The sequence below is a fragment of the Vibrio mediterranei genome (assembly GCF_900088415.1).
Classification (GTDB): domain Bacteria; phylum Pseudomonadota; class Gammaproteobacteria; order Enterobacterales; family Vibrionaceae; genus Vibrio; species Vibrio mediterranei.
Window position 1 is genome coordinate 575,838 of sequence record NZ_FLLQ01000002.1, and the last position, 57,671, is coordinate 633,508.

60 protein-coding genes and 1 tRNA gene (2 of these 61 cut by a window edge) are annotated in these 57,671 nt (G+C 45.6%); 11 read left to right on the forward strand and 50 right to left on the reverse strand.

All coding sequences use genetic code 11. The features are described from left to right. The 40 genes from flhF to VME0621_RS08910 all read right to left on the reverse strand — a co-directional run. Window positions 1–949: the 5' portion of a flagellar biosynthesis GTPase FlhF gene (gene flhF / locus VME0621_RS08715; RefSeq protein ID WP_062457930.1), read on the reverse strand. The gene continues 602 nt to the left of window position 1, outside the view; 949 of the gene's 1,551 nt are visible here — the first part of the coding sequence; its start codon is at window positions 947–949; its stop codon lies off the left edge, out of view. A gap of 28 nt (window positions 950–977) precedes the next feature. Then, entirely contained in the window at window positions 978–3,077 is a 2,100-nt protein-coding gene (gene flhA, locus VME0621_RS08720; protein ID WP_062457933.1) for a flagellar biosynthesis protein FlhA, read from the reverse strand. A gap of 127 nt (window positions 3,078–3,204) precedes the next feature. Next, entirely contained in the window at window positions 3,205–4,335 is a 1,131-nt protein-coding gene (flhB, locus tag VME0621_RS08725; protein ID WP_062457936.1) for a flagellar biosynthesis protein FlhB, read from the reverse strand. 18 nt (window positions 4,336–4,353) lie between these two features. Then, window positions 4,354–5,136, reverse strand: a complete 783-nt coding sequence (gene fliR, locus VME0621_RS08730; protein WP_006069974.1) for a flagellar biosynthetic protein FliR — start codon at window positions 5,134–5,136, stop codon at window positions 4,354–4,356. A gap of 7 nt (window positions 5,137–5,143) precedes the next feature. Then, window positions 5,144–5,413: a flagellar biosynthesis protein FliQ gene (fliQ, locus tag VME0621_RS08735; protein ID WP_006069973.1), complete on the reverse strand. Its 270-nt coding sequence runs from the start codon at window positions 5,411–5,413 to the stop codon at window positions 5,144–5,146. A gap of 13 nt (window positions 5,414–5,426) precedes the next feature. After that, complete coding sequence (gene fliP / locus VME0621_RS08740) at window positions 5,427–6,290, reverse strand: flagellar type III secretion system pore protein FliP (RefSeq protein ID WP_062457939.1); 864 nt, start codon at window positions 6,288–6,290, stop codon at window positions 5,427–5,429. After that, window positions 6,283–6,714, reverse strand: coding sequence for a flagellar biosynthetic protein FliO (gene fliO, locus VME0621_RS08745; RefSeq protein WP_062457942.1), 432 nt, complete (start codon window positions 6,712–6,714; stop codon window positions 6,283–6,285). Before fliO ends, fliP begins: the two co-directional genes overlap by 8 nt. A 1-nt stretch (window position 6,715) precedes the next feature. Then, on the reverse strand, window positions 6,716–7,126 hold the full coding sequence (fliN, locus tag VME0621_RS08750; RefSeq protein WP_006069970.1) for a flagellar motor switch protein FliN: 411 nt from the start codon (window positions 7,124–7,126) through the stop codon (window positions 6,716–6,718). An 18-nt stretch (window positions 7,127–7,144) separates the two neighbouring features. Beyond that, window positions 7,145–8,194 (reverse strand): flagellar motor switch protein FliM, encoded by a 1,050-nt coding sequence (fliM, locus tag VME0621_RS08755; protein WP_006069969.1) that lies wholly within the window; start codon window positions 8,192–8,194, stop codon window positions 7,145–7,147. A gap of 7 nt (window positions 8,195–8,201) precedes the next feature. Further along, the gene (fliL, locus tag VME0621_RS08760) at window positions 8,202–8,702 is read right to left on the reverse strand and encodes a flagellar basal body-associated protein FliL (protein ID WP_062457945.1); all 501 of its coding nucleotides are present in this window, start codon (window positions 8,700–8,702) and stop codon (window positions 8,202–8,204) included. A gap of 33 nt (window positions 8,703–8,735) precedes the next feature. Beyond that, the gene (locus tag VME0621_RS08765) at window positions 8,736–10,529 is read right to left on the reverse strand and encodes a flagellar hook-length control protein FliK (RefSeq protein WP_062457947.1); all 1,794 of its coding nucleotides are present in this window, start codon (window positions 10,527–10,529) and stop codon (window positions 8,736–8,738) included. Between the two features lie 120 nt (window positions 10,530–10,649). Further along, the gene (gene fliJ, locus VME0621_RS08770; protein WP_031494285.1) at window positions 10,650–11,093 is read right to left on the reverse strand and encodes a flagellar export protein FliJ; all 444 of its coding nucleotides are present in this window, start codon (window positions 11,091–11,093) and stop codon (window positions 10,650–10,652) included. A 7-nt stretch (window positions 11,094–11,100) separates the two neighbouring features. Then, window positions 11,101–12,423, reverse strand: a complete 1,323-nt coding sequence (fliI, locus tag VME0621_RS08775; protein ID WP_062457950.1) for a flagellar protein export ATPase FliI — start codon at window positions 12,421–12,423, stop codon at window positions 11,101–11,103. Beyond that, window positions 12,423–13,223, reverse strand: a complete 801-nt coding sequence (gene fliH, locus VME0621_RS08780; RefSeq protein ID WP_062457953.1) for a flagellar assembly protein FliH — start codon at window positions 13,221–13,223, stop codon at window positions 12,423–12,425. Before fliH ends, fliI begins: the two co-directional genes overlap by 1 nt. A 55-nt stretch (window positions 13,224–13,278) precedes the next feature. Next, entirely contained in the window at window positions 13,279–14,331 is a 1,053-nt protein-coding gene (fliG, locus tag VME0621_RS08785; RefSeq protein WP_006069963.1) for a flagellar motor switch protein FliG, read from the reverse strand. Then, window positions 14,331–16,079 (reverse strand): flagellar basal-body MS-ring/collar protein FliF, encoded by a 1,749-nt coding sequence (gene fliF, locus VME0621_RS08790; protein ID WP_062457956.1) that lies wholly within the window; start codon window positions 16,077–16,079, stop codon window positions 14,331–14,333. The genes fliG and fliF overlap by 1 nt, the downstream gene beginning before the upstream one ends. An 18-nt stretch (window positions 16,080–16,097) precedes the next feature. After that, window positions 16,098–16,409, reverse strand: a complete 312-nt coding sequence (gene fliE / locus VME0621_RS08795; RefSeq protein ID WP_006069961.1) for a flagellar hook-basal body complex protein FliE — start codon at window positions 16,407–16,409, stop codon at window positions 16,098–16,100. Window positions 16,410–16,539: 130 nt separating this feature from the next. After that, window positions 16,540–17,955, reverse strand: a complete 1,416-nt coding sequence (locus VME0621_RS08800; protein ID WP_062457959.1) for a sigma-54-dependent transcriptional regulator — start codon at window positions 17,953–17,955, stop codon at window positions 16,540–16,542. Continuing rightward, window positions 17,955–19,028, reverse strand: a complete 1,074-nt coding sequence (locus VME0621_RS08805) for a sensor histidine kinase (protein WP_006069959.1) — start codon at window positions 19,026–19,028, stop codon at window positions 17,955–17,957. Before VME0621_RS08805 ends, VME0621_RS08800 begins: the two co-directional genes overlap by 1 nt. Before the next feature lie 178 nt (window positions 19,029–19,206). Beyond that, entirely contained in the window at window positions 19,207–20,667 is a 1,461-nt protein-coding gene (locus VME0621_RS08810) for a sigma-54 dependent transcriptional regulator (RefSeq protein ID WP_006069958.1), read from the reverse strand. Between the two features lie 236 nt (window positions 20,668–20,903). After that, window positions 20,904–21,314, reverse strand: coding sequence for a flagellar export chaperone FliS (gene fliS, locus VME0621_RS08815; protein ID WP_006069957.1), 411 nt, complete (start codon window positions 21,312–21,314; stop codon window positions 20,904–20,906). Between the two features lie 10 nt (window positions 21,315–21,324). Next, on the reverse strand, window positions 21,325–21,627 hold the full coding sequence (fliT, locus tag VME0621_RS08820) for a flagellar protein FliT (RefSeq protein WP_062457962.1): 303 nt from the start codon (window positions 21,625–21,627) through the stop codon (window positions 21,325–21,327). A 27-nt stretch (window positions 21,628–21,654) separates the two neighbouring features. Further along, window positions 21,655–23,577, reverse strand: coding sequence for a flagellar filament capping protein FliD (gene fliD / locus VME0621_RS08825; protein WP_062457965.1), 1,923 nt, complete (start codon window positions 23,575–23,577; stop codon window positions 21,655–21,657). A gap of 43 nt (window positions 23,578–23,620) precedes the next feature. Further along, window positions 23,621–24,067: a flagellar protein FlaG gene (locus tag VME0621_RS08830; protein ID WP_038229345.1), complete on the reverse strand. Its 447-nt coding sequence runs from the start codon at window positions 24,065–24,067 to the stop codon at window positions 23,621–23,623. A gap of 138 nt (window positions 24,068–24,205) precedes the next feature. Beyond that, the gene (locus tag VME0621_RS08835) at window positions 24,206–25,354 is read right to left on the reverse strand and encodes a flagellin (RefSeq protein WP_038229343.1); all 1,149 of its coding nucleotides are present in this window, start codon (window positions 25,352–25,354) and stop codon (window positions 24,206–24,208) included. Between the two features lie 276 nt (window positions 25,355–25,630). Then, on the reverse strand, window positions 25,631–26,779 hold the full coding sequence (locus VME0621_RS08840) for a flagellin (protein WP_062457967.1): 1,149 nt from the start codon (window positions 26,777–26,779) through the stop codon (window positions 25,631–25,633). Window positions 26,780–27,270: 491 nt separating this feature from the next. Continuing rightward, window positions 27,271–28,416, reverse strand: coding sequence for a flagellin (locus VME0621_RS08845; RefSeq protein ID WP_038224925.1), 1,146 nt, complete (start codon window positions 28,414–28,416; stop codon window positions 27,271–27,273). A 346-nt stretch (window positions 28,417–28,762) separates the two neighbouring features. Further along, a complete protein-coding gene (gene flgL / locus VME0621_RS08850) occupies window positions 28,763–29,956 on the reverse strand; it encodes a flagellar hook-associated protein FlgL (protein ID WP_038224923.1) in 1,194 nt (397 codons plus the stop codon). Window positions 29,957–29,967: 11 nt separating this feature from the next. Beyond that, window positions 29,968–31,836: a flagellar hook-associated protein FlgK gene (gene flgK / locus VME0621_RS08855; protein ID WP_006069949.1), complete on the reverse strand. Its 1,869-nt coding sequence runs from the start codon at window positions 31,834–31,836 to the stop codon at window positions 29,968–29,970. 206 nt (window positions 31,837–32,042) lie between these two features. After that, on the reverse strand, window positions 32,043–32,981 hold the full coding sequence (gene flgJ / locus VME0621_RS08860) for a flagellar assembly peptidoglycan hydrolase FlgJ (RefSeq protein ID WP_062457970.1): 939 nt from the start codon (window positions 32,979–32,981) through the stop codon (window positions 32,043–32,045). Window positions 32,982–32,990: 9 nt separating this feature from the next. After that, complete coding sequence (locus tag VME0621_RS08865; protein ID WP_038224916.1) at window positions 32,991–34,082, reverse strand: flagellar basal body P-ring protein FlgI; 1,092 nt, start codon at window positions 34,080–34,082, stop codon at window positions 32,991–32,993. 71 nt (window positions 34,083–34,153) lie between these two features. Then, entirely contained in the window at window positions 34,154–34,927 is a 774-nt protein-coding gene (gene flgH, locus VME0621_RS08870) for a flagellar basal body L-ring protein FlgH (RefSeq protein WP_062457973.1), read from the reverse strand. Window positions 34,928–34,946: 19 nt separating this feature from the next. Continuing rightward, window positions 34,947–35,735, reverse strand: a complete 789-nt coding sequence (gene flgG / locus VME0621_RS08875) for a flagellar basal-body rod protein FlgG (RefSeq protein ID WP_038224912.1) — start codon at window positions 35,733–35,735, stop codon at window positions 34,947–34,949. Window positions 35,736–35,759: 24 nt separating this feature from the next. Further along, entirely contained in the window at window positions 35,760–36,509 is a 750-nt protein-coding gene (flgF, locus tag VME0621_RS08880) for a flagellar basal-body rod protein FlgF (RefSeq protein WP_038224910.1), read from the reverse strand. Window positions 36,510–36,796: 287 nt separating this feature from the next. Continuing rightward, window positions 36,797–38,095, reverse strand: coding sequence for a flagellar hook protein FlgE (gene flgE / locus VME0621_RS08885; RefSeq protein WP_038224908.1), 1,299 nt, complete (start codon window positions 38,093–38,095; stop codon window positions 36,797–36,799). 26 nt (window positions 38,096–38,121) lie between these two features. Beyond that, window positions 38,122–38,829 (reverse strand): flagellar hook assembly protein FlgD, encoded by a 708-nt coding sequence (flgD, locus tag VME0621_RS08890; RefSeq protein WP_062457975.1) that lies wholly within the window; start codon window positions 38,827–38,829, stop codon window positions 38,122–38,124. Window positions 38,830–38,844: 15 nt separating this feature from the next. Further along, a complete protein-coding gene (gene flgC, locus VME0621_RS08895; protein WP_006069941.1) occupies window positions 38,845–39,261 on the reverse strand; it encodes a flagellar basal body rod protein FlgC in 417 nt (138 codons plus the stop codon). Window positions 39,262–39,266: 5 nt separating this feature from the next. After that, the gene (gene flgB, locus VME0621_RS08900) at window positions 39,267–39,662 is read right to left on the reverse strand and encodes a flagellar basal body rod protein FlgB (protein WP_006069940.1); all 396 of its coding nucleotides are present in this window, start codon (window positions 39,660–39,662) and stop codon (window positions 39,267–39,269) included. Window positions 39,663–39,952: 290 nt separating this feature from the next. Further along, complete coding sequence (locus VME0621_RS08905) at window positions 39,953–40,780, reverse strand: protein-glutamate O-methyltransferase (RefSeq protein WP_006069939.1); 828 nt, start codon at window positions 40,778–40,780, stop codon at window positions 39,953–39,955. A 75-nt stretch (window positions 40,781–40,855) separates the two neighbouring features. Continuing rightward, the gene (locus VME0621_RS08910) at window positions 40,856–41,794 is read right to left on the reverse strand and encodes a chemotaxis protein CheV (RefSeq protein ID WP_062457978.1); all 939 of its coding nucleotides are present in this window, start codon (window positions 41,792–41,794) and stop codon (window positions 40,856–40,858) included. 76 nt (window positions 41,795–41,870) lie between these two features. Here VME0621_RS08910 and flgA point away from each other — a divergent pair, with 76 nt between their 5' ends. From flgA to VME0621_RS08925, 3 genes are all read left to right on the forward strand, one after another. Then, window positions 41,871–42,617, forward strand: coding sequence for a flagellar basal body P-ring formation chaperone FlgA (flgA, locus tag VME0621_RS08915; protein ID WP_062457982.1), 747 nt, complete (start codon window positions 41,871–41,873; stop codon window positions 42,615–42,617). An 85-nt stretch (window positions 42,618–42,702) separates the two neighbouring features. Further along, window positions 42,703–43,020 (forward strand): flagellar biosynthesis anti-sigma factor FlgM, encoded by a 318-nt coding sequence (flgM, locus tag VME0621_RS08920; protein ID WP_062457985.1) that lies wholly within the window; start codon window positions 42,703–42,705, stop codon window positions 43,018–43,020. 33 nt (window positions 43,021–43,053) lie between these two features. Beyond that, window positions 43,054–43,479, forward strand: coding sequence for a flagella synthesis protein FlgN (locus VME0621_RS08925; protein ID WP_038224904.1), 426 nt, complete (start codon window positions 43,054–43,056; stop codon window positions 43,477–43,479). A gap of 70 nt (window positions 43,480–43,549) precedes the next feature. On the opposite strand, the gene VME0621_RS08930 is transcribed toward VME0621_RS08925, so the two are convergent. Both VME0621_RS08930 and VME0621_RS08935 read right to left on the reverse strand, forming a co-directional pair. Beyond that, window positions 43,550–43,978: an LPP20 family lipoprotein gene (locus VME0621_RS08930; RefSeq protein ID WP_038224903.1), complete on the reverse strand. Its 429-nt coding sequence runs from the start codon at window positions 43,976–43,978 to the stop codon at window positions 43,550–43,552. A gap of 9 nt (window positions 43,979–43,987) precedes the next feature. After that, complete coding sequence (locus VME0621_RS08935; protein WP_038224902.1) at window positions 43,988–44,623, reverse strand: FlgO family outer membrane protein; 636 nt, start codon at window positions 44,621–44,623, stop codon at window positions 43,988–43,990. A gap of 161 nt (window positions 44,624–44,784) precedes the next feature. Between VME0621_RS08935 and VME0621_RS08940 the strand changes: the two genes are divergently transcribed. The 3 genes from VME0621_RS08940 to VME0621_RS08950 all read left to right on the forward strand — a co-directional run bounded on the left by VME0621_RS08940 (window position 44,785) and on the right by VME0621_RS08950 (window position 47,709). Continuing rightward, complete coding sequence (locus VME0621_RS08940; protein ID WP_062457988.1) at window positions 44,785–45,918, forward strand: flagellar assembly protein FlgT; 1,134 nt, start codon at window positions 44,785–44,787, stop codon at window positions 45,916–45,918. A gap of 55 nt (window positions 45,919–45,973) precedes the next feature. Further along, window positions 45,974–46,050: transfer RNA gene (locus VME0621_RS08945), tRNA-Arg, on the forward strand. A gap of 93 nt (window positions 46,051–46,143) precedes the next feature. Then, complete coding sequence (locus VME0621_RS08950) at window positions 46,144–47,709, forward strand: hypothetical protein (protein ID WP_062457990.1); 1,566 nt, start codon at window positions 46,144–46,146, stop codon at window positions 47,707–47,709. Between the two features lie 16 nt (window positions 47,710–47,725). On the opposite strand, the gene VME0621_RS26805 is transcribed toward VME0621_RS08950, so the two are convergent. From VME0621_RS26805 to VME0621_RS08965, 4 genes are all read right to left on the reverse strand, one after another. Then, window positions 47,726–47,878: a hypothetical protein gene (locus VME0621_RS26805; RefSeq protein WP_167542829.1), complete on the reverse strand. Its 153-nt coding sequence runs from the start codon at window positions 47,876–47,878 to the stop codon at window positions 47,726–47,728. Beyond that, complete coding sequence (locus tag VME0621_RS08955) at window positions 47,871–48,071, reverse strand: hypothetical protein (protein WP_062458272.1); 201 nt, start codon at window positions 48,069–48,071, stop codon at window positions 47,871–47,873. The genes VME0621_RS26805 and VME0621_RS08955 overlap by 8 nt, the downstream gene beginning before the upstream one ends. Before the next feature lie 347 nt (window positions 48,072–48,418). After that, window positions 48,419–48,598: a DUF1289 domain-containing protein gene (locus VME0621_RS08960; RefSeq protein ID WP_062457993.1), complete on the reverse strand. Its 180-nt coding sequence runs from the start codon at window positions 48,596–48,598 to the stop codon at window positions 48,419–48,421. Between the two features lie 157 nt (window positions 48,599–48,755). Continuing rightward, window positions 48,756–49,049: a hypothetical protein gene (locus VME0621_RS08965; protein WP_062457996.1), complete on the reverse strand. Its 294-nt coding sequence runs from the start codon at window positions 49,047–49,049 to the stop codon at window positions 48,756–48,758. A gap of 376 nt (window positions 49,050–49,425) precedes the next feature. Here VME0621_RS08965 and VME0621_RS08970 point away from each other — a divergent pair, with 376 nt between their 5' ends. After that, window positions 49,426–49,917 (forward strand): VOC family protein, encoded by a 492-nt coding sequence (locus tag VME0621_RS08970; protein ID WP_006069926.1) that lies wholly within the window; start codon window positions 49,426–49,428, stop codon window positions 49,915–49,917. A 141-nt stretch (window positions 49,918–50,058) separates the two neighbouring features. Here the strand turns inward: VME0621_RS08970 and VME0621_RS08975 are convergent, their stop codons facing one another. Continuing rightward, a complete protein-coding gene (locus VME0621_RS08975) occupies window positions 50,059–51,417 on the reverse strand; it encodes an aminotransferase-like domain-containing protein (RefSeq protein WP_062457999.1) in 1,359 nt (452 codons plus the stop codon). Window positions 51,418–51,583: 166 nt separating this feature from the next. Between VME0621_RS08975 and VME0621_RS08980 the strand changes: the two genes are divergently transcribed. Together VME0621_RS08980 and VME0621_RS08985 are read left to right on the forward strand one after the other, a co-directional pair. Further along, window positions 51,584–52,192, forward strand: coding sequence for a LysE family translocator (locus VME0621_RS08980; RefSeq protein ID WP_006069924.1), 609 nt, complete (start codon window positions 51,584–51,586; stop codon window positions 52,190–52,192). 122 nt (window positions 52,193–52,314) lie between these two features. Then, a complete protein-coding gene (locus VME0621_RS08985) occupies window positions 52,315–52,710 on the forward strand; it encodes a PaaI family thioesterase (protein ID WP_062458002.1) in 396 nt (131 codons plus the stop codon). A gap of 157 nt (window positions 52,711–52,867) precedes the next feature. Here the strand turns inward: VME0621_RS08985 and VME0621_RS08990 are convergent, their stop codons facing one another. Beyond that, window positions 52,868–53,254, reverse strand: a complete 387-nt coding sequence (locus VME0621_RS08990; protein ID WP_006069922.1) for a winged helix-turn-helix transcriptional regulator — start codon at window positions 53,252–53,254, stop codon at window positions 52,868–52,870. 149 nt (window positions 53,255–53,403) lie between these two features. Here VME0621_RS08990 and VME0621_RS08995 point away from each other — a divergent pair, with 149 nt between their 5' ends. Continuing rightward, window positions 53,404–53,946 carry a nuclear transport factor 2 family protein gene (locus tag VME0621_RS08995; protein ID WP_062458005.1) on the forward strand — a complete coding sequence of 181 codons (543 nt, stop codon included), beginning with the start codon at window positions 53,404–53,406 and terminating at the stop codon, window positions 53,944–53,946. Between the two features lie 128 nt (window positions 53,947–54,074). Here the strand turns inward: VME0621_RS08995 and VME0621_RS09000 are convergent, their stop codons facing one another. Continuing rightward, on the reverse strand, window positions 54,075–54,425 hold the full coding sequence (locus VME0621_RS09000) for a hypothetical protein (RefSeq protein ID WP_062458008.1): 351 nt from the start codon (window positions 54,423–54,425) through the stop codon (window positions 54,075–54,077). A 9-nt stretch (window positions 54,426–54,434) separates the two neighbouring features. Beyond that, window positions 54,435–56,783, reverse strand: a complete 2,349-nt coding sequence (locus VME0621_RS09005; protein ID WP_062458011.1) for a S8 family serine peptidase — start codon at window positions 56,781–56,783, stop codon at window positions 54,435–54,437. Between the two features lie 596 nt (window positions 56,784–57,379). Between VME0621_RS09005 and VME0621_RS09010 the strand changes: the two genes are divergently transcribed. Further along, on the forward strand, window positions 57,380–57,671 hold the 5' portion of the coding sequence (locus VME0621_RS09010; RefSeq protein ID WP_062458014.1) for a hypothetical protein. The gene runs 80 nt beyond the window's last position; only the first 292 of its 372 coding nucleotides appear in the window; it begins with the start codon at window positions 57,380–57,382; the stop codon falls past the right edge of the window.

A 57,671-nucleotide genomic window follows, 5' to 3' on the forward strand; every position in this document is an offset into this window, starting at 1 on the left:
TTTTACCGACCCCCGTAGGCCCAAGCAACGCAACTATCCCACCTTTGCGCAGAATATCTTGCTTACTCACTACGATTTGATCTGAGACTAAAGACAACAACGCCTTCCAAGCTTTTTGAGGCGGCGTATCTTCTGGAATATAACAAGCGAGTTGGTCAGAAAGTTCAGGAGATAGACCCATTCTTTCTAATCGTTTGATTAACATGGCTCGAAGTGGCTCTCGGCGCTCGACTTCTTGCCACATTAAACCGGACACCTGATGTTCAAGAAGGCGGCGGATGGAAGACATATCTTCCTTCATCGCTTCGAGTTCTTCACCGATTTTCGCGTCACGTGGATTGGAACCTCTGCGCGGTGCATCTGTACTATTTTCAGCGAATTGATGACACCCTGTGGAGCGTAGGCTTGAACGATTGTCGCGAGAATCAAAATCTGAGCGATTTTCTTGAGCGTACTGATAGCGATCGCTGTTTTGATAACTGTCACTGACCGATTTTGCTCGCTCTGATTGTCTTTCTAATAAAGCAGAAAGAGAGTCTGGCGGTGTCGATGCGCTTTTACTCGCGTTGCTGTCAGAACCACGATAATTTTTGAGCATACTGGCAAACCGATCGGTGACCGACGGCGCACTTGCTGAACTTTTTTGATTGAGATTCACAACGTCGTCCTTGAGGCTGCGTCCACTATTCTGGTTTCTACCATCAGCATAACGGTCATTGGTCTGGCGACCACCGTCATAACTGCTCTGTGGACGTGTTGGTGCCGCCAATGCGTTGCTTTGCATCTGACGTGGTTCCGATGGTGAACTATCACCATCGACGGCAGCAACGATTTCTACCCCACCCGCCACTTTTTTATTGGACATGATCACCGCTTCAGCACCAAGTTCTTCTTTTACTTGGAGCAGTGCCTGACGCATATCTCTGGCAAAAAATCGTTTAATTTTCAACTGTTACATCCATTTTCCATCCAAACCGCTAATTACCAACGGCTTGCACAATTCTGATTTGTTTCTCATCTGGGATTTCTTGGTAAGACAAGACGCGTAAGTTTGGAATGGTATTTTTCACAAACTTAGCCAATGTCGAACGTAGTACCCCTGATGTCAGCAGCACAGCTGCCTCACCTTTTAGCTCTTGCTCTTGTGTCGCTTGAGTCAGCGACGCTTGCAGTCGTTCGGCTAATCCAGGTTCAATTCCGGTTGATTCGCCACCAGAAGCTTGCATTGTTTGATGCAATATTTGTTCCAGCTCAGGAATAAGGGTAATGACCGGCAACTCTGGCTCTATTCCATTGATTTCCTGAACAATTAGTCGTTTTAGCGCTATGCGAACCGCTGCTGTGAGAACGTCAGGTTCTTGACTCTTGCCGGAGTACTCGGCCAAAGTTTGCACAATAGTTCGAATATCTCTGATTGGTATGGCTTCATGCAGCAAGTTTTGTAGCACTTTCACCACAGTTCCTAGAGGTAATTGCTCTGGTACAAAATCCTCGACCAGTTTTGGCGCACTGCGCCCCAGCATTTCAAGAAGGTTTTGCACTTCTTCGTGTCCAAGCAATTGCGCTGCGTTGTTGGTCAGCAACTGACTTAAGTGAGTTGCCAACACGGTAGATGAGTCGACAACGGTATAGCCTAGTGCTTGAGCGTGCTCTCGCTGTGCTTCCTGAATCCAGACCGCTTCAAGTCCGAATGCAGGGTCTATGGTTTGTTCGCCGTCGATCAGGCCATAAACTTGCCCCGGGTTTATGGCTAACTCTTGGTCAGGGCGAATTTCCGCTTCACCCACCGCGACACCCATCAACGTGATTCGATAGGAATTTGGTGTTAGCTCTAGGTTATCTCGAATATGAACAGCAGGAATGAGGAAGCCAAAGTCTTGTGACAGCTTTTTACGAACTCCTTTAACACGCTCGAGTAATTCACCACCTTGGTCTCGGTCAACAAGCGGTATCAACCGATAACCGACTTCCAAGCCAATAACGTCCACTGGGTGAACATCATCCCAAGACAGCTCTTTAGGAGTTGATGATGTTTCGTTGCTGCTGATCTCAGCGGGCAGATTCTTCTGCTCCTCTTTCTTAGCTTGTTTTCTGTGTAACCAATAAGCCCCTAAACCGGCGATCAATGCCAGCATCAGGAAAGCAAAATGAGGCATTCCAGGCACAATACCCATCACGCCTAAGATCCCCGCAGTAATGGTTAGAGCTTTTGGATTATCAAATAGTTGGAAAACAACCTGCTGGCCCATATCCTCGTCAGTATTTTGACGGGTTACCATGATTGCAGCAGCGATAGAGAGCAAAAGTGATGGAATCTGTGCTACTAAACCATCACCAATGGTCAGTAACGTATAGATTTGGATTGCTTCACCAAAACTGAGTGAGTACTGCATCATACCAATACTCAAGCCGCCAATGATGTTTAAGAACAAAATCAGGATACCAGCAATGGCGTCTCCTTTAACGAACTTGGATGCACCATCCATCGATCCGTAGAAGTCTGCTTCTTTGGTTACTTCAAATCGGCGTGTTCTAGCCTGCTCTTGATCAATAAGGCCAGCGTTTAAGTCTGCATCAATGGCCATTTGCTTACCTGGTAAGGCGTCCAAAGTAAAGCGCGCACTAACTTCAGAGATTCGCCCCGCACCTTTGGTAACCACCATAAAGTTAATGATCATCAAAATCATAAACACGACTAAACCAACCGCGTAGTTACCGCCAATCACGACGTTACCAAAGGCTTCAATTACGTTACCGGCCGCACCACTTCCCTCGTGACCATACAGTAACACCACTCGAGTAGAGGCAACGTTTAGTGCCAAACGCAGTAAAGTCGCGATGAGCAGCACCGTTGGAAAAGCAGCGAAGTCGAGGGGACGACGGGTATAGACCGATACCAATAGCACCACCATCGCTAATGCGATGTTGAAGGTAAAAAACAGGTCGAGAAGAAATGCCGGGATCGGCAGTACGATCATCGCAAGCGCTGCGAGAACCATCACTGGCGCACCAATCGCAGGTAATGCACGACGTGGAATCGTCGGTAACCTGTCGGCAAAAGGTAAAGTTAACTTCATGTACTACATCACTGCACTACCACTCTATATTAAGCGGCGTATTGTTTTTCCTATAATGACTTGAGAAAAAGCAAGAATTAAGCCAAGAAAGGCGTCATTATTTTGACACCAAATGCCAAAAATAGGGCTAGTAGCGCATATCTTTAGGAATACTGATTTGGTCGTTTTGCAATGTCGGCCGTTGTCCGCCTTTCTTACGGTATTGTTTTAGCTGATACACATACGCCAATATCTGAGCGACCGCGGCAAACAAACCGTCTGGAATCTCCTGTTCCAGTTCTGTTGTATGATAAAGAGAACGCGCTAGCGGTGGCGAAGGAATTACATAGATGCTGTGCTCTCTAGCCACTTCTCGTATCTTGAGTGCCATGTGGTCGATACCCTTTGCAACCACAACAGGCGCTTTGTCCTTTCCCTGTTTATAGCGAAGCGCTACTGAGAAGTGCTCCGGGTTGGTAATAATAACATCGGCCTGCGGTACTTCCGCCATCATTCTTCGCTGGGCGGCTTCTCTTTGCAGCATTCGAATCCGTCCCTTCACCTCGGGTTTACCTTCGGTATCTTTAAACTCGTCTTTGACTTCTTGCTTGGTCATTTTAAGCTGATTCGCATGCTGCCAAATCTGGAATGGAATATCGATGGCGACCACAATCAATAGTGTCGCACTAATCAACAAGATAAAGTTAAGTAGAATATCGAGCGCGTGAAAAATGTTTTGTGGAAAAACTTCCATACTAAGCTGGAACAAGTCTGCTCTGGAGGCGTTAACAAGATAGAATGCCATCCCTGCCACCAACGTGACTTTTAAAATCGATTTGACCAGCTCGACCCAACTTTGCATTCCCACCATGCGTTTCAGGCCACTAAGCGGGTTCATTTTGGATAGTTTTGGCATCGCCGCTTCTGCAGAGAAACTAATACCACCAACACCAGCAGCTCCGATTAACGCCGCAATAAATAGAACAAACAAGATAAGCAGAAGTGGGAGCAATAGACTGGAAAGTGCGCCAAGTGCCACATCAAACAGCTTGGTCGAATCGTAGATTTCTTCTCGGCTCAAGTTAAACAGCCGAGCCATTGAACCAAACAAAGCGCGCGCGAGCCCTTCACCAAACATCATCAGCGAAAGCGCCCCAACAATCAGTACTGAGACCGACGCTAACTCTTTAGAACGTGCCACCTGCCCCTTTTCGCGAGCTTGTTTAAGCCGCTGGGGGGTGGCGTCTTCGGTGCGTTCTTGGCCATCTGATTCTGCCATCGTCAGCCTCCTACTCGCTTAACAGTTCAGGTCGATCAAGCGACATACCTGACCTTCCACTTCGAGCCAATACAATTGGTAGTGACTGTACAGGCCAGCCATGATGTACCAACAGATCATCAAACCAATCAGCAATGCAAAGGCAAAACCAAGAGAGAAAATATTCAACTGCGGTGCCGCACGAGTCATCACACCAAACGACAAATTCACCGTTAATAGAGCGATAATCCCGGCTAAGGCCATACTCAACGCGGTTTGGAACATGATACTTAACCATCCAGCCATCTCACGAAAATCGGCACTAGAGAGATGTCCAGACCCGATAGGCAGAGTCTTAAAGCTCATCACCACCAGTTGAATCATCTTCAAATGGCCATCCGTTGCCAGAAAAAACATCGTGGCTAGGAACATAAATAGCTGACCAAGCAAAGGAGTATTTTGACCATTCGCTGGGTCGACCATAGAAGCAAAACCCAGACTCGATTGCATACCGAGGATCTGACCTAGCATAACAAACGTCTGAATCATGAAGACGGTCGTCATCCCCATCGCAGTACCAATCAGTATCTGTTCTGCGACCGTAAGAAAGCCTTGGAAAGAAAACAACTCGATAGTTTGCGGGACGGCAGGGATAGAAGGCATGACAGCAAGTGTCAGCGCTAACCCCAAAAACAATCGAATTCTAGGTGACACAAAGTTGGCCCCAGTCACCGACATCACCATCAACATGGCAGAAATACGGACGTAAGGCCAAAAGTAATTACTGATCCATTCGAGTACAGCGCTTGTAGGGTACTCCATAACGTTATTACCAGAGTACCTGTGGCAGTCTCTCTATAATTTCATAGAAAAACTCCATCATCATCTGAGTGCCCCAGTGAGCAAAGCCAATCAACGCCAATATGGTGACTATCAATCTTGGTAGAAAACTCAGCGTCTGTTCGTTGATAGATGTGGCAGCTTGGAAAATTGCCACCACCAAACCGACGAGAAGGCTTGGCACTACAATGGCACAGACGAGGATCAGCACCATCCATAATGCGTCTCTAAACAGTTCAACAAATACCTCTGGAGTCATCGATTATCTCCAGCTACAAGGCAAAACTGCCGGCCAACGTGGATAGTATTAAGTTCCATCCATCCACCAACACGAACAACATCAATTTGAATGGCAGCGATACGATCATTGGCGACAACATCATCATACCCATCGCCATTAGTATCGACGCTACTACCAAGTCGATAATTAAAAATGGTAAGAACAACATAAAGCCGATCTGAAATGCTGTTTTCAACTCTGAAGTAATGAATGCCGGAATCAATACCGCCATTGACACATCTTCTGGGTTTTGTGCCGTCGAACCGGACATTTCAACAAACGTTTCCAAATCTTTTACTCGCGTCTGCTTCAGCATGAAGGATTTCATCGGACCTTGTGCTTGATCAAACGCTTCTTTTGCCGTGATTTGTTCATTCAAATAGGGTTGAATTGCTTGGTCATTCACCTGATTCAATACCGGTGACATGATGAAAAACGTCAAGAAGATCGCGATACCAATAATCACCTGATTAGATGGAGTTTGTTGCAGACCCATCGCTTGTCGTAGTATCGACATCACAACCACGATACGGGTAAATGAAGTCATCAAAATAACCATGGCAGGCAAAAAGCCCAACATGGTCATCAGTGCCAAAATCTGCAAGTTTACTGAGTAGTCTTCGCTGCCATCAGGGTTGGTTTTCATGGTGAACGCCGGAATACCAGGCCCAGTACCAAACGAGCTTGAGGTGGCGCTGCCCGCTGCCCCTCGGTCATTCTGCATAGCGGTGACAGTTACACCCGTATCTAACGCAGCATTATTCGGTACTGGTGTCGCTACCGCCTCTTCTGCCCATGACAGTGGCGCAAGAAGCAACGTCAAACAGATGAAAATCAGTCGAGTTAAGTTAGTCATGGGAATTCGGTTTCTTCATCAATTTCGATAGCTGCGCAGCAAACGCAGGCTGAGCTAAATCGGCTTCTTCTAGTGGCGTCTCCAACTTTGAAATGAGCTGAATCGACTGCGAGGTAATACCCACCAAAAACTGCTCTTCACCCGCCTGTACGATAGCAATACGTTCTTTTGTTCCGACTGGAATCTGCCTAACAATCTTAAGCCCTTGCTGGTTGACCAGTGATGGCACCTTCATGCGTTTTAGCACCCATGCCAAACCAAGAATTATCAGAATAACTAACACTAAAGAACCTAGCGTAGTAGCTAGGTCAAATGGAGAGCCTGAAGCGCTTAGTGGAGCACTTTCTTGAGAGGCGACCGCCGTCGATACCCCTCCCACTGAAACAGCCACTAGCAGAACTTTAGAAAAAAGCTTTATCGCCATATTAACGCAACTTCTTAATTCGCTCAGTTTGACTGATGACATCCGTCAAACGAATACCAAACTTGTCGTTCACCACAACCACTTCACCATGGGCAATCAAGGTGCCATTGACCATGACATCGAGTGATTCGCCAGCAATGCGGTCTAATTCCACTACCGAACCTTGGTTTAGCTGAAGCAGGTTACGGATACTAATTTGTGAACGGCCAACTTCCATAGAGATGGTCACTGGAATATCCATAATCGTATCCAGTTTACGACGCTCATCCTCTGAAATCGGCGCTGGTGAGTCTTGCAGTTCATCCAGTGGGGCGGCGAGTACCTCATCCACATCAATTTCTGGCGCCATTGGATCTTCACCTAAAGCGGCTGCCCATTCGTCTGCAAGTTTTTGGTCATCACTAATCGTCATTATTTATATCTACTCTGGTTATTCTTCGTCTGCGTCTTCCACATGCTCCAACTCAGCCATAATATCCTTACCAAGGAAAGCTAAGTCGGTTTTCACTACATCTGGGCGCCTTATTTTTTCGGAAATCTGTACGGCAACTTTTTCGCCAGTGCGTCCCATCTTCACTCTGAACGTCGGTAATTCCTCGACAAACATGGTGGCATTTTCCGGCATATCGATAGGAATGATATCTCCGGCTTGCAACTCCATAAGGTCGCGAAGTGATACGTCTTTCTCTAACAGATTCACGCGGAAGTTCACTGGAACATCCATAATCTCTTCACGCAAGGCGCTACTCCACCGGACATCGGTTTCCATCTTGTCCGACTGGACACCTGCATCGAGTAATTCGCGAATAGGCTCCACCATAGAATACGGCATCACCACATGGAAATCGCCACCACCGCCATCCACTTCAATATGGAACGAGCTGACCACAATAACTTCAGTTGGGCTGACAATGTTTGCCATGCTTGGGTTCACTTCTGAGTCCAAATATTCAAACTCAACGCCCATAACTGGCGACCACGCTTCCTTGTAGTCTTCGAAAACAGTTTTCATTAACAACTGAATGATACGGCGCTCTGTAGGGGTAAACTCTCGACCCTCAATCTTGGCGTGGAAACGGCCGTCACCACCGAAGAAATTCTCCACTAAGATAAAGACTAAACGAGCCTCCATCGTAATAAGAGCCGTCCCTTTTAGCGGTCTAAAACGCACCATATTCAAGCTTGTTGGCACGTATAAGGTGTTTTGGTATTCACCAAACTTCATCATCTGAACGCCGTTAATCGACACTTCAGCGGTTTTTCGCAACATATTGAATAAGCTGATTCGCATATGGCGCGCAAAACGTTCATTGATAAGCTCGAGCGTAGGCATTCGACCACGAACAATGCGGTCTTGCGACGAGAAGTCAAAATGCACCACATCATTGGGGTCTTGATCTAACTCATCTTCAACTTCATCGACATCGTCTACTCCGTGGAGAAGCGCATCAATTTCGTCTTGGCTTAATAAATCGGTCACACAATACCTACTGGATTACAAAATCGGTAAATAACACTCTTTCGACTACAGGCTTACCGACAACCTGAGACAAACTGGCTTGAACATCCGCGGTAGCTTGGTCACGTAATTCAACGCGGCCATTAGTGCTGCGTAGTTGCTCAACCGTCGCCGACGCAAACGTCGACAACAATGTACTTTCAATTAAAGGGGAGTGGTAACGCGCTACTTCTTCGTTATCTAGGCCGCGTACCATAAGCTGTACTTTAATCTGAACCATACGATCACGCTGCTTACCAGCGACGTTAAAAATAAAAGGCTGGGCGATGTTCACATACGATATTGGGTCAACTGGCACCGCAGCACCACCACTTTGTGCCGTGGGTGTACTTGCTGGCGTCTCTTCAGAGCCAAGCAACCAATAAGCAACACCACCAGCGGCCAGCAATAGCACCAGCACCAGCACCGCGACAATAATGATCAACAGTTTTTTGTTGTTCTTGGGTTGTTCTAAAGTATCTTCTGCCATTTTGTTCTTCTATTTTCCATGAGATTACTCGCCTTAGGCGTAGTAACTAATACCATCTTTTTTATTGGCAACATTCACGTTCAAACTCACGCTTTCTTCACTATCATCGAAACCATGGTTCGACTCACCTCTAGATTGAGAGCCAGAACCACTTGATTCATGAGAAGCATGACGCTGTTGCTGACCTTGGTTCTGTTGCTGAACCGATGAATCTGCCAGTTGAATCCCTTGTTGAGACAGCATTTCACGAAGCCTTGGCATCGCTTGATCCACCATGTCGCGTGTTTGTTGGTTTTGGACCGTAAAATGCACGGTTGCAGAGTCATTGTTTAAACTCATACGAATTTGCATTCGACCTAAGTCCGGCGGATCCAGACGAATATCTACATGCTTCAAGTTTTTCGCCATCATCATTTGAACGCGCTCTGCAACTTGGTCACTCGCATTCTCTTTAGTGAGCACGAGGGGCGACTGTACGTTTGTTGGTGCTTGTGATTGCTCAGCTCGCAGTTGATTAGCAGTCACACCTGCTGCGGCATGCGTTATACCGGCAGGAGCGTCATTTGCTTGTCCAAGGTTGGCGGCGCCTTTTTGTTTTTGCACACCAGCCAAACTTACATTACTCGCGGTTAACGATGGATTATTGGCGTTGTGACTGGTTGCGGCAGCATTAGCGGCTAATACACTCGCGGTCATCGCAACCTCTGAACCGGCTTGAGTTGCAGTATGTACTGGCACCGCTGTAGCTTGGGCTGCTGGCGTCGCCATAGCAGCACTTTGACTTGTACTCGAATGAAGCTTATCTGCAGTAAAAGCCGTCGCAGCTAGAGCCTTGGCGTCTAATTTGCTGCCTTGCTCTACATCAGGCTGAGACCAGGCAATTTGGTTTTGTGTGCCGGCTTTTGTGTCTCCATCAACCGTCGCTGCTTTCGCCTCTTGGCCGGACGCTAAATGTGTTGTCGTTCCTGCAGCAACCGCCATAGATTTATTTGAGCCTTCAAGGCTATTGCCAGAAAGCGAAGCGCTACCTTGTGTAGAGTTTTGATGTGCAGTCCCATTTTGTGAAGGGTTGCCCTGAGACGCTGAAAGTACCATGCCACTAGCCACAGCTGCGACTTCTTCTGTAGCATCATTGACAGCTCCATCAGCAGCGACGGTATTTTTGCTTTGTTTGTCTATTGACGAGCCGTCGCCACTCATTGATGCTGCGTGTCCATCGACTTGACTCATCTTTTGAGGGCTTTGAGCGTTTACAGTCACAGCACCTAACACCGCGGTTCCTGCTAATTTGGCTTCATCTTGAGACTCAACTGATGTTGATTTGGGTTTTAACGCACTATTTGATTCATCTAAACGATTGAGCAATTCAGCACTGTCGCTTACTGTTTTTTTGGCTTCGACACTACTGCCTTGAGAATCGGGGCGTAACGTCTCATCGCTCACAGCTATTACGCCACTCGTTGCCGCCATTTTTTTGACGCTCTTCTCTTCAGTGCCCTCTGTATCTTCAACATTCGCCTGACTGTTTACCGCCGTTGAAGTGGCTTGTGAAGACTTCGTGGTCTCAGCGGCCTTTCCTACCTCATCACTCACTTCAGCGCTATCTTCCAATAAAGCGTCCGTCGAACTCGACGTCATCTTCTCGCCTGATTTTTTACCTTCAACCTTCTGGTTTTCCTCAGTATTTTCTGAATAAATTGCGCTTTTAAGCTTGTCAAAAAAGCCCTGCTCTTCCGCGTTATCGACGGAATCGACCAAGGTGGTTTTGTCACTAGACTTAGCATTTGGTGTCGCTGAAATACTGTTGTTAGTAATTGCCAGACTCATTCCATTAAGGCCCGTAAAGAAGAGTTAAATACGCCAGGTGGCAAAATGCCGCCGCTTACAGTTATGTCATCTAACGATGCAAAATTTGTACCGAAGAGTAAATTTAACTTAAGGATAGGGTTAACGAGCAGAGCGACGACGAGCGAAAAGCAGGTTAGAAAACTCATCCATCTGCTTTTGCTCAAGCTTTTGTTCTTGCAGTTGTTTCTCTTTGGCTTTTTTATCGATAAGCCACTCATAAGACCGACGTTGTTTACGAGTGTTGTGCCAGTAATCTTGGCAATCTTCGACCTGTTGTTTGAAGTGACTTTCTGCGGATTTTTGCTTGGTTAAGGTCTCATCTAGCTGTGTCAAAAACCGATTGAGGTGACCATACTCACTCGCCGTTAGTCCTCCTTTGCCACGCTCTACAAGTTGATTACAGTAATCAAGGCGATACTGCTCAATTTGTCTTACTTGGTTGTAATAGTCTTCGAGCTCTGATCGTGCTTTGTTGAGGGCTAAGACCGCTTGTTGCTCGCTGTCTTTGGCTTGTTCTAGAAGAAAATCGAGAGCATTATCCATAACCGAATCAATTTACCTGCAACAGTTGTTTGAGCATACCCAAACACATATCGTATGGTACCGTTTCACGCATACTTTGTTGCAAATACTGGTCAAGCTTAGGTTTAAGCGTAAAGGCACTATCAATAGCAGGGTCGGTTCCCGGTTTGTAAGCACCTATGGAAACCAGATCTTGATTTTTGCGACAAACCGATAGCACCTGCCTAACAGCTTTAGACATTAGTACATGCTGATCATCGGTGATTTGTGGCATAACACGACTCACCGATTTTTCTACATCAATGGCAGGATAGTGACCAGCATCTGCCATTTCACGAGACAGAACGATATGACCATCCAAAATCGCCCTCGCCGCATCAGCGATAGGATCTTGCAAGTCATCCCCTTCGGTAAGCACAGTGAAGAATGCAGTAATAGAGCCCTGATTCACATCACCGTTGCCCGCTCGCTCAACTAAAGCAGGGAGCTTGGCAAAGACCGACGGCGGATAACCTTTGGTTGCCGGTGGCTCACCTACTGAAAGCGCTATCTCACGCTGCGCCTGTGCAAAACGAGTTAATGAATCCATCAGAAGTAAGACATCGAGCCCTTGATCACGGAAATACTCGGCAATGGTTAAAGCAGTTTGACAGCCCTTCAGGCGCATAAGTGGTGACGCATCAGCTGGTGCTGCAACGACCACCGAACGCTCACGACCCGATGTCCCTAGAATCTCTTCGATAAATTCTTTAACTTCTCGGCCACGTTCACCAATCAGTCCCACCACAACCACTTGTGCCGTCGTACCGCGAGTCATCATACCTAGCGTGACCGACTTACCAACACCTGAACCTGCAAAAAGACCAATACGCTGGCCTTTGCCAACGGTCAATAAGCCATTAATGGCTTTAAGGCCAACATCAAGTGGTTCAGAGATGGGTTTACGCGCTAGCGGGTTGATAGGTTCAGCATTGAACGACGCGCGTTGGTCAGTATAGATCTCACCCAGTCCATCAAGCGGGTTTCCCACGCCATCAATCACTCGACCGAGTAGTTCCATTCCTACTGGAAGTCCAGCATCAGACGTCATTGGCGTTACCCGAGCGCCAGGAAGAACTCCGGTAATCTGTTCACTTGGCATTAGATACAAGTGTTCACCGGAGAAACCTACCACTTCGGCGTCCATTTCGCCGTGCATGGTTTCCACTTTACAGACACTACCAATGGGTGCTTTGCAACCGATGGCTTCGAGTGTTAATCCAACAACACGAACCAGTTTGCCAGAAGCAATCGCGCGAGACTTATGCCCTTCAACTTTGTAATTGGCCAGTCGCTCGGCAAGTACTTGCATCACTCGCCTCCCTGATGGCGATTGGTTCCACAAAAACTTTGTAATACGCTTTTCACACGCTCTTCGAGTTTGTAACTCACGCTCGATTCACCCGCTTCGATAAATACATCACCACGATTGAGAGACGGTTCAATAACAAGCGTCCAATTGCGAATATCAAGCTCTTCATCACCATAAGCGGCACGGATAATATCAACATCAGCCGGATGGAGTTTTAACGTAATTGCATGACCAACAATCGGTAACGCGTCGACCGATTGCTTGACGGTATCGAGAATGACTTGCGGATTGGTTTGTACCTCAACATGCACCACTTCCTTGGCCAACGCGAGCACCATGTCGACCAATTGCTTTTCAACTTGGTTGTTCATTAGCTCTAACGGTTGAGCAAATTGGTTCGCCATGTTTATGAAGACTTCAACCTGCTGCTTAATGTACTCTTCACCAGCGGCAACGCCTTCTGCTTTGCCTAACTCAAGTCCCTCGGCATGTCCTGCTTGAGTTCCCTCTTCCTTGCCTTTGTCGTAGCCTTGTTTAAAACCGGCTTCTTGGCCTTGGAACAAGCCTTCTTGATAAGCACCCTGTTTGATCTGCTCAATCTGCTCTTCAGTGAGCATCAAAGGCTCTTCTTCAGCTGGTGCTTCTTCTAGAGGAGCCCAACTAGGATCGTAGTTAAGCGCGGTCTCTTTGGCATGTTGATTAGTTTGTGAGGTGTAATCTGGTAACCCCCAAGAATGAGCTGACTCTATGGTATTGTCTTCTGACGGACGCAAAAAGCCACGTTTTCTATCTCCAGACATCAAGCCTTCCCTTTTATTCTTAAGAAAGTTTTCCAAATGAATATGTTATGAGTTTTTATAGGAACTCATCTGCGCCACCAGAAAGCATCAGCTCACCGTTGTCCGCCATTCGTCTAGCAATCGTGAGAATTTCTTTCTGTGCCGTTTCTACATCAGCAACACGCACAGGTGGCATCGCCTCAATATCTTCACGCATCATGTCAGCAGCACGTTTCGACATGTTATCGAAGATCTTCTCTTTAAGCGCATCATCGGCACCTTTAAGAGCACGTTGCAACACGTCTTGCGGTACATCTCTAAGCAGCTTTTGGATACCTTGGTCGTCCACTTCGATAAGGTTCTCGAATACAAACATAAGATCTTGAATCTGAGTCGCCATATCTTCGTCTTGGTCGCGAATTTGATCCATAAGAATCCCTTCGACGTTGTTGTCGAGGTAGTTCATGATCTCCGCAGCCGCCTTCAGGCCGCCAATTTTCGCGGCTTGAGCGCCTGCTTGGCCTGCGAACTGCTTCTCCATAATTTCGTTCAGTTCTGCTAAAGCAGACGGCTGAACTTCTTCCAAGTTCGCAATACGCATCATCAAATCAAGACGAACTCTCTCAGGGAACTGAGAAAGGATTTCTGCTGATTGATCAGCTTCCAAGTAAGAAAGTACGATAGTTTGAATTTGTGGGTGTTCGTTAACAATGATGCTGGCAACTTGACGCGGATCCATCCATTTCAGTGAATCCAAACCTTTGGAGCCAGTTCCCAGAAGGATTTGGTCCACAAGGTTGTTGGCTTTATCTTCACCTAATGCGGCTACCAAGGTATTGCGCATGAAGTCTTCGCTACCCATACCAATATTGGTGTACTTCTGGATATCTTCTAAGAAGGCGCGGTGAACCGCCCCCACTTTGTCTTGGCTCAGATCGCTGGCTTTCGCCATCGCACTACCCACACGCTGAACTTGTTTAGGTTCAAGATGACGAATGATGCTGGCCGCATCGGATTCATTCAAACTGAGTAGCAAAATAGCCGCTTTTTCATCTCCGCCAATGCTCGAAATGTCGACACTGGTTTCTGCAAGTTGGCCGCCATTTGCTGCCACGATCTCGTTTGCCATTAGTTTTCAGCCATCCAATTTTTAACAACTTGTGCCGCGAGTTCCGGCTCATTCGCCACCAGAGCTCTTACTGCTTTGAGCACATCTTCGTCTTTGTGTAGGTTTGGTAGGTCAATACCGGTACTAAATTCGAACAACTCACTGCCGTCAATATCGGTACCAATCAAGCTGGTTTCGCCATCGGCGCCAAGCGGCAGACCATCCGGGCCATAAAGCTGGTCGTCTTCTTCCTGAGCGGCTGGGTTAAGCAGCTTCTTCATTGCTGGTCGAATTAGAACAAAGACCACGACGATGATCACCAAGGCACTCGCAAACCAGCGAATCCAATCATTGAAATTAGGGTGCTCCCAGATTGGTACATCCGGTAATAGATCGGCGGCAGGCTCTTCAAACGTCATACTCAAAACATTGAGTAAATCACCACGGTTTTCATTAAAACCAACAGCACCGATAAGTACTTGTCGAATTGCCGCCAATTCACTCTCTGAACGCGGCTGGTAAGTGACCTCACCAGTATCTGGGTTCACGCTTGAACGGTTTTTGATTGCAACCGCTACGGTCTGGCGATTTACTACACCGCTTTGTTTGCGCTCGTGACTAATCGTGGTATCGAGTTCGAAGTTACGCGTCGCTTCTTTATGAACTGAACCTTGCCCCATGATCGAGCCATCTTTCATTTGCGCGACATCAGTAGGAATAGAGGCATCAGCGGGTGGCTGGTTACTAAGTGCACCCGGCACACCAGCCACAACATTGCCGTTGTTGTAGTCTTCTAAGGTGTATTCACTTCGAGTTGCTGGCGTATTAGGGTCAAAGCGCTTACGCGTTTGCTCGACGGCGCTAAAGTCGAGTTCAATATCAACTTGAGCGGTGTAGTTACCTAAGCCAAGAATTGGAATCAATACCGAATCGATTTTTTCACGTAGCGCTTGCTCTTGATTTCGCTCTAACTCTTGCTCTTTTCGACGCGCCATAGAAGCTGCATCTTGAGAGCCTGAACTCAATAGGCGACCATGCTGATCAGTAACGGTAATACGTGATGGCTTCATGCCCGGTACGGCGCTCGCTACCATATCCACAACAGAGTCAACTTCTTGCTGCCTTAATACAGCGCCTGTGGCTAGGGTGAGAAAGACTGAAGCGGATGCCTCTTGATTATGGCGAACAAAAACACTTTGTTTTGGCAGCGCCAGTAGCACGCGAGCGGTGCGCACTTGCTTCATCTGCTCGATAGCTTTGCCTAGTTGCCTTTCGCGGCTTAGCTTAAGACGTTCTTGTTCAAGACGCTGAGAAACACCAAATCCCATATCCTGCATCAGGATATCGTCACCGGTATTTGATGCGCGGTTTATTCCTGCACGCACCATATCAAGTTTGAGGTTATTGTATTCACTCGCAGGAACACTCAGCGCATTACCTTCTAACTTGTATTGCACTTTCTTTTGGTCAAGATAATCAAGAACTGGAATAAGCTCTTCGGTCTCATATACGCCTAACGGGCGCATCTCTGGCTCTTTAACCCAGAAGAACAACATCACGATGAGCGCCACACAAATAGAGATAGACAGAACTAGGACGATTTGTCTGAGAAGATCGAGATCGCCTACGGCTAAGTCAAACTTAGAGCTGCTTTTCTCGTTGATGTCTGGATTTTGACTTTCTGCGGCGATCTCTGAGCTCGTCACCATTGCGGTATCTGAGCCACTATCCATTAACGCTACGTCTGTCGATTGGTTTTCTTGAGCCACTACTTTTTACTACCTAGATTAAACGGGCATATTCATGAGTTCTTTATAGGCTTCTACAAGCTTATTTCTCACTTGAATGGTTGCTTCAAAGGCGACGCTAGACTTGTTTCGAGCGATCATGACATCAGAAAGAGAGACATCAGCGTCCCCTCGGTCAAAACGCATTTGCAGATCACCAGATGATTTTTGAAGACCATTCACGTTGTTCACCGCTTGAGAAAGCATGTCGCCAAAGTTAGCACCAACCTGATGGGCGTTTGCTGCAGGCTTAGAGTTGGCCGCTTCCAACATCATGGTCTGCATTTCATTGTGTAATCCGTCTACTTTCATGCTTTATCAATCGCCGTCAATCTTTTGACAGTGTCCTTACAATATCTTGATTCTTTCCTGAAAATTGCAAAAATTATGCCATGGTTTAAACCTAAAGTGTTAGCTCTAAACCAACACTTTAGGACACATCTTAGCTCGGGATCTCAATACCAGCATCGCGCATCTTCGCTAACTTATAGCGCAAGGTTCGTGGGCTAATACCAAGTTTCTCCGCCATTTCTTTGCGGCGACCTTCGCACTCTTTGAGCGTCTCCAAAATAATTGAAAACTCTTGGTCACGAAGTTCACCGCCCAAGCCTTCGCTCGATGCTGCGCTGCGACCCATCACGTCACTTGAAACCTGAGCAACAGGAGCGATCTCCGGTGCAACTTGCTCAGGGCTCGACACCACTTGTTGTAAGCTCGATGCATCTTGCCAGTCCACACCTTCTAATAGAATGTGCTCAGCACAAATGGTCGACTCGTCACATAAGATCAAAGCGCGTTGCACCACATTATCTAGCTCACGAACGTTACCCGGCCATGGGTAACTCATGAGTTTTGCTAACGCTGGTTGACCAAATTCTGGCACTGGCATTCCCAATTTCTTACAGTGGCGCTCGGTTAGATGACGGGCTAAAGGCGCAATATCTCCAGGACGATCACAAAGAGCAGGCCACGCAATTGGGAACACATTTAAGCGATAATATAGGTCTTCACGGAAGTTACCTTCCTGAACATATTGTTTAAGATCACGGTTACTGGTCGCCAATACTCGAACGTCTAACGCAATGCTTTTACGACTACCTAACCGCTCTACCTCACGCTCTTGTAGTACACGAAGTAATTTAGCTTGAAGGTTTAAGTCCATTTCACTGATCTCATCAAGCAAAATGGTGCCACCTTGGGCTTGTTCAAACTTCCCCGGACAAGCTTGAATAGCGCCGGTAAACGCCCCTTTCTCATAGCCAAATAGGGTTGCTTCTAACATGTTGTCTGGAATCGCCGCACAGTTGATTGCGACAAAAGGACCGTCCGCACGTAGCGATTTGTTATGGATATAGCGTGACATGACCTCTTTACCTGAGCCACTCGGCCCCAGCACCATGACACTGGCGTCAGTCTTGGCAACTTTTTCAGCCAAAGTAAGCAGTTGAATACTCTTAGCATCCGCAACAATCGCATCACCATTGTCATCTGACTTCACTGGCGCATAACGACTGACCATATTCAACAACACTTCCGGCGCAAAAGGTTTCGCCATGTAATCAATCGCACCTTCCTTCATGGCCGCGACGGCATCTTCAATGTTGGCATAAGCTGTCATTAACAACACAGGCAAATTGGGCCAATGCTGCTTAATGTTTCGCAGGAGTGCTAAACCGCCCATCCCCGCCATCTGCACATCGGAAACAACAATATCTACCGGCTGAGTTTTGAGTTTCACTAGGGCATCTTCAGCGCAATCGGCTTCTACCCACTCGTAACCTGCAAGGGCCAATGTATCGACGAGAGCTTCGCGAAGACCTTCATCATCCTCTACGATAAGTACTTTGCTTTGAGCCATCAGCTTATTCCTTCATTTGTTACTTCTTGAGATGACGTTGCCAATGGCAAACACATGGTAAAACATGCGCCATCATCCTCTTCTGATATCAATTCAAGCCGTCCTTCATGAGCACGGCAAACCATTTGCACTACCGCAAGACCAAGGCCCGTGCCTTGTGAGCGAGTAGTGAAAAACGGTTCCATTATTTTCTGTTGCAGTTCAGCAGGCACGCCTGGCCCGCTATCTTGGACAGAGATTTTTAATTCGTTATTAACTGGACGGAAAAACACATCCAATTGCGACCCTTTACCAGCAATTTGCACGGCATTAAGTACAAGGTTACTCAAGGCAGAGGCAACCGCATTAACATTACCCAGCAGCGCTACTTCATCTTGCTCTACTTCTAAGCAATAATCGATGTTGTTGCTTTTTAGTGTGGTCTCGACCATCGGCTGATACTCATCCACCAGCTGTTTTAAGGTAAATGGCTTTATGACCTTATTGTCGCCCCCCTTTGCAAACAACAGCATGTCATTGACCTGCTTCTCAAGATCATGAAGTCTGTCGACCAATTTGATTTGAAAGCGTTCACGAGTAGGTTGTGGAAGGTTAGGCGCACCAAGGTTAGAGGCATACAACATAGCACTGGATAACGGCGTGCGAACTTGATGAGCGAGTGAAGCAACCATTCTTCCCAAAGATGATAAGCGCTGTAAATCGCTGACTCTTGATTGCAGCAAGCGCGTTTCAGTGAGGTCAGTAATGAGAATCAACTGTCCAGTTGAGGAAGCGGAAATAGCCAATCGAACCTTGCGACCATTGCGCAAAGAGACCTCATGACCATCATCTTCTTTGGGGTCAAAGACCACTTGAATCAGATGAAACCATTTTTGGCCAACAAGGGGAATATCGAGAATACGGTGCGCTTCTGGGTTCGCTTCCCTGACCACACCTTGTGTATCCAACAAAATGACACCTGCAGGCATCGCTTCTATAACCTGCTGATATCGTTCTACTTGCGATTCCAAGGAATCTAAGTGTGAGCTTGATTGCTCATCTTGTTGTGATTCGCCCGTTGCCAACTGATCCATTTACGAGATGTTCCTTCTCAATACGACTCGCAGAAATACGTAGTCCATAAAAGACTTAAGCCCGAAAATGCAAAAAGCATGCCGGGCTTAAGTCTATATATTTCAACAAGTTAATCGCGTCAATAAATTGTCATAGCAAATTTAGTGTGACTTAAATCACATCACAAACAGCTCCAATCTAGCGGTGTAAGTTATACTTACGCATTTTTTCAACAAGGGTGGTACGACGCATACCGAGCATATCAGCAGCACGAGCAACGATGCCTTCTTGAGCATCCAAAGCTTGGCTAATCATGTTCACTTCGAGGTCGGCCAACATTTCTTTCAGGTTGACACCTTCAGGTGGTAGCGATTGAGGTGCGTTGTGGCTTTCCAGTTCAGGCTCTTCAAAAGTAAAGTTTTCCGCAAATATACTATCGAGCGCATCACGCTCTTGTTCTTCAATCGTCTTGAACGCATTCATTTCTGGCTGGAATTCTGGGATATCACTATAGCGGTATTTAACCGGAAGATGATTCACATCCACCAAGCTATTTGGATACAAGATCACCATACGTTCAACGAGGTTGGCAAGTTCACGAACGTTACCTGGCCAATCATGTTCCATTAACGAATTAACGGAACGTGGGGCGAAACAGATAGGTTGTCCACCTTCTGCTTCCATTCGTGCTAGCAGCTCTTGCAACAACAGAGGGATGTCTTCTTTGCGCTCTCGAAGCGATGGCATTTCAATTGGGAAAACATTTAAGCGATAGAACAAGTCTTCGCGGAAGTCACCCTGTTGGATCATACTTTCAAGATCGCGGTGCGTTGCGGCCACAATGCGAACATTGGCTTTAATCACGCTACTGCCACCAACGCGTTCAAACACGCGCTCTTGCAATACGCGCAGTAACTTGACCTGCATCGGCATTGGCATATCACCAATTTCGTCAAGGAATAAGGTACCGCCATCGGCAAGCTCAAAACGTCCTTTGCGAGAAGTAATCGCCCCCGTAAAGGCGCCTTTCTCATGACCAAACAACTCACTTTCTAGCAAGTCCGGTGGAATCGCTCCGCAGTTCACTGGAACAAACGGCCCACTACGACGAGTTGAATGGTAGTGAATATTGCGAGCAACAACTTCCTTACCCGTGCCCGACTCGCCCAGAATCAACACGTTCGCTTCTGAACCAGAGACCTGTTCAATCAGATGACGAACTTCCTGTATGCCAGGACTTTGTCCAACTAAGCTACGAAATAACGTATTTTTACGAAGATTCGACGGAACCTGAACACCCTTACGCCCCAAAAACTCGCGACAATGACGCAGCGCATCACTTAGCTGCGGGTAGTTGAGAGGGAGCTCTAACTCACCAACAAAGTTGGAAAGTGGCTCAACTGCGCCGGTAAATTCACTCGTAACCAGTAAAGGAACATGATTAGACAGCGAAAGCTGCGATAACAAGACTTGAGATAGATTTGGGCTTTCCAAAGCACCTACGATGCAACCCGACCACGTCTGGGACCAATCGATTTGGTTTATGTCTGTAGATGGAATCGCCACACAATGCTCACCAACAAACTCCAAAATGGTGTTTAGATTAGTGCGAATTTGCGGATCATCAGCAATAACAAGAAGTTTAGCTAAGCCTTGCATGAGTCAGGAATTATGCCTTGATCAAAACCAACCACAGTGGCGTCAATTTTTTGTCATTCGTCAATTTTACGCCGAGCTAACAAAAGCCAAAAAACACCTTATAAAATTGACAAGCAATTTATAAAACAAGTGGTTAGATATAAAAAAACGCCATTAGGCTGGGAATGGCGTCTATTCTATTGACATTATTCTGATATAGCAACTTTGTCACGTTGACTTTAAGAGGTTAATTCCGCTTAGATTCCAACTTCTTGTGCTGTTAAGTTGTGGTAATCACTAGGAATTTGATCCCAAGCAGATTTTATCTCTCGTATGATCTCTATCACATCATCAATTGGTTTTGGGTTGTTTTCGTGATTAGCCGTTGTGATTTGCGCAATCATGAATTCATACAACTGGTCGAGGTTTTTAGCGATGTCGCCGCCATCATCCATAGACAAGCAGCTACGTAGTGCAATGATGATATCCAAAGCTTTGCCGATGCGCTCGCCTTTTACAGGTACATTGCCTTGTTCCATCGCTGCTTTAGCTTGAATCAGTCTTTCTATCGCACCACCCATTAGCATTTGGATAACTTTGTGCGGTGAAGCAGCACTCAATTGGCTGTCTACAGATACTTTCTTATATGCTTGTAATGAACCACGCATCACTATCCTCTCAAATAAATTTTTGGTACTGCTGTAGGGACTTTCTGCCATGTCGGTACTTTCTGAGTTCCAGTCCCAATTGATCCGTTTTAGTTTGCATATGGGTCGCAATTCGACGTGTCGATTGTTCCACTTGCAACCACTCATCACTCTGCTTTAGGTTCGGATTCCTTTGGCAAGCGGCTATTAACTTAGTAATTATCTGTTCTCTTTTATCGACCAGAAGGTGAATTTCTTCAGTATCCAGCTCATCATTTTCTAAAACAGATTGTAAACGGTGATCCAAATCACCTAATTCTTTGAATACGCTCAATTAGTAGCCCCAACTCTCGACACCAGCTTAGCCTCCCATCGCACTCATCATGCCGGCTAATTGCGACTGCATCTTTCCGGTAGCGTCTTGCATGGCGGCAAATTTGTCGTGAGTTCGTTTCTGCAGGCTATCCATGCGGCGGTCTAAATTGACCTGTTGGTCATTCAGTCGATAATTTTGTTCAACTAAGCTTTGCTCTCGAGTACGGATCGTCCCGGTAGCACCGGTCATACTGTGAATGGCATCTTCGACGCGTTTGGCAAATCCGTTATTGCCGCCGAAAAACTCGCCTAGCTTGTTGAAGTTATTATTCAACTGCTTATCGAGCATTTGATAGTTTATTTCGAGATTACCTTGGCGCGTCGTAGTGACACCAAACTCAGTTAAGGTCTCTAACCCTTCAGGAGCACCTTCTACCGCTGATGAAAAGACACTTTTCAAACGCGAGTCCGCACTTCTCACCACACTATCTCCCGCCAATGGGCCGGTTTGCCCAGTTGTGGGGTCTGCACTAGAAAGCTCTTTGGACACCTGATAAAACTGGTTGTAGGCGGCAACAAATTGTTCAATATCAGCACGCACACTAGCGCGGTCATATTCCACACCAATTTCAGCTGGACGATCCCCTTGCTTGGTCGTGCCTTTCAACGTTAAATCCACACCTTCAATGGCACCTTCAATGACATTGTTGTGACTTGATAGCTCAGCAATACCGTCGAGTATGACTTTTGAATCTTGCGCCGCTTGGACTTGTGACATGCCATTGTAGATTTGCAGCGCTCGCTGTGCTTCGGCAAGTTCAGCTTGAACGGATTCTACTTTTTCTAAACGCTCACGTTCTTCTGGTGATAGCTTGGCACGTTCTAGTTGCTTGGCCTCCGCTTCGGTCATATCACCGTCAGCAACAGCTTGGGCAATGGCCGCTTTTTCATCGGCCAATTCTTGCTCTAGCTGAGCTTGTGCTTCACTTGGCGTTACATAAGAGTCGGTCAAAGTGCCTGAGGCCGTATTACTCCAACCAGGGACTTCACCCGATTTTTCTAATGCTTTTTGATCAAGCTCCGGCTCTGGCGCTTGATAGGAATCCATCAAGGTTCCTGATGCAGTTTCTGTCCAACCGGGAATAGTGTCTTCAGGGCGGCCAGATGTTGCCTCTTGCGCGACAGATTCTGCGCTTTGCTCATCCTTGGTGCTTTCCTCTGCCAAAGTTTCATTAACAGTGGCTTCACTCACCTCATCTGCTTTCTTAGCTTCATCTTCCTCAGAAGATGGAACATCCAGCAAAGCTAAAGCATCAGCCTGAGCTTGCTCCAACGCCTTAACGCGCTGCTCAATAGTTTTGTATTCGAATCGATAGAGATCGTTGCCGGGCTCAGCGTCCACAGCAATTAACAAGGCATGTTCAGCCCCTGATTGGTTAGCCGCCACAATGAGTCTAGGACCATTGATGTCTTTAACGATAGATGCGCGTACACCGGGGTTGTCACTCGCGCCGTTAATGGCACGAACTACGTCGGTTAAACGAGAATTACTGCGAAGGGAAATATCAAAGCTGTCATCACCCATTGAAATTTGCAGCTTACCTGGACCAAACTTCGTATCTTCAGGAATAGCATCCGAAGCGATTTTATGGCTTTGAGCAAGCTGCAATACATCGACAGCGTATTTGCCAGCAATAGCATCGGTAGATGCTGTTGCCGTGACAACGCTTTCTTCGGAGGTGTTGACGCTTCTCAGCGCAAACGCCTTCTCCTGGCGAAAGCTTGCCATAAGATTTTTCATCGTATCTAGTGACTCTTTGAGTCGTCCGTAGGCACTTATACCGGTATCAATTTTGCTACGCTCATAGTCGAGACGTTGCTGTTTCGGAATCCGCTCAGCATCGACTATTTTGCTCACCATGGAATTGATATCCATGCCTGAAGACATCCCTATCGGGCCCATATTCACCAAACCACTTCGAATTTAATACTATTGCATCTTAGTGATGCGACTACACCAACATGTCAATGCTGAGTGCGCCATGTTTTTCAACACGCTTTAGTACGTCGAGAAGCTCTTGATCTGGAAACTGACGAATGATCTCACCGCTGTCTTTCGCATAAACAGTAATGATGTCGCGCCCTGATTCTTCATCTCTTCGAAACGATAATCCCGTATTCATTGAGGTGAGAAACTCATCAAGACGTTTGACCATATTTTCACGTTCTGCCTGATTGAGGTCATGACGCTCGGTCGCAATTTTCTGAATCAATTCGGAAGTTTTCTGGCTAGAAAACTCCACACTTTCCGCCGTTCTCAGTTCATTGACCTTTTTCGGCTGTGAGCCTTTATCGGTATCAACTGACGGTGTTGTTTTATTAGTATTTTTCGAAGCAAGTTCTGTGCCACTAGAAGAGGCAAAAGGCTGAATGTTCGACGCGTAGGATGAGATATCCACTTTCGTTCTCCCGTTTCTAACCTTCTCTATTGTCCAACTCCAACTGGGGTAAAACTAGTTGAGCAATAAGCTTGAAATTGGAAGTTGGTGATAGAGTAACCCTATCACCAACACACTTGCCTAAGGTGTAAGCCTTTTTTAGCCTAGTAGGCTAAGTGCAGCTGATGGCGATTGCTTCGCTTGAGCTAGAATTGAAGTACTCGCTTGCTGCAGGATTTGGTTCTTGGTCATTGCCGTCGTTTCTTTCGCGTAATCGGTATCTTCGATACGGCTCTTAGATGCATTAACGTTTTCGTTGATATTATCTAAGTTATTGATTGCGTGATTGAAGCGGTTTTGGAACGCACCAAGTTCTGCACGGTTACTGTCTACGTATTTTAGCGCCGCATCTAGAATAGCTACTGATTCTTGTGCACCACCTACAGAAGTAACATTGATGTCATTAACTGATACCGCGCTTGCTGCACCAGAGAGGTCAAGCTCAGAACCGCCCGCTAGTGAACCACCGAACGTTAGTGAAGCACTATCAGCTTCGCCGTTGCTGCTTGCGAAGATTTGCAGAGCACCGTCTTCATCAACAGATGCTTGAACTTGGTCTGTTTGACCATTGATGTAGGTTGCAAGTTGCTCGATATCATCACCTTCTTTACCAGTGATAGCAATCTGAGTCATTGCGTTACCCGCTTTATCATCTAGGTCAATCGTTAAGGTCGCACCCGCTGCAACTGTCCAGCTTTCATCTTTCGCGTTAGCCGCTTTATAAGAAGAACCGCCCATTTGAGCATTATCAGAGCGCATATCGTTCATGCTCAGCATAACCGCTTCGCCACTGTTAGAACCGATTTGGAACGACTGTGTACCGTATGTACCATTTAGAAGACGGTTGCCACCAAAAGACGTGGTTTCCGCGATACGGTTTAGCTCGTCATTAAGCGCTGTCACTTCTTCTTGAATTGCTACACGCTCTGCTTTTGAGTTAGAGCCGTTTGCAGATTGTAGAGATAGGTCACGCATACGTTGTAGGATGTTAGTTGTTTCATCCATCGCACCTTCAGCTGTCTGTGCAATAGAGATACCATCGTTTGCGTTTTTTACAGCCATATCTAAGCCGCGGCTTTGAACATTCAATCGGTTCGCGATTTGCAGACCTGCTGCATCGTCTTTCGCACTGTTGATTTTGTAGCCTGAAGACAAGCGTTCCATTGATTTTTGTGTGTTCTCTGCTGCGTTATTCAGATAACGCTGAGCAGTCATTGCAGACACATTCGTGTTTACATTAATTGCCATACTGATCTCCTTAGGCATTTAGGATAGATGGCCTCTGTGTCTCTCACCTCACATTGGCACATCCGATTTTATTTCTCTCAATCCCTGTAACGGCGATAAATTTAGAAGCTTTAGAACAAATTGGCGTTTTTTTTACTATTAATTCAATTGATTGGATAAATGTGATTTAGATCGGAGATTCGAATGGAGGATAGTTGTGTTTGCAACGCTCTAAAGCCAAATGAAAAAAAACCAGAGCCGAAGCTCTGGTTTGTTGTTTGTCATCTGAGGCAATGCTTAGCCTAGTAGGCTCAATGCTGCGTTTGGCGCTTGTTTCGCTTGTGCCAAAATCGAACTTGAAGCTTGCGATAGAATTTGGTTCTTCGTCATCGCTGTCGTCTCTTTCGCGAAGTCCGTGTCTTTGATACGGCTCTTCGACGCGTTCACATTCTCATTGATGTTGTCTAGGTTGTTGATAGCGTGGTTGAAGCGGTTTTGGAAAGCACCAAGCTCTGCACGGTGACTATCCACATACTTCATCGCTGAGTCCAGAATCGCAACGGACTCCTGAGCGCCACCTACTGACGTGACATCAATATCGTTAACTGTTGCTGCTGCCGCTGCACCTGACATGTCTAGCTCACCTGAACCCGCTAGCGTACCACCAAAGCTTAATGATGCGCTGTCGATGTCTTTATTGTTGCTCGCGAATACTTGTAAAGCGCCATCTTCATCTACAGACGCTTGCACTAGGTCAGTTTGACCATTGATGTACGTCGCTAGCTGCTCAATGTCGTCGCCTTGTTTCGCATTAATCGTCAGCGTTGTCATCGCGTTACCCGCGCTGTCGTTCATGTCGATTGTCAGTGTTGAGCTTGCTGCCACTGACCAATCTTTATCTTTGGCGTTTGCTGCTTGGTAAACCGAACCACCCATGCCGCTGTTGTCTGAGCGCATATCTTTCAGGCTTAGCATCACCGCTTCACCATTATTTGAACCGATTTGGAATGACTGAGTACCGTAAGTACCGTTCAGTAGACGGTTACCACCAAATGCTGTGGTTTCAGCGACGCGGTTTAGTTCGTTGTTCAGTGCCGTCACTTCTTCTTGAATCGCCACACGCTCTGCTTTTGAGTTTGAGCCGTTTGCCGATTGCAGTGATAGGTCACGCATACGTTGCAGGATGTTCGTTGTCTCATTCATCGCGCCTTCAGCAGTTTGAGCGATAGAGATACCATCGTTCGCGTTGCGCACTGCCACATCAAGACCACGGCTTTGAACGTTCAAACGGTTCGAAATTTGTAGACCCGCTGCGTCGTCTTTCGCACTGTTGATTTTATGACCTGAAGACAAACGCTCCATTGATGTTGCTTGCGCTTGACTTGCATTATTTAAGTAACGCTGAGCGGTCATCGCTGATACGTTAGTATTTACATTCACTGCCATGTTGTTTCTCCAATTGATTTTCCGGTGTAGCGGTTTCCGACGTCTCGGAAAACCAAGTAGTTCTCTCAAAGTTAATCTTTTAACGACGCGAGCGAAAAAACCTTTAGAAAAAAACTCGAAAAAACAAAAGAAAACATCCGTTTGATTAGGATTTGAGCAGTTAACGAAAAATTGAAAAGAAAAGATTAAAGTTTAACGAAATGCCGCCGAAACACTGTGATTTTGCTGAATTTGCTAGGGGTGAGTTGTGGATCTTAAGAAAAGAAAAAGCCCCTTTTCCTTTGAGAGAACTGGGGCTGGGTGGCGACTAGAAGCGTGCGGAGATCAGAGAGAAATAAACACACCCTAGCTAACCTACATACTTTGATGCCGTATTGAGGCAGGTTGAGAGAGAGAGCCCCAACACATCACAAAGTATGTTTGCCAAGCAACAGGAAATTTATTGCCACGTCTGGCTTATGTTCCTGTCACTTAGAACTCGGACACTATCTCTATTGTAGTAGAGACATCGCTGAGTTAGGCAACTGTTTTGCTTGTGCCAAAATTGACGTACCAGCTTGTTGTAGAATCTGGTTCTTGGTCATTTCGGTTGTCTCTTTAGCAAAGTCGGTATCTTTGATTCGGCTGTTTGACGCATCAACATTCTCTTGAACGTTCGCTAAGTTGTTGATGCTGTGGCTTAAGCGGTTCTGCTTCGCACCCAAATCTGCACGTTGTGAATCCACATACTTAAGCGCAGAATCGATAATCGAGATAGCGTTTTGCGATCCGGCGACTGAAGTCATGTCAATATCTTGCACTGTAGACTGAGCAGCAGACGCGGTTTGTAAGTCTAGATCTGTAGCTAACGAACCGCCAATCGTCACAGACTGGTTTAGGTCAATGTCAGGTTCTGCGACAAACACTTGAAGCTCACCGTTATCTCCTACAGAAGCGCTAATCTTGTCAGACTGACCATTAATGTACGTTGCTAACTGCTCAATATCATCGCCTTGCTTTGCAGTAATGTTGATAGCGACTGCTTCGCCAGATTTGGTCGTAAAGCTAATATCCAACTGGTTATTCGTATTATCAACACGCCAATCAGCGTCTTTACCGTTGTTTGCAGTGTATGTGGTCCCGCCCATACGGAAATCATCTGCACGAATACTGGTTAGTCCCATAATTAAGGCTTCACCTGAGTTAGCACCGATTTGGAATGACGCTTCGCCGAAGCTGCCATTGAGCAAACGACGGCCACCAAATGAGGTAGTCTCTGCTATACGGTTTAGCTCCGCTTGAAGTGCATTAGATTCTTCATTAATTGCAACACGCTCGGCAGGAGAGTTAGTACCATTTGCCGATTGAATCGCCAGGTCACGCATGCGTTGCAAGATGCTGGTTGACTCATTCATGGCACCTTCCGCAGTCTGTGCAATCGAAATACCGTCGTTCGCATTGCGCATTGCCACATCAAGACCACGTGATTGCGCTGTTAGTCGGTTCGAGATCTGCAAACCTGCAGCATCGTCTCGTGCGCTATTGATCTTGTGACCAGACGACAAACGCTCCATTGAGGTATTTAGCGCATCGCTGGATTTGTTCAGATAGCGTTGGGCTGTCATAGCCGAAACGTTTGTACTTACTGTTACTGCCATTATGCTCTCCTAATTGAGTTCGCAAGCTTCAAGTAGGCTCACTTAATAACAAACATTGTTAATTCAATATTGTTACTACGCCCACCTAATACCCCGTATCAGGTGGAGTATCTAAAGTGCTTATTTATCGAGTTAGCCCGTAATCGGGTACTTTGTATTCATGTTTAGCATTTTCTATGCCAACTAATACATTTAATTATAAATCAATACATTAAAGCCCATTCATTGAGCCGGTGTATGACAAGACCTCGTTAGTGCATCCAAAGTGGCTTAAGATTGCCACCTAACGCTTTCACCTCTGCACACATGGCAATGCTCATGCGGCAACCGAGGTGCCAAACTATCGCTATAGATAATTAAATAACGTCAGGTCCTTGGTTTTTCCAAACGCAAGCTGTGAAGCCTGTAATGCTCGTGAGTTCTCTTCAAAATCGATGACCGCTTTTGAGTAATCGAGATCCTCAAAATTACTTTTAGAACGGGCAATCGAAATTTTAAAATCTTCATGCTGCGATTGTTGGGTATCAAGACTGTTAAGCCTTACCCCAACATCGGTACGCGAGCTAGTTAAGTGCAAAAATGCCGCGTGAAACTGCTCAGTGACCTGATGAAGCTGAGCACTGGCTGAGGCATCGGCTACATCGTTATCCATCCAATACACCGCATCATTAAACGTATCAAACACACTAAATGTTTTTTGAGGCTCAACTTCAATCGCGTCCCCCGGTGTAATTTGACCTTTAGTCTGAATGTTGAGCCCTTGGAATTGAATGCCTTGGCTCGGGTCAAAATTACCCGCAGCAACAACCGTATTGTTCTGTTCAAGCTGATAACCAAATTGCTGATTACCCATATCCACAAACGTCACTTTGTATGTACTGTTGTCGTTTGCATTACTGTTGGTGGCTTTTTCAAGTAGTAATTCTGAGCCTTTTTGCAGCTGATAATTGGCTTTGTAATCCCCAAGTGGGTTGTCAATCTCCATAAACAGCTTGCTACCAGGATCGCTCGTAGCCACTTCTAGACTTGCTGCAATGCGCATTTTGCGTTGATAGTCATCGCCAGCGTAAGAAATACGCCCTTCCCCATCGACGAAAAATGGTTGAGTCTTAGGTTTTGTGCCAGCAAAGCTATAGTTACCCGATTCATCACGGGTATTCGCAAGCGCGAGAAAGTTCTTTGCCAACTCCTCTATTTCACGTGCTTTTGCTTCACGGTCTTCAGGAGAAAGCGCACCGTTGATTGCTTGCATCGTTAAGCGTTTTGCATTATCGGCAAACTGTTCTGTCTCACCTAACATGACTTCTTGATGCTCAAGGCGATTTCTCGACAACGTGATGGCACTGTCGTACTGGTCCAACTGCTGCGTCTGCTGTTTAAGTTTTTGCAAATAATGCGTCGCTAGTGGTGAGTCCGCTGGCTTTTGCAGCTGTTTACCAGAGGCGAGCTGTGCATGGTTTTCATGAATTTTGTTTTCTTGGCGGCGCATATCATTTTGCACCGTTTGGTAATTATGAAAACTAGAGATTCGATTCATCATAATCTAGCTCCTTACCTTAGCTGCAAAATAGTATCGAAGGTTTCATTTGCCGCCTGCATCACTCGAGAAGACGCCATGTACGCTTGCTGAAACTTCATCATATTGGCCGCTTCTTCATCGAGGTTCACACCCGAAATAGACGCTACACGGCTTTGCGCGTTTTCATGCTCAAGCTCAGCGACTTCCTGCAAACGAGTCGCCGTCGAGGCTTTCAAACCCACATCGGTATTTAAGTTGTGATAGATATCAATGACCGTCGAGTCGCCATCATTCATCGATTTATCGGTCTGAATATGCAGCATTTTTCTCAAGTTACCGTTATCACCCTCTGCCGGATTGAGGTTAGCGGTGAACTTGTCATTTGCCATCGCTCCGTCACTGAGCTCGAACGTGGTGCCAAGTACCGTCACCGGACCAGTCGGAGGATAAGGCGTTGGGCTCAATAATACGTTGCCGCTTTTGTCAGTGACGGCAAATTCCGTCCCTGTTGGCGATACCACCACTTCAAATTCTTTCAAACTGCCCACTGACGAGACTTTAAATTTGGCATCACCCTGCGCAAACGTAGTTGAGGCTTCAAAGCTCTGTGCTGCTATGGCTTTTGGGTCGTTAGTCGTCATTTTCATATTGGCTGCACCGTCTCTCGTCGGACGCAACAAAAGCTTCTCGCCTACAGCAGGCGGATTACCAATTTCAACTCGAATTCCATCCAGTTGCATGCTCGGGCCGGAGAAAGACTGAGTCACACCATCTGAGTTGGTCACATGGTAATTAGCACCGTCAAATTTCAATGAATACTCTCCACCCTTAAGTTGTGAGGTATCATCAATAAACACTGCCACGTCGGCACTTGAGTTCACTGGTGCAACGACCCTTGCTTTGGCAAACGCGAGAGTATTGACATCCGCGAACAGGTTTTGTCCGACTTGACCATTCAAATCAAGCCCTTGCCCTTGCAATTCATTCACTTTTTCAGAAAAAGCGATAGAGAGACGACCGAGCTCATCCAGAACGTATGGAATCTCTTTGTCACGAGTTTCAAACATACTTTCTAAGCGTCCGCCAATGTCATCGCTGGTAATTGGTTTAATGCCTTTACCTTCAACAATCGCAAGGCGGTGCTGGTGAGTATCTGGGAATCCATCAATCATCTTCAACTGACTGGCTTCTGTACCCGATACCAAAGTATGACCATTACCAATATGAACGTTGAAACCCTCAGCATTCCTGCGAGGCGTCACCGTCACTTTGGTGTATTCGGACAACTCTTTGATTAACGACTCATGCTTATCCATCAGATCGTTATGTGGACCAGGCGAGCGCATCATTAAGCGGTGAATATCACGAATTTCGATACCGATTTGGTTCACTCGCTCAACACTCACTTCGAGTTTCTTGTTGACGTTGTCTCGCTGTTCACGAACCGTATCGTGGAAATCATTCATCGATTGACGAATCAGGTTGGCTTTATCAAGCACGACTTTACGCGCACCAATATCATTGGGGGTGTCGGCCAAGGTTTTTACAGCATCAAACCAGTCGTTAAGACTTTCAGGCACCTTTTTAGACGACATAGACGACAACATCCCCGACATCATATCGAGGTTAGTCAGGTTTTCGTTGCGATAATTCACCTGTGTCGTTGCCATGTTGAGTTCTTTGACGGCAAACTGATCCCACGAGCGGCGAACATTTTCCACATGCACTCCCATACCATAGGTTTGACCACCAAACTGTCGCGGGGTATTGGTCCCCTGTATAACAGATTGTCGGCTGTAACCTTCTGTATTTGCATTAGAAATGTTATGACCAGTCGTGTTTAACTGTCTCTGAGCTGTCAGTACGCTTTGCGCACCTAAGTTCAGAAGATCTGACGCCATATCGCCTCCAAAAAACCAAAATTAGCCTAACTAAATCCACAAGTTACGCCACTCTGCCGTTTAATTTGCAATATATATGCCAGAGTATCTTTGCCGCTGAGCTTGGCACTAAAAAAGATAAGGATGAAGGGAAAAAGATGAAGGTAGTGAGAACAATCCCGGCGATTTGCCGGGATTAATGAGATCAGTAGAACTATCGATAGCCGTTAAAGTGACATATCATCGATTTGCGCCTTAACGCGCAACACTTTGTCCGCATAGTTTGGATCTGTCGCATATCCAGCTTGATGAATATCACGAATGAAGCGTTCAGAACCTTGGTTACCATTCAATGCCGACTGATAACGTGGATTCTCATTTAGGAACTTCACATAGTCGTTGAAACTGTCTTCATACGAGTTGTAAGAACGGAATGCTGCACGCTCTTGCACAGGTACATTTTGATGGTATTCCAGTGTCTGCGTTGCGACCTTATCGCCATGCCAACTTCTGTCAGCCTTAATATTAAATAGGTTGTTACTGCTGCCCTTGCTGTTGTTGACGACTTTTTGCCCCCAACCAGTCTCTAAAGCCGCTTGCGCTAATAGTAACGATGAATCCACCCCTAACGACTGAGCTGCTCTGTCCGCGTATGGTTTCAAAGACTCGACGAAGTTTTGTGGTGTCTTAAAATCAACAGGCTGAGCAACAGGGGCTCCGTCTAGGCCCAGTGATTTCGCGGTATTACGAGCTTTTGCTTCATCGTAAGGGAGATTAAGTGACGTATCGAACACTTCATTACGCATACGGATTTCACTGCCCGCTGCAGCATGCGCTTCTGGTGAACGTGCCGCGCCAAGCTGAGCGACGATCATATCAGCTAACCCTAAAGAGCCATTGGCACTCAACTCACTCGACATCTGCTCATCAAGCATTTGACGGTAGAATTGACCGTTTTGGCTATTGGTCAGGTCTGATTCAAAATGAGTATTCGCGTCGCGCATTGACTTTAACATCATAGAGGTAAAGATAGATTCAAACTGACGAGCGGCAGCGCGTAATGCCGCATCATCATCGCCTTCTTTGCCGCTCACGGCTTGCTGACGAAGCTTATCTAGACTGCTGATATCATGGATAAAACCGATGTCATTGGAGTTTTTAATCATGATGCTTACCTAGATAACGATCAACTGACCTTCAATGGCACCAGCTTGCTTAAGTGCCTGTAAAATCGCCATAAGATCTGATGGCGCTGCGCCCACTTCGTTAACGGCACGAACGAGATCATCGAGGGTCAAACCCGGTTGGAAATTGAACATCTTGCCCGAACCTTCTGTTACCTGAATATCTGAGTTAGGCACCACCACTGTATCGCCACCCCCAAAGGCATTGGGCTGGCTTACTTTCAAGTTTTCTTTGATAGCAACCGTCATACCACCGTGAGTCACTGCCGCCGGTTTAAGCTTCACGTGTTTGCCCACCACAATTGTTCCTGTACGCGAGTTAACGATGATTTTTGCACCACTGTCTGCGGTATCGAATTCAACGTTTTCAACTGCTGATAGGAAAGCTACGCGTTGGCTGAGGTCGCGAGGCGCACGAACTCGAACAGAGGTAGAATCTAATGGGCTCGCCATTTGCGGACCCAGAAAGTCATTGATGGCATTTGCCATGTTTTGCGCCGTTGTGAAATCTGATTGCAGAAGGTTAAAGGTAATGTAATCACCGCGAGAGAATGGGCTAGGAACTTCACGTTCAACCGTTGCACCGCTTGAAATCATACCGACCACAGGGTTGTTGCCCACAATCTTAGAGCCATCTAAGCCTTCGGCACTAAAGCCACTTACCACTAAATTACCTTGTGCTACAGCGTAGACCTCGCCATCCAAACCTTGCAAGAAGGTCTGCATCAAGGTGCCTCCACGGAGACTTTTTGCCGCACCAATTGACGAAACTGTCACGTCCACGCGCTGACCCGGTTTTGAGAACGCTGGTAACTCTGCGGTGACGATAACCGCAGCCACGTTTTTAAACTTAGGTTTGAAGCCGATTGGCATTTGAATACCAAACTTCTCAAGCATTGAGCGGAAACTTTGCTCTGTAAACGGCGTTTTCTCACCTGTACCCGGGAGACCAGTCACCAGACCATAACCCACCAATTGGTTACTACGCACCCCGGCAACTTCTGCCACATCCTTAATGCGTGCCGCTTGTACACTTGCCGCAGCAAAACATAAACCAAGAAGTAAAAACGTGAATTTTTTCATCATGTTACCCTAAAAACAAACAAACCCTCTGAGGAGAGGGTTTGCCGCTTATTATTCGTCGATTCCTATCCCTATAGAGAGACATTAAAAAATCGTGCCAAGAATCCAGGTTCCTGCATATCTTGTTGGGTTCCGGTCCCCGAATACTGAATTCGAGCGTTGGAAATACGGTTAGATGCGATGGTGTTATCAAACTCAATATCATCTGGTCGAATCGTGCCGCTTAAGCGAATGTACTCATCTCCAGTATTTAAGGTTAGCCACTTTTCACCACGAATGACGAGATTGCCATTGGCAAGTACTTCAATCACTTCTACGGTAATCGAGCCCGATAAACTGTTGCTCTGATTGGCCGAGGCATTACCTTTGAAGTTGTTGTCGTTCTTCAACTCATAAGAGAAGTCATAGTCATTGACGGTGACGGGTCTACCACCAACGAAAAGTGGGTCCATTGAAGAATCATTGGCTTTCGAGAGATCGGCATCAGCACTTTTTGCGGCTTTAGTCGCTTCATTGAGCTCTACCGTGATGATGTCACCAATGCCACGGGGCTTAGAATCGTCATACCAATCGCGCGCGTAGTGAGTATTAAACAGTGAACCCGTTCCCGCTGCGTAATGTTCTGGCTTGTTTTTTGGATGAATCGGCGCCCATGCTGGGTCATCGGCAACAGGATCAGTTCTACCACGTAACGTATCAACAATCCCTGACGATTGGCTTTTATCTCCTTCAACTGCATCGACTGTCGTCGTGCTATTCGAGACATCGTCTACCGACTCTTCCTGACCAAACTGAGCACAACCAGAAAGTACGGCAAGTAAGGAAACACACAATAACTTTTTCATTCAATGTCGTCCTTATCCGTTATAGCTGCTGGTTAGCAAAGCTCATCATCTTGTCGACTGACGAGATAACTTTGGAGTTCATTTCATACACACGCTGAGCTTCAATCATGTTAACGAGCTCTTCCGTTACGTTAACGTTTGAAGTCTCTAGCATCGACTGACGAATTTGACCGAAACCATCTAAACCTGGAACCCCTTCATTTGGATCACCACTAGCACCGGTTGGTAAGTAAAGGTTCTGCCCGATAGGCTCTAGACCGCCCGGGTTAATGAAGTCGACAGTGGTAATGTTACCCACGACTTGGTTATCTTGCTGACCACGTACTCGAACGGACACTTCACCGTCAGTACCCACCGTGATAGAAATCGCATCTTCAGGAATCGCAATTTCTGGTTCCAATGCATAGCCAGAACCAGACGTAACAATAGTCCCTTCATCATTTAGCGTGAACTGACCATTGCGGCTATAACCAATATTGCCATCTGGCATCAATACTTGGAAGAATCCATCACCTTCAATCATCATATCGAGACTGTTGGTCGTGGTTTGCGCATTACCCGGTGTGTGGATCTTTTGTGTTGCCACCACTTTTGAACCTGCACCTAGCATTAAGCCTGAAGGAAGTTCGGTGTTTTGCGATGATTGACCGCCAGGCTGATTGATATTTTGATAAAACAAATCTTCAAACACCGCGCGGCTTTTCTTATAACCGACGGTTGATGCGTTCGCTAGGTTGTTTGAAATTGTCGAAATATTGGTTTGCTGAGCGTCTAAGCCAGTCTTACTTACCCATAGTGCCGGATGCATTCTATTCTTCCTCTCTCAATCCTATTAACCCATGCGAAGCAATGAGTCTGAAGCCTTATCCATGTCTTCTGCGGTGCTCATCAGCTTGACCTGCATTTCGAATTGACGCTGCAAATCAATTAAGCTTGTCATTTCACCAACAGCATTAACGTTACTGCCTTCAATAGCTCCGGTCATCAGCTGTACATTGGCTGAAGCGGTGTAGCCTAATTGAGGATCTTTATTACGAAATAGACCGTTAGTGTCTTTGAATAGTGAACGGTTATCAGTATTGGTGAGCTTGATACGGTCAACGATTTCCATTTCGTCAGCCGGTGCATCTTGCGGTATAACAGAGACGGTGCCGTCACGGCCAATTTCAATCTTACGCAATGGAATCGGCACAGTAATTGGCGTACCACGTTCCCCCAACACAAGGTTACCGTTGCCATTAACCAACAAGCCGTTTTGATCCACGCGCAAACTGCCATTGCGAGTTAACCCTTCTTTGCCGGTTTTATCCAATACTGAAATCCAACCTTGGCCTTCAATAGTGACATCAAGGTCTCGGCCTGTCGTCACAACACTGCCTTGCTCGAAGTTGTGTCCTGGGCGTTCTGTCATGCTAAACACACGACTCGGCATGCCTTCACCATACGCTTGCATTGAGCGCGCTTGGGCAAGGTCAGCTCGAAAGCCAGGCGTGCTCGCGTTCGCAAGGTTGTTTGCTCTAAGCTGCAAAGCTTGCATATTTTGCTTTGCGCCGCTCATTGAGAGGTAAAGGGCACGATCCATTGATAGCTCCAAAATTCAAAGTACGGAGCTTATAAAGCAAAGACTATGCCATTAATTTTATTCTTTATAAATCAACTAAATAAAAGGAAAATCAGAAAAGGAAGTGGAGGATCGGCAAGCGGTATTATATCGAAGAGGCAAAGCTATACGGCAAGGTGGCAACGATGCGGCAACAATATGACCGCTTTATAGAAATGCAAAACAGCGTACGAATGTCCATATGCACTCGTACGCTCGAATCTTCAAGGCATTAATAACGAGTGGCTGACAGCCACTCATACTATGACTTAACGGATTTGTAGAATGTTTTGTTGCAGCTGGTTGTGTACATCCAAAGCACGTGAGTTAGCTTGGAAATTACGCTGCGCTGAAATCAGGTCTACCAACTCTTGGGTCATATCAATGTTCGATTGCTCTAGAGTACCGTTGTTAATGGTACCAAAAGAACCCTTGTTTGATTCACCCCAAATCTTAGCACCAGAAGCAGTCGTAGAATCCCACTGGGTACCACCCTTCTTATCAAGACCTTGTTCGTTCGCTACACGCACCATAGCAACACGACCTAACGTCACATTCTCACCGTTTGAGTAAGTGCCTAACACGTTGCCTTGCTCATCAAAATCGACTTTAGTTAGGAAGCCAGTCGTCGCGCCATCTTCTTGAAACTTAGTCAGTTCAAACGGAGCGGCAAACTGAGTGGCACTATCAAGACTAAACGACAATGTCTGCGCAGGATCGGCACCGTTCATGTCGATACCATTTGTACCTAGGTCAGTAGTAACAATTGGCTGACCATTGTTCAAGCTCGCCAGCGTGCCGTCATTGTTGAATCGCATTGTATGACCAACATGTCCTGTTGGCGTCGTTGCATCACCACCAGCGATATTCACTGGCTTTTCACCTTGACCGTCAGTCACCGTGTAGTAACTTTGCCAGGTGTTTTGCTGGGTTTGATCTTTCACATAGTACGTCGTCATTTTATACGACTGTCCCATGGAATCATAAATCGTTGATGATGTTGAACGGTTATAAGTTTCAGGATCGGTAAAGTCGAACAGAGCCGGATCTTTTAGATCACCGTTAGCAGGAAGGTTCACACCAATCTCAATATTCGCTGTCTGTTTTGGCTTACCAAACTCTGGCGGAATATTGATTGGACGAGGCTCGTAAGACACAACCTCATTGGTATCTTTATTCACTTCATAACCCAGTAAAAACTCATCGTTCGACGTCACCATGTAACTATCTTTGTTTAGGTGGAAAGCACCGTTACGCGTTAGCTCATTTTGTTGTGGTACAAGACGATCTTTAGATACAGCGAAAAAGCCCGTACCGCTAATGCGCAGGTCCATTGGGTTGTTCGTCGAAATACTCGAACCTTCGTGGAACTGCTGAGCAATTTTGCTTGGCTGAACACCGCCACCCGGTGTGGTTTTCGCATTAGTAAACAGTGAGTTTGAATACACATCGCCAAACTCGGCACGTGACTCTTTAAAGCCGAATGTGTTGGCGTTGGCAATGTTGTTACTGGTGGTGTTGAGGTCTAACTGAGCCGCAGATAGACCACTTAAAGATACATATGACATTCCTAATCTCCTAATCTAGCCAGCGGTTACGCTTTGCCGACTTCCAGTACTTCTGCTAGCCGAACTGGATTTTCGAAGCCAGCTAGATTGAGTAGTACGTTTCCATCCCCTTTACCAAGAAGCACACTGTTCACGTTCGCATATGTCGACACTTCGAACTCGCGGCTTTCTCCATCAAGTAAACCCGAAGCTTTCACTTTGTATTTACCTGCAGGCATTGGATTACCCTGATCATCTTTACCGTCCCATTCGACACGAGCATCACCGCCAGGTTTTGCACCGACATCAAAGGTACGTACTAATTGACCCATTTCATTTTCTACACGAACAAACACGTTATCCATGGACTGTGGCAATTTGACCATTGCCGCCATGCCAGCGTCTGCTCCCTTCACACCAGCCGCACCGGGTACCAAGACATCACGCCCAACAAGTGAAGACGCTTGTAGTGCTTGGTTAGACGTCATTGACGAGTTCAAACTCTCGAACTGAGTGTTCATCTTGCCAATACCATCTACCGTGGCAAACGACGCCATTTGAGCAATCATCTGGTCGTTACTGACTGGTTTAAATGGGTCCTGTTGAGCCAACTGTTTGGTGAGCAGGGACAAGAAGTCTTCTTGCTTCAGATCCTGCTTACCGGTTGTCTCTTCAGGTTTGCTTTGTTCTTGCAGTTTTTTCAGTTGGTCAATGTAGGATAAACTGCCTTGACCAACGTTGTTGATTCCAGCCATGAGCTACTCCTATCTCTATTGACCCATTCGCAAAGTACTCAACAACATTTGCTTGCTCGCGTCCGCTACCTGAACGTTAGTCTGGTATGAGCGCGAAGCAGAAATCATGTTGGCCATTTCTTCCATCACGTTAACGTTCGGCTTGTAGATATAGCCTTCATCGTTAGCAAGTGGATGATCTGGGTTGTACTCTGCACTTAAGGGTTTGTCGCTCTCTACAATACCCAATACTTTCACAGGTACTGAATGATCGCGGTTGTATTGAGCTTTACTCAGTTCCGCGCCAAATACGGCGTGGCGAGCTTTGTAAGTCTCTTTTGCCGAGCTACTAATACTGTCAGCGTTGGCAAGGTTACTTGAGGTGGTATTTAGACGAACCGACTCAGCGCTCATCGCACTGCCTGTCACATTAAATACATTAAATAAGCTCATCTAAATTACTCCCCTTTAATCGCTTTGGTCATATTTTTGAATTTGCCGCCTAAGAAATCGAGTGATGCCTGATGTCTTAATTGGTTCTGCATGAACAAGTTTCTTTCTAAATCTACGTCTACGGTATTGCCGTCACCGGTATCTGGCTGTGTCGGAATGCGGTAAAGCATTTCGCCACTGACGTTTGTAGAGGCAGAAATATGCCGTCCATCAGTTCGACTAAGCCCAATACTTGCCCCTGAGCTTGCCGCTTTTAACGCACGATCAAACTCCATCCCCTTCGCTTTATAACCCGGCGTATTCGCCTGCGCGATATTGGTAGAGATGACTTCAGCATTCTTCTCACGCACACCAACGGTGTACTGATGAATACCTAATGCATTGTTAAAAGAGATGGCCATTGAAACCTCATCGTTCAAAAATACGTGCCCTATACAGAGATAAAGCAATTTCCGCGCCAAAAGTTATTTTTTGGTAACAACCACTGATGACGCTATTCAATTCGACGTTCATCATGCTCCTTCTGGCAAAGATAGAGAGCAAAATGTACGCCAGTTTTGGCGGAGGGTTTAATTAGGAATGTCGATAGTGATGGCCTCCAAACCGTCACTGAACCTAGAGAATAGCAAGAAAAAAGCCTTGGCGAAAACCAAGGCTAGATACGGTAAAGATTGTGCAGAATAGCTATTGGCTATTTGAGCTTGTAGATAATGCCCGGATTACAACGCACCATTTCAAATTGATCCGTCAGCCCCGTTAGCGACTCCGATGCGCCTAACAGCAAGTAACCACCTGGATTTAGGCTACGTGCCATTTGGTTCAGCACTTTAGACTTCATTTCAGGGGAGAAGTAAATCAGTACGTTACGACAAAAGATAATGTCGAACTTACCCAACAACGCATACGAGTCCATCAGGTTTTGCGGACGAAAGTTCACCAAACGCTTTACGTTGTCTTTCACTTTCATCTTACCGTTACTGGTGTTTTCAAAAAACACTCGGCGACGCTCCGGTGATAGACCGCGACCCAACGCGAGGTTGTCATATTCTCCAAGACGACACATATCTAACATCGTCGACGAGATGTCCGTCGCGGTAATCGACACGTTAGGGATCATTCCCGGCTTCTTGTTTTGTGTCTCCAAAACTGTCATCGCCATAGAATACGGTTCTTGACCAGAAGAGCTCGCAGCCGACCAAATTTTAATCGGTCGCTTGTTGGCGGCAAGTTCTGGGAGCAGTTTGTCGGACAACACCGTAAATGGGTAGTTATCTCTAAACCATAAGGTTTCGTTGGTGGTCATGGCATCAACAGCGGCAACTCTTAACTCACGATTGCGTCCAGTAACCACATCTCTTAATAACTGAGACAAAGAGACTAGGCCGAATTTCGCCACCAACGGACTTAAACGGCTGCGGACTAAATACTGTTTACTATCGCCAAGAACAATACCGCATTGGGACTCTAAAAAGCGGCTAAAATCACGATACTCTTGATCGCTTATGGTTATCGCTGTCATTCACTTCTCTATACTGCTTTGAAGGCTTGCTTTATACGCTTTTCTCAAGCGACTACAAGCTCTAATTTTGTTTGTTTAATTTGTCGGCAAAATGGCCGCTTTGACGGCGCCTCCCAATTCATCAGGGTTGAACTTCGCGATGAATTCGTTAGCCCCTACTCGCTCTACCATTGCTTGGTTAAATACACCGCTTAACGATGTGTGCAAAATAATATGAAGATCTTTAAGATCGGGGTGACGGCGTACTTCTGCCGTTAGGGTATAGCCATCCATTTCAGGCATTTCAATATCAGAAATCAACAGGGAAATCTGATCATGAATATTGCCTTCAGCTGCCATCTCTGTCAGCTTGTTGTAAGCGTCTTTACCATCTTTCACCAAAATGGACTCAAAGCCAATAGACTCAATGGCTCGTTGGACCTGTTTTCGTGCAACAGCGGAATCATCAGCAATCATAATACGCTTAACGATCTGCTTTTGCTCTTTCTCTTCAGCAGCGGCAATTTCCGTGGCGATATTGCTATCCATGGTCTCAACCACAGGCGAGATCTCAGCGAGAATCTTCTCAACATCCAGAATCTCAACCAATTCATTGTCGATGTTGGTCACAGCTGTCAGGTAATTGGCTTTGCCTGCACCTTCAGGCGGCGGCAAAATCGATTCCCAATGCATGTTAATAATGCGTTCAACAGAGCTTACCAAAAATCCCTGTACGCTACGGTTAAACTCTGAGATAACCACAAAACAATTTTCAATGTCCGTTGTTGGTCGACCACCAACAGCAAGACTTAAATCGATCACTGAGATAGTTTGACCACGAATATGAGCCACCCCTTTGACAAGACGATGTAGGTTGGGCATGCGCGTTAATTTAGGGCACTGAAGCACTTCTTTAACTTTGAACACATTAATGCCGTAACGCTGGCGGCCCATCAGACGAAACGTCAGTAGCTCTAGTCGGTTTTGACCAACCAGTTGCGTTCGTTGATTCACCGAATCCAAGATACCGGTCATAAGTTCATCTCCATCTCAAACTTTAAAGCTAAAAAAGTGATAGTCTACACAGGCAACAAGGAACCCGAGAAACAGAATGCTGTATAATAAGACATCTTTTTTGTGTACATCCAGTTACAAAACGAGGTTAAGGCGCAACTGGCTTTCCCTCTGTATCGTCTGGCAAGCGTTATTCTTTAGTGTATTAACGCACGCAGCAACGCCTGAGCAAATAGAAAACATTCAAAAGGCTGCCCAAGCTCATGTTTTAAATACTATTGAGCAACCTATCGGCGGTGAAATTGTTGCCACACCTGGGCGTATCGACTCTAGAGTACATGCAACAGATTGCCCCTCTCCGCTTTTGACCTCGTCGTCAAATACCCGCAACACCAGCAGTAATGTCACCGTTTTAGTGGAGTGTCCGGAAGATAACTGGCGACTTTACGTACCCGTTCGAATGTCCATTTCCTTGCCCTTAGTGACCACAACTCGCCCGTTATCACGAGGCAGTATTGTATCCAGTGACGATGTCACGATGAGCATGGTGGATAAGAACCGTTTTCGCCGCCAAGGTTTTACCGAGTTTGACCAAGTGGTTGGTGCAAAACTTAAGAAAAACATGAAGATGGGTGATGTAATTGAGCGTAATGATGTCTGCGTTGTTTGTCGCAACGAAAAAGTCGTTATTCGTGCAGTGAAAGGTGAAATGACCATCTCCACCAAAGGCACAGCACTTACCGATGGCGCTAATGGCGATCAAGTAAGAGTGAAAAATGACAAGTCTCAGCGTATAATTGAGGGTATTGTTACTGGCGTTGCGGAAATCACGGTTAATTTTTGATTTTTTCCTAAAGTAATCATTACGCTGGTCGATATGCTCGATATACAGGTAAACTATGCAAATTAGGCAACAAGAAGGCTAAACGATGGCAGGCATTGATAATATTCGTTCTGGACAGACGCTAACGACGACAAGTCGCGCACCTGCCCGTTCGGAAGCAAGCAAAGACAGAAGTTCAGCTCAAGTTGGTCAATCATCAGCACAGCAAGATGCCGTAACACTAAGCCAAGGCGGTAAAGCCATTGGTCAAATGCATCAGCAAATGGCAAGTCAGCCTACCTTTGACGCGGCAAAAGTTGCGGCAATCAAAGAAGCAATCTCGAACGGTTCTTACACCGTCGATGCTGAAAAACTGGCAGACAACATGATGAAGTTCGAAGACGAACTTGGCGGATTACGCTAAACAGGTTAACAGATAATACTCACAGGTATATTAATGGCAGCACTGGTTGATTTGGTTGAATACCAACTGAAAAATGCAAAAGCATTGTCTATGCTCCTCTCCGAGGAGACCAAAGCCATTACTGCTCGTGAATCATCTGAGATTGAGCGATTTGCCAAAGAAAAGATGGCAATCATTGGTCAGCTTCAGCAAACCGATCAAAGACTGGCTCAACATCAAGATGTGGCAAGACTCACCGATGAAGCATTACTAGCTCAAAAGGTGGCCGACATTAAGTCGATTATCCTCGACTGCCAACAACTTAACGACATCAATGGGCAGAGTCTGCAACGCGCCCAATTAAGCTTTAATAAGCTCAATAACTTGATGCAGCAAAGTCATGGCAAAGTGGGCATGACTTACAACGCGGGCGGTCAGACCCACACTTTGTCGACATTAGGAACCAACTTAAAAGCCTAATCTCTCAAATACAAAAAAGCGGCAACAGGAGAACTGTTGCCGCTTTTTGCTATTATCTAGGGCGTTGATATTAGAATAAGCTCTGACGTTTCTTCTCAGGTACTCGACGGATTTCACCGTAGTCTCTTAGACGATCCATCTTCTCAATATCGAGCAGCAGTTCAGTAACATAGCTGTCGCCTACCTTATAGCTGCGAACTACTTCTGCACCACGAATGACACCATCTACCGCACCTGTCGTCGATTCAACACCCAAGCGTTGATCTTGTAAGTCAGCACGCGCAGACACTCGTAGGCCGTAGACTTGCTCTGCTAACTCACGGTAAGCGTCAATCTTAGAAGCACGCATAGCACGAACTTGCTTTTCTTCTTCATTACGTCCAGTTTGCTCGCTGATACTCGCATAGCCCACCGCCGTTAATGTGTTCTGGTCCATGGCTGTAATCGGAGTACAACCTATCATCACAAGCGCTACAAGCGCGGCAAATAAAAATCTCATTATCCTTTCCTATGGGCGCAATATGACTGTATGAGGTGTCGTCATAGTCGGGTCTGAACGAATCAGAACGCCATCTTCGGTACGCATTTGATTCAGCGTATCCAAATCACGGCCAATACGGTCAGCAGGCAAGAAGCCTTGAGCCGAAGCGACCACAATACGCGACTGCATGCCAACAACACGAGCATTAACCAGTACACCACCTTCCTGGCGTAACATGGTTCCCGTCAAGACGAACTGAATCTGCTGCTCTTGGGCCAGATCTTTCCAGTCACGACTTAGTACGAAGTCGCCTTGGTTCGTCACCTGAATAGAGCCCGTTGTCTTGAAGTCAACAACCTTAAAGCCGCGGCGCTGAAGCTGGTAAATAAAGCCCTCTGATACCGAGTTCCCTAACCAGTTCGTCGCATCCATATTCTGCAAATCAACAAACGATGCCACCGCTATCGGAGTGCGAGACGACACACTAGTGTTCGATTCAACTAAGTCTTCCGTCAAACTCTCGACGAAATAATCCATCGTATGGCGAGGACTTTCCATCAGCATAAACTTACTGCCGGAATAGGATTCCTTACCGTTATAGATTGGTGAGTAGGCACAAGCGGTCAGTGTTAACACTGATGCCATCAGGAGCCACTTTTTCATTACACACTCTCCAAAAAGTTATTAATTGGATGGATAGGTTCCCTCCCTTTTCAAGGTTGGAACAATCCTTGCTATTCTCATTCTGTCCTTAATAAGAAAGCCCGCTCCAATATTCGCTACAAACTAGCTAGCAAATATTGTTCCGCATTTGGATTGGTTGTATGAAAAAAATCGTTTCTTCTTTAATTTCAACGGCATTGGTTACATTTAGTAGTAGCTCTGCCTTTGCTGCATGGTATGAAGTCACAGGTACTTCCACCATCGTCTCCTCTGAGAAAGCGGCAAGGATCTACGCACTAGAAGACGCCGTCTACAAAGCAGTAGACTTCTCCGGAGCTGATATTGGTGGGCTTGCTAACTTAGCGCCGCTGCTCGAAGACGATAGAGAACAATACCAATTCATTGATTCCGAAGTTCGCCAGATCGTCATCGACGATCAGTACAAAAGCGGCAACCAAATGGTCGTGAAAGCGCGAATCGACATTTACCCGACGGCAAAGGCTTGCCATAACGAGCAATACAAAAAGACGTTTGGGGTGGCAATGTTTGATATCGTTGACCCACAACAAGCGGTCATGGGGCAAATATACGATTTAGGTGAAGACTTCAGCTCTGTTATCTCTAATCAGCTTGAACATCGCTCATACAGCTTTGTTTCGGTTGGTACCACACGCTATGAAATTAATAAACGCCAACCTGAACGTATAAAGATGATCGCCGAAGATCTGGGAGCTCAATACTTAGTGACCGGGAAAATCCACGACTTGACGGCCACCATCACACAGGGCGGTTTACTGACAGACGATGTAATCAATCGCCAGTTTGCTATGGATATGTCGGTCTACGACGGCAAAACCGGCCATGAAATCTATCAACGTAATTACCGTGAAATCGCCCAGTGGCCATTTGCTAAAACCAGTAAAGTCGACACCAAAAGTGCTCGTTTCTGGACATCCGCTTACGGCGAAATGATCCAGAAAGTCAGCCGAAACATCATGCTCGATCTCGAAGCAGAGATCTCTTGTAAGATGACCTTGCCTGAAGTGGTCGCCTCTTACGGCAATAGAGTCACCATCGACTTAGGCCGAGTCCACGGTGTGCAAGCGGGAGACCGATTGCAACTTTGGCATACAGGCTCCTTTATCGACCAGAATGGTTTGCCGCGCAATAAAGTGAGTCAGAGCAACATCACCCTAACCGTGTCACGCGTCTATGAAAATGATGCTGAAGCAACCGTCGACCAGCCAAGCCTCGCCAACAGTATTCAAATTGGTGACGTGATGAACAAACTGTAATAAATGTAGAAAAGCGACTTAACTTATTCAAATAATTGAGTATTATTAGCCATAAGCTCCCGTGGCACAGCTGGATAGCGCGGCCCCCTCCTAAGGGGCAGGTCACAGGTTCGAATCCTGTCGGGAGCGCCATTTAAAACAATGACTTAGCATAAACTTTGGCTAGGTCATTTTTGTTTGTGTCCACAAAACGTCCACACCTATTTGAAGCTCAAGGATTTTTGAATGAATATGAATAGAGACACAGGTGATGTTGGTGAAAGCGTAATATCGTTTCTAGCTTCTGACTGTGGCATTATTGCCACCCCACCCAATAGAGATGCTTATGGATGGGATCACCACTTACAATTCAAGAATCCTTCCAACTCTGTTTTTTTAGACGAATTTGAGAGCAACTACACCGTTTATATCCAAGCTAAAGGCTTCGAGGGCAAATATAGTGACTATAAAGGAAGAGCCATAAAGCTTTCCAACATACAACATATGATAACTAACGGTTCTCCTTGTTTTTTTGCATTCATTGAAGCGGATAGCAAGAACACATACCTAGTGCATCTAGGGGAGGAGCTTATCAGATTAGGCTTAACGAAAATTCGAGAAGCACAACGTGACGGCGTTGAGCTTAACAAGACTACAATGACTATAAACCCCCACACTCAAAACGCAGTCTTGATTCCTATTATTGGCGCGTCACTAAAGAGCTCGCTACTCAAGATAATTAACAAATCACCAAGTAGCTATGCAAGCTGGAAGCAAGAATTTCGGACAAATGTTGGTTTTGATAACGGAGCGCTGCAGATTGTAGGGGATATAAAAAATCAAGATTTCATAGAGGTAGCTCTGGGGCTGAAGGACTCCGCACCCGTTAACGTAAAAGCACTTACAAACCTGCGCTTCGGCATCCCTCTCCCATATGATGAACTCCCCACTTCGATGGAAATACTGAGTAGTGAATATGCCGAGTCTATTGGCTTGCCAGTCAACAAATCCGTCACCTCCGTTAAGTGCTACATCAAGAACGACGAACTCTCTGTCCCTACAGAAGTCCACGGAGAGTTATCAAAATTGCCCGGCGTCGATAGTGTTTGCTGCTTTTCTACTCCTTTCGTGAAGTTTATCTTCTACTCTAATGGCACAAACGACATCGAAGTTACATTCTTATGGCAAAAAATGCTCGACTCGAAAATGACTCTAGATGCACTCCGTCATAACTTACAAGTCATCAAACAATTGCTGAATCAAACCGTGATTCTTGAGTTTTTTGTTAATGAAGAGATAGTTACTCATACTTACTTCAATGAAGAACCATGTATCAACGAACTCAAACGAGTCGATAAGTACTTGAACTATTGTGAAGTGTTCAAGGTCATACAAGAACTATTGAACGTTAAGATAACTGAGTCCGTTGAGGCAGACTTAATCCTTCGGACTGGAGACTATCTAGAAAGTTTTTATGATTACGTAATGAGTAAAGACAACGCCCACCTTAAACTTACAGGAGACACTCTAGATATAGACTCCTCAAAGCCTACTTTGGTTTTTCTGCCTATACCTGTCGCCTTCCTAGGTAAAAAATATATTGTGACGTTTCAAATTGAAGGTCAATTCGAGATAAAAAAAGATGCCGCTTACTGTGCCAAAGGAACGACTAAAGTATTCAATGTCCTTCAGGTGCGGAGCAACAAACAAGTCGAGGAACTTAAAAAACGGATGAACAATGTTTGCAACGCAAAATCCACAGAATATAACCCAGTGATTTCTTTGGCTGCATTAGATAATCAATCGCGTTGACTTCAATTGAACAAGGCTAAAGCTCCTGCTCTAGCCTTGTTATTCGCTTATCCATTTTTTCCATCATTATCCTGAGCCACTTAACATCGGTTTTTAAAGCTACTCCGACACCCAAACCACTAGATAAAGCACTTACAGCCGCAACAATAATCGTCTGATATTCAGCCATTAAACTCATCCCGAATCGCTTCCCACAATCCAACCAAAATTGGTGCCGCCACACCAATCAAACCACCCATTTGCACACCTTCTGGCGTCACACTTGCTGTCAGTAGTTCAGGATGACCCGTTGCCAATGCGATACCCGCGCCCACAAGCGCAAGTCCTTTCTTAGTCGATGGTTGTTTCAAATCTATTTTCATAGCGTTAGCTCCTAGCCGTTGATGCGCTTCCAGATATAAGCGCTGATAAGCGCGGTCAGCATTCCAACCGCGAGACGCTACATTACTTCTTGTTTGGTCATGCGAGTTGCCCCCTTTGGCGGCCTCACTCATTGAGTAGTGCCGCCCCAACTCCATGATTGACATGGCATAAACCAAGCGCGTCATTAGGATGTAGTCATAGAGGTCATAATGCTTTTTATACCCGCTGTCAGTAGATTCCTGCTTTCGCAGGAATGACCGCATTTGGATTTGGATTTGAGTTTGGGGATTTTCGGCTATTGACACCGAAAGGGGAAAGAGTGTGTCAGTGGCATTTCTAGTTATGTTTACTCGGTATTCATTTTTGATAGCCTTTTTCTGAGTTCCTTCTCAAGTATTTTTTTAGCGTAAGGCTTCATGGTTTTCCATTTTTTGCATTCTTCCCGAGTTCTACCGCAACCCAAACACCATCCTTTGGACTTTGAAAAGTCACAGAGATCGATACAGGGACTCTTTTGTTTCTTCATACATTTATCTCTATCGACTAAAAACAACTCAAGATCAAAGCATTATCAGCTTTCTTCTCATATTAGATTCAAGGCTAATTGGCAGTTGAATTCATCAAATACTTGCCGCTTTTTGACAGCCACCCTAACGCACATTTACCCGTTCAACAGCTGTACTTTACCGTATATCGTAACTAATTTGCTTACTTACGTTCTTTAGTTGCACCCCGACCTTACTAAACTCCTTTTGAACAGTCGTTGAGACATGCTGCTGACCTTCTCCCATTAAAAAGTTTGCTCTATCTTGAGTCGTTTCGAATACGCAGACGATTTTTAAGCTCTGTGGAAAAGAATTGAATTTAACAGTATGAGTCACCCAAAGAAAACCATCGTAGTTTTTTAGCGTCCCTTCACATACTTCGGTCAGTACGTCTCTAATTAAATTTTCAACTTTCTTATCTGATTTACGCATGGAGAGAATTTCCTATTTGTAATGGATAAATAAATATGACCACGTACTTAGCGCTCCCAATGTTTGGAAAGCAGGTCAACCAACAGGGGTTGAGGTTGGAGTATACCCACATCAAACTCATAAAGGACATCGGCCTTTCAGAAATAGAGAAAAGCCTGTTTCGACACTTGCTAGCAATCTGTCTGCTCTCGAAGGCTGTTGGATAACAACGAAACGCCTATGTTTGCCAGCACACGCCCTATGAAAGCCATTAATAACGTTATGTTATCATTTTTATAATTATTGATAATTTTTAAAAACCATCAGTCATACTTATACTTCTCCACATCGAAACGAAACACGAAACGAATAATCAAATCAGTTTTTGGAGAAAGTTATGAAAATGAATCACGTTGGTATCATGGTTGGCGATATGGACAAAGCGGTAGAGTTCTACACTAAAGCGCTGGGCCTTCGCGTTGTAATGAACAACACTAAAGTAATCGAAGAGCGCGAAAGTGCAATCGGTCGTATGTGTATTGCAGTATTTGGTGAAGGCTTCAAAGGCTTCAACATTGCTCACCTAGTAACTAATGACGGTATCGGTGTAGAGCTGTTCGAAATGGTTGACCGTGAAGAGCGTCATAACGTTGATTTTTCTCGCCTAGGTATCTTCCACTTCTGTCTACAATTGCCAAAAGAGCAGTTTGAATCAGCAATCAAACGTGTAGAAGAGTTTGGTGGTAAAGTGCGCATGGATATCCACCGTTACCACCCAGAAGATGATTCTAAGCAAGCTCAAATGGTTTACCTAGAAGACCCGTTTGGTAACTTATTTGAGTTCTACTCTCACTCTTACGAAGACACTTACGCTTCTGATTACGAGTAACTCTCTCATTTGCTAATGAAATAATTCTAATGCCCACTAGATATTTGTCTCGTGGGCATTTTTGTTTTGTTGCCTCAATGAATCTCGAAAAAAGTGAGTTAGTGAGGCTCTTGCTGACGCAAACAACACAAACAATGAAGCTTAAGTAAGCCGTGCGATTTGCTCTCTTACAATCTCTAAAGCTGATTGCAATTGTGGACGACTTGATGGACCTGCCAGAGATATCCTCACCGCTGCCGGAACTTCATAACGACCCACAGCAAACATTTCTGCTTCTCTCACTCTGACCCCATATTTCAGCAACGATTGGTTAAAATGATACCCGGTTAGCGGGTCAGGCAAAGGTAGCCAAACATTGTAGCCAGGCACACCAATCTGGATTTTGGGAAATACCGTCTTCCAGACTCGATGACGTGCATTGAGCTCCATCGCGATCTCTTCATCCACAGCTTGCATCGCACCGCTGGTTAGCCAGCGACACACCAGATCAATGATTAGCGGGCTAACATACATACAACTGGCTCGTAGCGCACGTTGCATTAAGTCCTTGAAAGACAATGGTAGAATGATAAAGCCTAGTCGCAACCCACCCGCAAAGTACTTAGAAAAGCTACCCACGTATAAGGTAATATCCGGAGCGATAGCAACTAACGGACTCTTTCGATGAGACGGCGGGCAGTAGAGCACATCGTCCTCAATAATTAGCACGTTGTAGCGACGGCATATTTCAATGATTTTCAGTCTTCGGCTGTCCGATAGCTGGGCTCCGGTCGGGTTTTGAACTCCCGGAGTTAGATAAAGTAGTTTGGGACGATGTCTCTTACAGTGCAAAGCCAAATCTTCTGGATCTAATCCATGCTCATCAACTTTTACTGGCACTAGCTTTCGTTCGGCTTGTTGACATGCGTGAATGAATTCCGGATAACACAACCCTTCGGCAAGAATGGTATCTTGGGGACGGCTTAGTGCTTGAATAATCAACGATATTCCATGCTGCCCTCCATGTGTCCACACCACACGTCGGGCATCAATATCGATATTGAATTTGGTCATCAGCCATTGTCGAAGGGTCTCGCTATGACCATGAATGCCATCAGCGGAGTAATAATCCAGTACCGCTGCTTGCGCGATTTCTTCGTGAGATAACTCCTTCAATGCGTCAGCAAGAAGTTTCGGCTGCGACAACAAAAAAGGTCGGCAGCGTGCCAAATCAATACCTTTTTCTTCTAATACCGGATGATAAAAGTGATTCAGTTCAGTTTCTCTGTTCCGAACATAGGTCCCGCTTCCTACTTTGGGCTCCGTTAGTCCCCTTCGCTCAAGCTCATGATAAGCTCTTGTCACCGTTCCAACTGTCACACCCAATCGATAAGACAAAATACGCTGGGGTAACAATTTAGTATCCGGCGCCAGCTCACCACTTTCTATCACCTCAGCAATCGCATCAGCCAGTGCCATAAACTTAGGTCCGGAACGACCCGATATATCTGGGACTAACATTGTCTCTCTCCAAAGGGGTACAATTGTTTCTTGTAATCAGGATAAATAAGGCCTGACGAAAATGAAACCAAAGAATTGTCACCATGACGCATTAACTGTAGGTCAATCTCTCTGGGCACCTTTACTCTTGGGCTGTCTGTACTTGTTTGAGAGGAGAAGAAAGGAAATGACGACATTATGGGACTTAATGCCGGCCATGAGTTTATTCGCATTTGTTACCGCCATCACCCCGGGACCGAACAATTTATTGCTCGCCAATTCAGGGGCACAATTTGGTATCCGGAAATCATGGCGACATCTGATTGGTATTCGTATTGGTGTAGCCGGGCTGATCCTGCTCTGTGCATGTGGCGTAGGTGTCGCTCTTACAACTCACCCTAGTTGGTATCTAGCAATAAAATACCTTGGTCTGGCTTATATGTTTTGGTTGATGATAAAGCTTTTATGTACCAACCCTTTCTCCGGAAAATCCACCAAGAGCAAACCAATCAATATGACTCAGGCTACGTTATTTCAACTGGGTAATATGAAAGCCTGGATGGCATCACTCGCTTTGGTAACAAGCTATAGCCTACCCTCCAGCTATTGGCTCTCTGTGGCACTGATTACCCTAGTATTTACGACGTTTGGACTGTTTGCCAATATCACTTGGGTTTGGGTTGGTCAAAAAATCCGAGTTTATCTCAATACCACCTTAAAACAGCGCATGTTTAATATCAGCCTAGCCGCTATAACGTTTATATCATTGTTGCCAGTGTTGGAGCACTCTATCTGAAAAACACCTGTCACCCTTGTTATATGAACACTAATTTCTCACAACTAATTATTGGCATATGCCATTTATATTTATAGTATCTCTGGCAAAGCTTAAGGAGTCCATTAACCTGAAGGTACGTTATGTCTATTCATCATCCTATCAACCACCAGCAGTGCGCCATTTGCTGCCAGCCTTTTTTCAACCCACATACAACTCTTGAGTTCATTGCTACGTTAGATGGTGGAGTAAGAGCTAAAATCGTACCCATGGAGAATGTGCAAGGCTACCAAGATGTCATGCAAGGTGGGGCAATCAGCGCTCTACATGATGCCGCCATGACCCACTGCCTTTTCTCTCGCGACGTTTGTGCCATGACAGCCCAGCTTGATGTTCGCTTTATCAAGCCGATACCTCTTAACACGTTAATTGAAGTACAAGCTCATTGCTTAAAAAGTAAACGAGGTTTGTATATATTAAATAGTGGTATTTATGTGGATGGTGAGTGTTATTCAAGGGCTGAAGCGAAGTTTATGTAAATACCTTCATTGCGGATGATCATCAGTCTCCCTCGCCGCAAGAGACGGGCTTCAGGAGCATGTAGTCCAATGAGAATAGAGAGTTAGATATGTAGAATAAAACGCATATGGTTGAACTTTTAAGACTCTTTAGACGCTATGACATGCACATCATTTTCTAGCCTTTTGTTTTACTATCATACTCAGCGCGAGCTTGCTCAATATTAGGTTTATGATTCTCGGCCCATTGAACAAGTTCATATAATGGCTTAACTAGTTGTTTACCTAAGTCAGTCAACGCATATTCCACGCGAACAGGTACTTCTGGGTAAACGGTCCTATTTACATAACCTTCTCTTTCCAAGTCACGAAGAGTTTGCGTCAACATACGTTGAGAGATTCCTTCAATTCTAGACTTTAAATCGTTAAATCGGTCAGGCCCATCCACTAGTGCAAATAAAATAAGCAACGACCATTTGTCACCGATTTGAGCTACCACGTTTCTAACGGGACAGTCCTGAGTGTTATAAAACACACGCCTTTCCGTCTTTGTTGCTTTGACCATAACTTCTTACCTTTTCTCTGTACCAAACCCGCCAACAGTTACCAAAAGGTAACTAACGCATCTTTTGGTGCCTTATTGTACTGCTAGTTACTATAAATTACTATAGTTACTAAAAGTAACTAATGGAAAACTGTGAAAGGGAGTTAACTATGTTTAAAGCACTAACTACATTCATCCTTATTATCGTGACTAGCCACGTCTGCGCACAATCAGCAGACGCTTTAACTATTGATTTTAAAAACTTAACAAAAGCGAACTGGACAGAACAAGAAGCGAAAAATGCCGCACTAATTACTGATTTTGTTCAGCACCTAATGAACAACCATGACTTTGACTATGTGATGGAGCACTACAATGATAGTTCTTACGTTCAGCACAACCGAAACCTCCCCGATAAAGTCACCGGGCTAGTTGGATTTCTCAAGGAGTTTGTCGAGGACTACCCAGAGTACAGCTATGATGTAAAACATATCTATGCTGACGGTGACTATGTGATTTTTCACTCTCACGCCACACTCAACAGTGAAGACAGAGGAAACGATCAAAAAGGGATGAATATTATCGATACTTGGCGTATTGAAGATGGTCGGATTGTAGAGCATTGGGATTCGATTCAAGCGCTCGACTTCTCAATGCGAGTATATTCACTTATCAGTGGTGGCGATATCGAAAATGAAAATGGCGTGTTTTAGGCCTCTTTTCGCTAGTCTTGTTATCAACGCCACCTCTTTAGATGGCGTTGAATAGATGCCTTGGCCTGATTATCAGACCGAGGCATTCTCGTTAACGCCTACTCAGTATCTTGAAATGAAGCATTGGATTACTGAGAGTACAGTTTCCTCGTTGGCTCAGGCTCGACGTACTCAACCAATGCGTTATCAGCTAAGGAATCAGCCTTTTCCTGCTCACCAGAGACAACAAACACCCTCTGATTGTCCAATACCTCGACTACTTCTAATTGATGAGACATTAATAACTCCCTCACCTGTTGCTCCGCTCCCTGAGTGTACTTAACGTAAAATCGGGTTGGCTGCTCTGTGATGTCCCCTGGTATCTCATCTATTGGTGGAAAGGCCGGGTTATCCGCGTAGCTTGCTGTCATGCTAAATACAAGGGCAAATCCGATTAACCAAGTTAGCCATTGAAAGCGAGAAGGTATGTAGTTCTTCATATCCACTCCTTACTGAAATGACAGTGTCCAACTATTGATTGTTCCGGTATCTTGGCGAGCGCTATCTACCGCTTTAAGCGTCCAGTTCCCTTTAGACTCAACACCAGAAAAGTCTAAAGAATAGCTGGTTTTGATGTCACTAGCAGAACCCCCACTATTTTCATGCAGTACTTTTTCACTATTGGTCGGTGAGATCAATGTCAGTTTAAGATCTCCGATATAACTGTGGGTAATGTCCACGGTGACCTCAACGCTTCCAGAATCACCAGAGCGTAAGACCTCTATTTGGCTGATTGCTCCGCTAGTATTGTTATCAGGGATCTCGACCGCGCTGTTGTTAGTGTAAGTGGATGGTGGTTGAGTGCCGCTCTCTGCACCATTATGAAAGGCGGTGAGCATCACACCAGAATACGCCGAGTAGCCCTTAACCAATACATGATATGTGCCTGCTGAGACGTCATTTATCGTGCAGCGTTCATTATTTCCAGATTCCCATGAACGACAATCATAACGACGATTCGTCGGCTCTTGCTCAAAACTTACATAAAGATCAGCATCACCACTACCGCCCACTAATGAGAAGCTAAGCTCGGTTGCATCAGCGGGTACATCAAATGTGAACAGACGACTTGATTGAGCACTACCTTGGAGCGGCCCTTTTGCAATACTATTAACTAATACCGTTTCTCCCTGCCCACCATCCGGACCATTACAACCTTGATCGAGATAGCGCTTTGCCGCATCAGCATCAACTAAGCCATAACCGGTTCTGTTATCTCTGCCAGCAACATCGATATCTTTTGCACTTGCGGTTAATGCTCGGCGAACTTGTGACGCGGTGCAATTTGGATGATAGCTCCACACTAGTCCTGCTACACCAGCAACATGTGGCGTGGCCATGGAAGTTCCATTGTAATACTCGTAGTCTTGCCCTTTTGATGTGGAAACGGTGACGATTTGGCCTTGTTGAGCGGCAAGCTCTAGCCCGAGTTCCCTATTGACCGTTACTGAAATCAAGCGATATTGGTCGTTGTCATCCAATACAAACGGGTTCTGCAAACCTGGTAATTCACTGTTGCTGTAGACAATAGCAGCCCTAGCACCTGCGTTATAACAGGCTTTGACAGCATTTATCTCAGGGCGAACGCCAGAGCGTTGATTCTCGATACGCTCAGTTAAACACACTTTGTCGGTAAGATCGCCACAGCGATAGTCGCCAGACGACACATCACATTGTGCTAACTCTCCGCTAAAGGATCCTGAGATCGGGTCCGATAAATAACGGCCAGAGGTTTTTGACTTGCGGTTGTGCGATACCACGCCACGCTTAAACTGACTGACGCCATTGAATACAATGTCACTCAACACCCCTTCTCCAACGGTTACCGTAGACAGTACTGCTACACCCGGAGCAGCGATCTCTACTTGGTCAGTAGCCTGAGAAAACGCTGCATGATCGTCGTTGTTATCAACAGCTGCCACAGACATTACCGCCTCGTATGACGCTGGATAGCTATGCGCGGTATTCCCATCGTTACCTGCAGCGGCGATGAGCAATACGCCTTGGTCGGACAATGACTGCAAAGCATTTTGCTCAGTGCGGCTGGCTTGGCTACCACCTAAACTCATGTTCACAACATCGGCACCATTCTCTGCACAGGTTTGTATTGCTTTCACCAAGCTTGACGAATAACCCCACCCCGACTCGTTGAAAACCTTAACAATATGTAGATTCACCTGCTGATTTGGCATGACTCCTTTCACACCTTCACCATTTGCAATGGCAGCAATGGTTCCCGCAACATGCGTACCATGAGCATTGTTATATCCCGGTTCACTCCAAGAACCCGTTCCACTGTCATTGGTACCACGAACGCGATTTCCACTCAGGTCGTTATGGCTAACGTCGTAGCCCGAATCAATAATGCAAACGGTTCGATTACCAGCATTACTATCACCCAGCAACTGCGCATTAACGGCGTTGTATCCCCACGGCGTTGTTTCGCTTAGTAGAAAACGGGGAGGGTCAACTTCCACATACTCTACTTGTTCATGACTTCTTAACTTTGAAAGCTCAGCATCGTTGACCTCTATGCTGTAAATCGGCTCAGCGCTGATCTTCTCCACCGCACGCGCTTGGGCAGCTTGGAGAACATTCTCTGGCAACTGATTCAAACTTGGCTCTGTACCGTCCGCAGAGAAGGCCTCTCTAGAAACCTCTTCTTTGAACTTAATAATGTACTTAGCTGGAAAATCATCCTCGTTGAATGGCGCTATCTGAGAAGCATTCGCTATAGAGGTACCAAGTAGAACCAAGGTTAGTGATGACAGGGTAAAAACCCCTTTTGTGTTGTGCATGTAATCTTTCCTTATCTAGCCATTTTAATTATTTTTATTCACGAACCATCACCTTGGTGACCATTTATGAACTATTTAGCTATAAGGCGTTGTCACTAACTTGCAAATAATAAGGTTTACTATTGATTGTTTTTTGCACTTCAAATCACTAAATAAACCCGAAGAGTGAACACTCAATAAGAGCATATACTCTAAAAATTAAATTGACAAATTTGAAATTTAAATCATTGAATTAAAGCTAATTTATTGTAATTTCCAAGATTAAAATTGAAGCGATAATTAAGAGTTAATAGTAAAAATCGAAAAAATTCTCTTAAATAACAAAGTGAAAGAATAACAATTAACTTATCTAAATTAAATTACGATTGGAATATGCACTCGTTATCTATCAAACTCACTAATAACATTTGAATTAATTAAATTTCACTACAGCTATTTAGGTGACAGATAAGTTTATTGCAAACCAATAAGAGGCTAATTATGACCAATACTTTTGTTTTGTTTGAGTGCACTGCTAAGCTGAAATAATCCTTTGTAACTTAACTCGACACGACGAGTGGCAACCTATCATTATCAATGAGATTAGGGAGGAGGAATTGCCAAGTATCATTCAGGAATGTAATAGAGAGCTCAAAAAGGTGTTGTTATTCTACCCTGAAGAGCAGAGATCAAGCGTCGATTGTATGCTGGCTCAGTTGATGTGCTGTGAAATATTTCTAATTCAGTACCCTATTCTTAATCACTTTCGAGGCAATAGTTCGCCTTGGTATCACGTCCAGAATATCCGCTATCAGCTGTTGTCACAGACAAATGAGAAAGAATTGAGTGGTTATGAGCTCGTCATTTTTCAAGGTTGGTCAATGGCGAAAATTGATGATGCTCGGATTT

Coding starts and splice junctions, on each gene's coding strand:
- flhB (WP_062457936.1), bottom strand. CDS start 4,335: ATGGCAGAATCAGATGGCCAAGAACGCACCGAAGACGCCACCCCCCAG.
- VME0621_RS08980 (WP_006069924.1), top strand. CDS start 51,584: ATGACGACATTATGGGACTTAATGCCGGCCATGAGTTTATTCGCATTT.
- VME0621_RS08930 (WP_038224903.1), bottom strand. CDS start 43,978: ATGAGATTTTTATTTGCCGCGCTTGTAGCGCTTGTGATGATAGGTTGT.
- VME0621_RS08940 (WP_062457988.1), top strand. CDS start 44,785: ATGAAAAAAATCGTTTCTTCTTTAATTTCAACGGCATTGGTTACATTT.
- VME0621_RS08905 (WP_006069939.1), bottom strand. CDS start 40,780: ATGACAGCGATAACCATAAGCGATCAAGAGTATCGTGATTTTAGCCGC.
- VME0621_RS08845 (WP_038224925.1), bottom strand. CDS start 28,416: ATGGCAGTAACAGTAAGTACAAACGTTTCGGCTATGACAGCCCAACGC.
- VME0621_RS08765 (WP_062457947.1), bottom strand. CDS start 10,529: ATGAGTCTGGCAATTACTAACAACAGTATTTCAGCGACACCAAATGCT.
- fliH (WP_062457953.1), bottom strand. CDS start 13,223: ATGTCTGGAGATAGAAAACGTGGCTTTTTGCGTCCGTCAGAAGACAAT.
- VME0621_RS08965 (WP_062457996.1), bottom strand. CDS start 49,049: ATGCGTAAATCAGATAAGAAAGTTGAAAATTTAATTAGAGACGTACTG.
- VME0621_RS08835 (WP_038229343.1), bottom strand. CDS start 25,354: ATGGCAATTAATGTAAACACGAATGTGTCTGCAATGACTGCTCAGCGT.
- VME0621_RS08970 (WP_006069926.1), top strand. CDS start 49,426: ATGAAAATGAATCACGTTGGTATCATGGTTGGCGATATGGACAAAGCG.
- VME0621_RS08950 (WP_062457990.1), top strand. CDS start 46,144: ATGAATATGAATAGAGACACAGGTGATGTTGGTGAAAGCGTAATATCG.
- fliL (WP_062457945.1), bottom strand. CDS start 8,702: ATGGCAGAAGATACTTTAGAACAACCCAAGAACAACAAAAAACTGTTG.
- flgH (WP_062457973.1), bottom strand. CDS start 34,927: ATGAAAAAGTTATTGTGTGTTTCCTTACTTGCCGTACTTTCTGGTTGT.
- flgE (WP_038224908.1), bottom strand. CDS start 38,095: ATGTCATATGTATCTTTAAGTGGTCTATCTGCGGCTCAGTTAGACCTC.
- VME0621_RS09000 (WP_062458008.1), bottom strand. CDS start 54,425: ATGAAGAACTACATACCTTCTCGCTTTCAATGGCTAACTTGGTTAATC.
- flhA (WP_062457933.1), bottom strand. CDS start 3,077: ATGAAGTTAACTTTACCTTTTGCCGACAGGTTACCGACGATTCCACGT.
- fliP (WP_062457939.1), bottom strand. CDS start 6,290: ATGACTAACTTAACTCGACTGATTTTCATCTGTTTGACGTTGCTTCTT.
- VME0621_RS08925 (WP_038224904.1), top strand. CDS start 43,054: ATGGCAGCACTGGTTGATTTGGTTGAATACCAACTGAAAAATGCAAAA.
- flgC (WP_006069941.1), bottom strand. CDS start 39,261: ATGAGCTTATTTAATGTATTTAATGTGACAGGCAGTGCGATGAGCGCT.
- flgK (WP_006069949.1), bottom strand. CDS start 31,836: ATGGCGTCAGATCTTCTGAACTTAGGTGCGCAAAGCGTACTGACAGCT.
- VME0621_RS08995 (WP_062458005.1), top strand. CDS start 53,404: ATGTTTAAAGCACTAACTACATTCATCCTTATTATCGTGACTAGCCAC.
- fliO (WP_062457942.1), bottom strand. CDS start 6,714: ATGGCGATAAAGCTTTTTTCTAAAGTTCTGCTAGTGGCTGTTTCAGTG.
- fliN (WP_006069970.1), bottom strand. CDS start 7,126: ATGACGATTAGTGATGACCAAAAACTTGCAGACGAATGGGCAGCCGCT.
- VME0621_RS08910 (WP_062457978.1), bottom strand. CDS start 41,794: ATGACCGGTATCTTGGATTCGGTGAATCAACGAACGCAACTGGTTGGT.
- flgG (WP_038224912.1), bottom strand. CDS start 35,735: ATGCATCCGGCACTATGGGTAAGTAAGACTGGCTTAGACGCTCAGCAA.
- VME0621_RS08985 (WP_062458002.1), top strand. CDS start 52,315: ATGTCTATTCATCATCCTATCAACCACCAGCAGTGCGCCATTTGCTGC.
- flgM (WP_062457985.1), top strand. CDS start 42,703: ATGGCAGGCATTGATAATATTCGTTCTGGACAGACGCTAACGACGACA.
- VME0621_RS08975 (WP_062457999.1), bottom strand. CDS start 51,417: ATGTTAGTCCCAGATATATCGGGTCGTTCCGGACCTAAGTTTATGGCA.
- flgF (WP_038224910.1), bottom strand. CDS start 36,509: ATGGATCGTGCCCTTTACCTCTCAATGAGCGGCGCAAAGCAAAATATG.
- fliI (WP_062457950.1), bottom strand. CDS start 12,423: ATGCAAGTACTTGCCGAGCGACTGGCCAATTACAAAGTTGAAGGGCAT.
- VME0621_RS08805 (WP_006069959.1), bottom strand. CDS start 19,028: ATGGATCAGTTGGCAACGGGCGAATCACAACAAGATGAGCAATCAAGC.
- flgL (WP_038224923.1), bottom strand. CDS start 29,956: ATGATGAATCGAATCTCTAGTTTTCATAATTACCAAACGGTGCAAAAT.
- flgD (WP_062457975.1), bottom strand. CDS start 38,829: ATGGCTGGAATCAACAACGTTGGTCAAGGCAGTTTATCCTACATTGAC.
- VME0621_RS08990 (WP_006069922.1), bottom strand. CDS start 53,254: ATGGTCAAAGCAACAAAGACGGAAAGGCGTGTGTTTTATAACACTCAG.
- VME0621_RS08955 (WP_062458272.1), bottom strand. CDS start 48,071: ATGAAAATAGATTTGAAACAACCATCGACTAAGAAAGGACTTGCGCTT.
- VME0621_RS26805 (WP_167542829.1), bottom strand. CDS start 47,878: ATGGCTGAATATCAGACGATTATTGTTGCGGCTGTAAGTGCTTTATCT.
- fliG (WP_006069963.1), bottom strand. CDS start 14,331: ATGGCAAACGAGATCGTGGCAGCAAATGGCGGCCAACTTGCAGAAACC.
- VME0621_RS08810 (WP_006069958.1), bottom strand. CDS start 20,667: ATGCAAGGCTTAGCTAAACTTCTTGTTATTGCTGATGATCCGCAAATT.
- fliS (WP_006069957.1), bottom strand. CDS start 21,314: ATGCGTGGTTCATTACAAGCATATAAGAAAGTATCTGTAGACAGCCAA.
- VME0621_RS08935 (WP_038224902.1), bottom strand. CDS start 44,623: ATGAAAAAGTGGCTCCTGATGGCATCAGTGTTAACACTGACCGCTTGT.
- flgA (WP_062457982.1), top strand. CDS start 41,871: ATGCTGTATAATAAGACATCTTTTTTGTGTACATCCAGTTACAAAACG.
- VME0621_RS08800 (WP_062457959.1), bottom strand. CDS start 17,955: ATGGCTCAAAGCAAAGTACTTATCGTAGAGGATGATGAAGGTCTTCGC.
- fliQ (WP_006069973.1), bottom strand. CDS start 5,413: ATGACTCCAGAGGTATTTGTTGAACTGTTTAGAGACGCATTATGGATG.
- flgJ (WP_062457970.1), bottom strand. CDS start 32,981: ATGATTAAAAACTCCAATGACATCGGTTTTATCCATGATATCAGCAGT.
- flgB (WP_006069940.1), bottom strand. CDS start 39,662: ATGGCCATCTCTTTTAACAATGCATTAGGTATTCATCAGTACACCGTT.
- fliR (WP_006069974.1), bottom strand. CDS start 5,136: ATGGAGTACCCTACAAGCGCTGTACTCGAATGGATCAGTAATTACTTT.
- VME0621_RS08840 (WP_062457967.1), bottom strand. CDS start 26,779: ATGGCAGTGAATGTAAATACTAACGTATCAGCGATGACCGCTCAGCGT.
- fliJ (WP_031494285.1), bottom strand. CDS start 11,093: ATGGATAATGCTCTCGATTTTCTTCTAGAACAAGCCAAAGACAGCGAG.
- VME0621_RS08865 (WP_038224916.1), bottom strand. CDS start 34,082: ATGAAAAAATTCACGTTTTTACTTCTTGGTTTATGTTTTGCTGCGGCA.
- VME0621_RS08960 (WP_062457993.1), bottom strand. CDS start 48,598: ATGAAGAAACAAAAGAGTCCCTGTATCGATCTCTGTGACTTTTCAAAG.
- VME0621_RS09005 (WP_062458011.1), bottom strand. CDS start 56,783: ATGCACAACACAAAAGGGGTTTTTACCCTGTCATCACTAACCTTGGTT.
- fliE (WP_006069961.1), bottom strand. CDS start 16,409: ATGAAAGTAGACGGATTACACAATGAAATGCAGACCATGATGTTGGAA.